The sequence below is a fragment of the Geitlerinema sp. PCC 9228 genome, assembly GCF_001870905.1.
In the GTDB taxonomy this organism is placed as follows: domain Bacteria; phylum Cyanobacteriota; class Cyanobacteriia; order Cyanobacteriales; family PCC-9228; genus PCC-9228.
Genome location: NZ_LNDC01000094.1, coordinates 57,672 through 115,342 on the forward strand (window position 1 = coordinate 57,672; position 57,671 = coordinate 115,342).

Below are 57,671 nucleotides of genomic sequence, written 5' to 3' on the forward strand. Positions count from 1 at the left end.
GTCAGCCCATCCGGGGCAAAGGTAACAAAACGCACCCAGTTCTCATGTCCCCGACAGATGTACAATAGTTTTCCCGAGGGAACTTCCCACACGCGGACATTGCAATCGGTATCGCAAGTTGCCAACAACTGACCATTGGGGGAAAATGCTGCCGATAAAATATTGCCCAAGGTTTCGGTAAACACGCAGCGAGACAAATCGGAGTTGGTAAAGTCCACATCGTGCAGTCGTATTCCCTGCAAATACGCTTGCCAGACCGTCAGCTGCGAACAATCCAATCCCGTCAGGTCTGCTTTGGCTTGAGCCAGTAAATTCAGCACATTGCCCGCCGCATAGCCAGTTTCCCGGGGGGATTTGCCGCGCAATCTCGGCAAAATATTTTGCAAATAATGGCGGAGATTGTTTGTCTCTCCCCAAGTGACAGCAAGCTGTTCTACAATGGGTTGTACGATGAGATTGGCTTGGGTTTCCCGAATGTAGTCTTTGGCGGTAGCTTGCAGCAAGGCATGGGTAACAAAAATGGGAGATGGCAGGTGGTTGGGTGGTTCTTGACTGGCATTGGCTAGGGTTTCCAGGGCCGTACAAACTTGTTCGACGAACCGTATGGTGGCATATTCCATTACCACTGGCTGTTGGGTGAACCCAGTACTACTTTTTTCAATCAGAGAACGACGTTGCAGGGAATGTAAAGATTCTACCAAATCCCGCGGGGGAACAGCGATCGCCAAATCGGCTTGCAGCTGCCCTAGGGTGACCGATTCGCGCGCGATCGCCAGCCAGTACATCAAATGGTATTCTATAGGGGTCAATCGCCGAAACTGCTGTTCCAACAACGTACGAATATCGTCGAACAAGAACGTACCTTGCTGGGTGGTATTTAAAAACTCGGGAATATTGCTGTCAAAGTAGTCGCGAACTGCAGAAGCTACAATTTTCAGCGCCAGGGGATTGCCAGAGTAGCGAGAAATGAGGGTTTGCCAGTGGTTTTCAGTGGCGGTAAAGGTTCCTTTCAGATTAAACAACTGCCGACCTTCGTTTTCTGCCAAACCGCTGACTTGAAACGATCGCACTGGCAGGCTTTCTCCCTCCCACATGGCTATCCCTTGGGGTTTTTCCCGGGAAGTAAGCAGCAAACAGCTTTGGTGGCTGGTTTCCGCCACACACTGCAAAAACTGTCCGTAACCTTCGTACCCTTGGCGATAGTCTCCCGTGCGATCGCCGGGTTGTAAAATGGATTCAACATTATCCAAAACCAACAAACAGCGATAGCGTCGCAAATAATCCAACAGTTTGCTCATTTGGCGTTCCCAACCATCTGGCAAACGAATTTCCTGTTGTTGCGAGAAAAACTGAATGCAGTCGGTAAGAATTTCTTCGATTCCGGGAGCATTGCGCAGCGATCGCCAAATGATATATTGAAAACAGCGATCGTTAGAGACATGTTGCCCGCGCATTTCTGCAATTTCCCTGGCTACCTTCACCGCCAAAGCACTCTTGCCAATGCCTCCCATTCCCAATAGGGTGACCAACCGGCAATTTTCTGCAAAAATCCATCGTTCGATCGTTTGTAACGCCGCCTCGCGACCGTAAAAAATAGAAACATCCGGCGCATCTCCCCAATCGGTATAGAACTGCCACTCCACCGATGCCTGCAATGGGTCGCTACCTTCGATAACTTCCTGCCAATCAATCTCAAGAACCTGGCAGTATGCCTTAAACGCTTCTTCGTTAATGGGTGTTTTTCCCGCCAAAAATCGCTTCCAGGTTCCCTCGGAAATGCCGGCAGCGAAAACGCCATCGTCTTCCCAAGATACCCCCAAAACCTTGCTAGCTTCTTCCAACCAACGGAAGCTGCTAGCCGACCAGCCTTTTTGACAGCGCGATCGCTTGATGCGTATGAGTCCTTGCGGTGAAGCTTTCAGCGTAGCCATGATATCAATAAGTTTTTGACTGGAAGTAGAAAAGGGTAGGCAAGGTACAAAGAAAATCGTACTCTGCCTAGATATCGATTGGTGAATCTACCGCTTGCGGCGTTTCGCAATATCTCATGGAACGATGCCGCCTTGCCGTTTTCTTAGAAACCTGTTCGTTGGTTGGGAATTCCCAAATAGAGGAAAACGAGGCGTCAAGCTTCTTGTTGGCTGCCAGCGCATATGTCCACCTAGCTTGTATGTCAAATTGTAATGAAATTTTCCCGCAAAGTGCCAAATTTGTTTACAAAAAAATACAATCTTGCTGGCAAGATCGCATTGAATAAAATTGTTTTGATACAAGCAAGCTGCTGCAAGATGTTTTGGGGGCGCAATTTTTTTACAAAGCCATTTCCGAAATTTGCCAATTTTTCTGGCAGAGGCGTTTTGCGAAGCATCCCTACCCAAACATCCCGATTATTTCTTACAGATTTTTAGAACAATGATATAGAACCATCCACAGGAAATGGTCAAAATCAACAATCATTTATTTATAAATCACTTTATAAAGATAAAATAATAATTAAAGTTAACTATGACAAGCTGTCTTTTGACGCTTTGAGGATTTTTCTCTATACTACTTTATTGCTAGAAATCAAGAAAATTTTTATGAATTCCTGCGAACAAGAAAAGAAAAAACGCCAACTCGTTTCGGTTGGTATTGGCGCTCACGGTATAATTGCCATTGGCATTGGTGCCCATGGTATTATTGCTATTGGTGTGTCTGCCCATGGTTTAATTGCGATCGCGATTATTCCCATGGGGGTCATTTCTATTGGTGTAATTTCCATGGGAGTTTTTAGTGTGGGGGCAGTTTCCATGGGAATTGTTACCCTATCTTCGATGGGAATGGGTCTCTATCAATTTCCCCAAAAACCCAAATCCCACGATATGGAAATGGGGCATTTCAATTTACAAAAATTTCCCCTTGCCAACACCACTCCTTCGTTTCTCCCAATGGCAGAAACCTTGGAAAAAAATGATTTGGTTGTGGTAACAAAATACGCTACCAGGCCTGTTTTCCAAACCAAAGAATTTCAAAGCGGCAATACTTGTACGGTTGCCCAGTTGCAAACTTTGCCATCTCCAAATACAGCAATTTCCTTCTTGCCTTCTCCCGGTGTGGCTATTTTTTCCTTGGTTCTATATTTGCTGGGCATGAAATTATGGCAACGCCGATAGAAAAGCGATCGCATTTTTGGGGATAATAGTATTTTTTTTTGGCGATACTCAATCTAGCAAGAGGGGCGTTTTGAGAAACGCCCCACAAAGATGCACCTAACCATCAAAACAGTCAACCCTTCCCCAAAACAAATATTCGCAATATTTTTGATTGGAAGAGACAATGCATTTATTCGCAGCTCACGCCATCCAGCATGTTATCAATTTGCGGTGTATTGGAACTGGTTTCCTGCAAAGGCCAGTTGCTGCTGCTATCTTCACCAATCCAATCCCAAGAACCTTCCCGGAAAGAACCATTTTTAGAGAAAAATTCCCAATGGAACCATCCCGTGCGATCGCCATTTGTAAAACGACCAACAAAAGAATTTCCATCCCACATACCGGCTAAGATACCTTTATCGGCATAATCGCCAATGAGAAATAAATCTCGGGCCATAATTTCTACTTGACCATAGGGAGAATTGTAGGTACCGTCAAATACCGTGCGTTCGTTATCTATGATGGATGTTGTAGACCCATTTCGAGTAAAATTCTGTAGCTGTTCTACTGTATTGGCAGTACGATTTCCTTGCCAATTTCGATCTAAATCATTGCCCTGCCAAGCCCATTTTCCTCGAAACTTGCCAGCATCGGACATATTAAAGCGAAAAATGCCATTGCGATCGCCATTGGTGAAAACACCAGCCACGCAACTATCTTTGGTTTTGCCTAGCATAATACCTTGGTTGGCATAGTCGCCAATTACATAATTTTGTATTTGGTACAGGCGCAGTTCGCCAAAGTTGGTATCCCAAACACCCGTAAAATCGGTGTTATTATTGCTACTGCGATCGCTATTTTGACGTTGAATTTGCGTATTGCAAAACGTACCTGTTTCTTGGGAATTGTTGCGCGGATGTTGGTAAAAAATATAAACCATATTGCGACTGGCATTCAGTCCAATTTGGGTAATAGGCGTATTGGCATTGCTGCCACCACCAGCACCAATGTAGCTGTCGTTTCCTGCAACCGGTCCGCGAACGGCCGTACCGTTATCAAATGTAATGGAACCTTGGGCTACTTGATAGGTACCGTTGTCGGTTTGAAAGTACACCAAAAATCGATCGTTGTCTCGTTGAAAGTTAAACTGTAAGTTATTGCATTTGGCAATCCAAGTCTCGGCAGAAGCTGGCGTTGCCGTCAGCCCTACAAACAGAGAAGCTAGCGGCGAGAAAACGAAAAAGAATTTGGTTAAGTTCATAAAACAAGTATCTCCGAAAAATAGAGCGCTGGAAATTAGGTAAAAATTCTTAAATTTATAGTCAATCGCTCCAATTTGGTTTGACTCAATTGACCAATAGGTATAACGTATTGATTCTTGATTTATCCACAAACAATGAAGAATTGATAAGATTTTGATAAGCGCGAATATTTTTGCTGGAAAGCTGCATAAACGAACAATACTGACTCTAATATAATATTTTTAGAAAGTGAAACGATATATAACTAGAAAACTGTCAAGGGAAGGCTGGACCGAACGAGCGATCGTTTGTCCTGTAGCACATGGTAAAGTACAATTGCCATAAAAATGCTAAGTTTTAGATAAATGGAAAAATATCTATGAATTTTTTTCTTGGTTGTGCTGTTTGGGCCTATAAAGATTGGGTAGGCCATTTTTATCCAGCCAAAACACCTCAAAGGGATTTTTTGCGCTTGTATGCAGAACGTTTGACGGCTGTGGAAGGAAATACCACTTTCTACGCCATCCCCGAGGAAAAAACAGTTGCTAAATGGGCATCGCAAACCCCACCGACATTTCAATTTTGTCTGAAGTTCCCCCGGGAAATTACGCACAACGGTTGGTTGCAACCGGCCGTTCCCCAAGCGTTGTCCTTTTTGCAAATCATTAGCAATTTAGGCGATCGCTTGGGACCCACCTTTGCCCAATTCCCCCCCCAGTTACGGTCCAGAACAGATCGACGATTTGACGGAATTTCTAACTGCCTTACCCCGGCAAAGCTTCCCCCTAGCTGTGGAATTCCGCCATCCCGACTGGTTTGTTGACCCCTACTGGCATCAAGCAAATGTCATGCTGCAACGCCTCGATGTGGCGAAAGTATTGCTCGATACCCGGCCGGTCTATAGCACTACCGACGACCCCCAGCGGAATGCCCCCACGCGCAAACCCAAGCTGCCAGCTATTCCAGAAACCACCAACCACTCTACCATCGTCCGCTTTATCGGCCATCCCCACCGCCGGGATATCAATCGCAGCTATTTGCAAGAATGGGCGGGATATATTGAAACTTGGTTGCAAGAAGATCGGCAAATTTATTTTTTCGTCCACTGTCCGCAGGAAGTGCATTCGCCGGGAATGGCTTGGGAATTTCAGCAAATGTTAGAACAGCGGGGCCTTCCCGTTCCTTCCTTACCTTGGCAGCAATCCCCGCGATCGCCCCAGCAGCTTACCTTATTTTAACCCAGCCTTCGAAGGGGAAAAAGAACTCACTGGAGAACCATCACCCCAAATGAAAAGTTCGCCATTGCTAGCGGCAGCTAGGGAACTTCCCCGGGTTCCGGTTATCAAAAAGCGACTATTTTCGCTCAAAGCCAGACTGCGGATGGGTTGCTGGGTGGTTTGCAGGGTTTGCAACACTTCTCCGGTTGCCAAGCGCCACATTTTGACGGTGGCATCCCGGCTGGCGCTAATCAGAGCTTTACCATCTAATGTAATTGCCAAAGCATTTACCGTGCTTTCATGGCCGGTAAAAGTAGCAATTAAAGCTCCCGTGGGCAAGTTCCAGAGTTTAATGGTATCGTCGGCACTACCGCTGATCAAAGTTTTTTCCTGGGTCGATACCGCCAAACTGTAAACACCAGCCTCGTGGTCGGTGAGGGTTTGTTGGAGTTGTCCCGAAGACAAATCCCACAATTTAATGGTTTTGTCTTGCGAAGCACTTGCAAGAGTTCCCTCAGAAGCGATCGCCAAATCGTACACCGCACTCTGGTGACCGGTGAGGGTTTGTTGCAGACCTCCCGTTGCGGCATCCCAAACTTTGATGGTGGTATCGCTGCCACCACCAATCACCCGGCGACCGTTGGAGGAAATAGCTACCGCCGTAACCCAACCAGCGTGACCGGTGAGGGTTTGCTGCAAGGAGAGTTGGTTATTTTGGGGGGTCCAGAGTTTCACCGTACCGTCTTGACTGGCGCTGGCCAGTAAATTGCTTTGACGGTGGTAAGCGATCGCGGTAATATCGTTATCGTGAGCCTCCTGCTGGCTGACCAGTTCCCCGGTTTCCAAGTTCCATAAGTACAAATTGCTATCCGTACCGCCAGTAACCGCCAGATTGCTATCCGGCAAAATGGCGATCGCATTGACCCCTGTGGTTGGAACCGACCTAGTGTGGAGGCGCTGAAAACTGGGAGGCGTGTAGGGGTCGGGGGGTCGGGGAGTTCCCGCAGCAGCCACTGGCAAGTCCATCGTCTTAAAACGTTCCCCGTATTCCAGCTTGTGAATATCTACAGAAACTTGCAGAATTTCTTTCAACACATCCAAGCGATCGCTGCTAGAAAACAAGCGGTCTCGTAACTTTTTCAACTCCTGCAAGCGCGCCACAGAAGGAACAATCCGAATCACGCGACCAAAATCTTGCTTGTATTTTCCACCTGCCAGCTGCGGCAAGGCCAAACTCGTCGCTAACGTGGCCGGATCGCCAACCACTTCCGCGCGGATGGTATTTTCGGCGTAGGCAGTCACAAAGGCTTCGTTTCCCGGAGAAGGCGCACCAAAAGTAATGGTTCGTAGATTCTTGGTTGGGGAGAGATTGAGTTCTTCCTGCAAAATCGCAGAAAACACCATGGCGGCAGCGCCTCCCAAGCTGTGACCGGTCACCCAAACTTCGTAGGCTTCGTTGCGTTGCTGGCGGTTGCGAATTTCTTGAAAAAAGGACTTGGCGGTGGCGTTTGTAAATACGGCATTGGCATATTCTGAAAAGCCGCGATGGACCTTCCCCGAACCGTAGGGAAACGCCGCCAACCCAAAGCGAAAATTATTTACCCAATCCACCAGGGATTCGGTACCGCGGATGCTAACCAAATAGATGGTTTTGGTCTCGGTTTGCTGTTTGGCGAGGATAGCCTGTACATCAAGATTGACACCGGGAACTTCCTCGCGGTTGACAAAAGAAACTTGCGCGTCTTCCCAGCGAACCTCACCATCGTACCATTGCACTTCCTGCAGCAGGGAATTGGCCTGAACCACATTATTGGCTTCGTAGGTCGGTTCGATCAGTCCTGCCGTATTCACGATCGCAGCACAAGTTTGGTAGTGGCGACGGCAAAATTGTTCGTTAAACTGGTAGCTAGTAGCCGTAGCTGTGCTGGCATGGCCGAGCCATGGTAGAAGGATAGCAGCTATAGCTGGGGTAAGCCGTTTCATGTGGAAACCACTCCGATGTTGATGTTTTAAGCACTACTGAGGTAGTTGTTGCAACAATTGGTAGAAAGGTTCCCAATTATCTTCATTGGCGATCGCTTCCCAAACTTCTTCAATGCGCGATCGCAGCAGGGGAACTTCCCGATTGTACGCCTTCAACCGCTCGGCGATCGCCTCTAGCTCCTCGCCCGAAACAAATTGTAGCAAGTGATGGTACCGTTCGCACCAAGTTGACATGGTTTCTGCAGCATTGCCCCCGGCAAACATTGGTTCCAGACTGGTTTGGATTTGCTGGGGAGACGCCTCCCGCCACTTGGGAGAAAACTGATAGCGTAGCTGCCGGAAAAATTCCTGGTATCCCACTTGGGTTTCCCACAGCATATCCAACGTTACCTGCAACATCTCGTTAGCCAGATCGATGGGAAGTTGTTTTTGGTCAAATCCCAACCGCCGCAGCATCAGTCGCCGGTAAGCATCGTTGAACCCATCGTCAAACTGGGCCAATCCCGCTTCCATATCTGCTGTAGGGATGGCCATAGACAGAGGTCGCTGCAGCATATCCAAATTAAAACGACAGGCGCGGGGTTGGTTGCCAAAACAGTAGCGACCCCCATAATCAAAATAGGCGGCAATGTAGCGCGGATTGTAGGTTTCGATAAAAGCGTAGGGGCCGTAGTCGAAACTTTCCCCGGTTATTGACATATTGTCCGTATTGAGAACCCCGTGGCAAAATCCTGCTGCCATCCACTGCGCCGCCAGTTTTGCGGTTCGCTGTACCAGTTCCGCATAAAATTGCTGGTAGCGGTCTTCGTACTGTTGCAGGTGGGGATAGTATTCGGCAATGACATGGTCGAGGAGTTTGGCCACCAAATCCCCCCGACCCATGTGATGCAACCGTTCAAAAGTACCGAAGCGAATGTGGGAGTGACTCATGCGAACCATAACGCAGGAACGGGTGGGGGAAGGTTCGTCGCTGCGCAGTAGCTGTTCGCCAGTTTCCACCAAACTGAGGCAGCGGGAAGTATTTACCCCCAGATGGTGCAACGCTTCCCCAGCCAAAACCTCTCGAACCCCACCTTTGAGAGTTAAACGACCGTCGGCGTGGCGGGAATAGGGGGTAGTACCGCTGCCTTTGGTTCCCAAATCGTACAGGCGACCGTCGGTACCGCGAATTTGACCGTAGAGAAATCCCCGTCCGTCTCCCAAACGGGAATTGTAGGCCCCAAACTGATAGCCATGGTAGCGCAAAGCCAAAAACGGGCGATCGCCGATAAATTGACCAAAAGCCTCGATAAAATCGCGATCGCTCACTACTGATGGCGACAACCCCAACCATGGTAGCAGGTCGTCGTTGCGAAAGCGGAGAATGTGCACCGGGAAGGTCGCCGCCTCGACCCGGTCGTAGTAATCATCTCCGAGAGATTCCAATGCCTTTTCGTAGGGCAAAATCAGGAAAGGATTGTTTTGGGTGGTGGGGGGTGCCGTCTCGGGTAAGGTCATGGGTTGCTTCGTTGCCAATTTGGCTATCTTTGCTGCTGGCAATCTATTGTACTGCTTGCTTCTATCCCTGAAAACGGGTTGCTAGACAGGCGCTGGCAATTCCTTGCTAGAGTTGACTGCTCCCATCTCTAAAGAGTCCTCAGTTGCACCTTGAAATGGTCAATCCCAAACCATGCTTTCACCAATTTGCCCAACGGCACCCCTTTCTATAAAGATCGTCTTTCCCCTTGCATTTGCCAATCTTTCCCATCCAGGCTTTTGCTATTTTTTTCCGTAGCCATCCTTTCATCCTAACGCAAATCGCCAAAAAATATTGAATAAATTAAGAATTTTTCTTTCTGGGACCGTATTGATTGAAAATTTGCCTTGATGCAAAAACATACTGGAAATTGGATTTCCCATCGCTTTCAAAATCGATGCTGGTTGGATGGAAAGGCTTCTCGACCGGCAAGCGATCGCAATGGCTTCCATTGACATTTAAAAGAAAACCTCTATAATCTTCATGTATTTTATCCAAATATTTGTAATCGGTCGTACTTGCATGCCAGCTGTCGGGCGTCGCTACAATAGCCAGGGTTTTGTAGGGAGTTCCCGTCCAGTAAGATTATTTGCAGATTTGCCAGTCCGTGTAGGTAAAAATGCTACCATTTGGCTTTGGCTTTTCTCGTAAACTATTGAAAAATCCTCTTGCCATTGTTGCGGTAATGGCAAATTAGCAACAGCCAGGAAAATCATCCCTCCTCTGGCGTGTTATGGAGTTTGTGTATGTGGTTTTCATTTCTCGACAGTCCCTTCAATACAGAAGCTAGCCTAGAAATTACCCCCACCGAAGTTAAAATTTTATCGGTTTTGGCCGTCACCGCGATCGCGGTTTGGCTAGTGGGATTGACTTTGCCAGCCTTAGTGGGTTGGAGTTTAAGAACCTTTGTTTCCCAAGAATCGGGAGACTTCTATCAAAGCATTCTAAAACCTTCCAAATGGTTACTTAGTGTTGTCCTATTTCTAGTCACCATCGATCTCATCGTCATCGTTCTCGACCTGCCCGAATTTGTTGAAATTAGCGTTAGCCTTATCCTATCCATCTTAGGCGCTTGGTTGGGAACCCGCCTGTTTAAAAAATTCATCGACGATTATCTAGTCAACATCGTTTTCCAACGGGGAGGCAAAGTCAACGAACTCATTATCGTTTCCCGCTTTGTGGTCAACACCACCATTATTTTAGCCGCCATTATCATCTTTTGCGAAACCCATCAAATCAACATCTTCGGCTTAATTGCCAGCTTGGGAATCGGTGGTTTGGCCATTGCTTTTGCCGCACAAAAAACCCTAGAACAAGTCCTCGGTGGCATCGTTCTTTACGTAGACCGACCCTTCTCCATTGAAGATTATATAAGTCTCAACGACGGCACCTTCGGCAAAGTAGAATCCATCGGTTTGCGTTCCACCCGAATTCGCACCACCGGCAAGGGAACAGTAGTCATCGTTCCCAACAACGCCATCACCCAAATGACCGTAGAAAACTACACCGGTGCCAAAAAAGTCATGGCCATTTTGGTGTTAAATTTCTATCGCATTCTTCCCGAAAACGAACGCGCCTTAATCCGCCGCGTCATCGTCGAAAGTACCGGCGACATCTATGGTGTAGACGACCGCAACACCGACGTTAGCTACCGGGATTTGCACACCGACGAATGGAAACGCACCCAAGCCCAAATTACCTTCTTTATTTTAGGTTCTGGTGAAAGTTCCATGGAACTGCGCCGCCAAATTCTCGATATCGCCAGCCGCAAACTTGCCAGTCGTTTGCAAACCTATGGAATCGAATTTGACGTAGAGGAACCAACAATTTATGTGGATTCACCAATTACCATTTAATGGCTATTTCTCTCAGGTTACCATTCCCAGTTTTTGGGAAATCCCAGCCATCGAAATTCCCCCTTTTCTCATTCAGCTGTTTTTATTTGTTCTCTTTGCCATTCTCTCCATCATTATTGGGAAATATACCCCCGGCATTGTTACTTTTTTCGTCCATCGCCTTTCCCCCCAGCAAGTCAGTTCCATTTACGACAATCTCATCAACCCCATACGGGGTCGTTTAAAAGTAGCCGGTACGTTAATTTTAATTTCCTGGTCGCTAACCTGGATTAGCCAGTACACCCTGTACGCACTCATCAAACCCTTCATGGATTTAGCCGTCATTGTGAGCATGGCGTGGCTGGCATCGGGGTTGTTTCGTCAGTTTGTCCGTTCCTACGCGCTGGAACTGTTGAAAAAATTGGGTCGGGAAGTGGACGAACTGCTACTAGTTTTTGAAACCGTTGCCAATATTTTAATTGGTTTTTTTGCCGCCTTGGTATTTGCACAAAGCCAAGATTTCAACTTAATTGGATTGATGGCCAGTTTGGGAATTGGTGGTTTGGCGGTGGCGCTGGCAGCGAGAACCATTTTAGAACAATTGCTCAGTACCATTGTGCTCTATCTCGACCGTCCTTTCGTTCCCGGAGATTACATTCGCCTTTCCAACGGCGAATTGGGAAGAATCGAGTCCATCGGCTTGCGTTCCACCAAAATTCGTACCTCGGGAAAAAGTACCATGTTCGTCGTTCCCAACTCCAATTTGGTGAACTCAGAAATTGAAAACATCACCAGAGCGAAGAAAATCATGGTGATGCTGTATATGGACTTTAACAAACGATTGTCGGAACAGGATCGTGCTTTGGTACAGCAAGTGGTTTCCCAAAGTACCGATTCTGTGTTTGGTATCGACCCGGGAAGTACCAATATGGCCTTTAAAGACCGAGAAGACAGAAAAGCTTCCACCGCGCGGGTAAGTTTCTTTATTCTCGGTTCCAGCGAAAACTCCATTCAACTGCGCAAGCGGCTGCTGGAGTTAGCCAATCAAAATATTTCCGAAAAACTGCAAAGTTTCGGTATCGAGTTTGTTATGAAAGACCCCACCATTTACGTGGAATCCCAGGTCACTTTATAAACCAACTAGACTTGGCCGTAAACGGGAAGAGTGGCACCGCTGGTTTCCGCTGCTGCCTCGCTGGCTAAAAAGCAAATGGCTTCGCCAACGGATTCCGGTCGTACCCATTGGGAGGCATTTTCGCTTCCCATGGCTTCCCGATTGGTTGGCGTGTCGATAACGCTGGGAAGAACCGCATTGGCGGTGATGTTGGTGCCTTTGGTTTCGTCGGCAATGCTTTGGGTTAAGGCAACCACGGCGGCTTTGGAAGCACAGTAGGAACCCAACTGACCGGCCGGTTGCACGGCACCTCTAGACCCTACGGTGACAATGCGACCGTAACCGCTTTCCAGCATTTTCCCCAGACAATACTTGCACATGAGAAAGGTGGTGTGCAGGTTGAGGTCAAAATCTTTTTTCCAGTCTTGGAAGCTGTACTCATGGATTTTCCCCATGGCAAAGCCTCCCACTAGGTGAATCAAAACATCCACACCGGTGGCCTTGTCCACCAAGTTTTTCACTTCTTCTTCGCTGCTGAGGTCGGTTTGTACGAACTGAATGCGGCTAAAATCGCTGGGGGAAAGGATGCTTTTGAGACGTTCGACGTTTTTGGCACTGTTGTAGGGAATGGTGACGCTGGCGGGTTGTTGCGCCATGACTTTGGGGGTTACTCCCATGCCCAAGCCGCCGGTACCGCCGGTTAAAATGACGTGTTTTCCTTGCACGATCGCCTCCAAAGAAGAATGTTCTCGCTAATGTCGTTTAAGATAGCGCAAGATAAAAATTTTTTCATAGAACGCCAAAGAATGCCAAACTTGTCCAGGTTTTTAAGAACAGATGCTTGCGGGAAACTGACGCCGCAATGCAATCAGTGCGTCGGAGGGGGGTTGTTCGCTAAGGTTTTCTGGTTGGTTCCAGCTAAACGGTGCTTGCTTGGCGGCGGACATCCATAGCAGGCGTTTGGCGCGGGTCATGGCTACGTACAGCAGTCGATATTCTTCGGCTTGTTTGAGGCGTTCGGCTTGTTCCCATGCTTGTTTGGGCGTGAGGAAACAGGAGCGATCGCGCAAGTAAGTGCGAATTTGGGAGCGCGCCACGTCGGCTAGATTGTATTCCCCCAAAAATTTGCTTTGCTGGGGTTGCCACAGGCTGCCGGGGATGGTGCGATGGTGGAGAAAAGGCAAAAACACGTAATCCCAATCCAAGCCTTTGGCTTTGTGCATGGTGATGATGGTTAGCTGTCCGGCTTGGGTATACTGGGACTCATCGGTTTCCGTTTCCACCGGCTGAAAGCGTTCGGCGTTAACGATTTCTGTTAAGATATCGATGGTGGCGGCGAGGGATTGGTTGTTGCCGGTTTGTTGGGCAATGCGATCGCCAAGTTTGTCGGCAGTGGCCAGTTCGTCGGCATTGTACTGCAATTCCATAGCCAAAAACGGAATTAAGTTGGTTGTTGGCAAGGAAAAACGTGCCTCTAGCAAATGCTGGCACAACTGACTGGCAGCCGCTACAGATTCGTTGGGGAAGCGATCGATGGTGGTGGGGAAGAGAAATTGTTCTGGTAAGCTAGCCAGGGGGTTTAAATCTTGGACATAAATGAGGTGGCGCTGTTGCAGGACTTCTAGGGCTGATTTGATATAGTCTGGAGAATGGGGACGGTAGAGAAAACGCAGCAAAGCAAGCATTTCTGTAGGGACGGCCGCTTGGCGATCGCGGCGGGCCACCTCATATATGGAAATATTTTTATCAAAAATATCGGGTTCCAGACCGTAGCTTTCTGGGTTTTGCAAGACATTCGCCAGCCAGTTCCCTTGTTTGTTCTCCCGTACCAACACGGCAGCGCTGCGCTGAGAATTTTCCTGCAGCAGTTCTTTGACCCGCCGACCGATGAGTTCTACCGTTCGATCGATGCTGGGGGGTTCGTAAATTTCCAAGCCGCAACCGGTGGCTGGGGGATTGGCATCGGGTTGGGGGTCTTCCCCATCGACAGGACGAATTTTTTGCTGGCGGAAGGGCAAGTAAAAAGCATCTTGCTGTTGCTGCCATGCCTGCTGGTTAGCCCATTCTAGCAGGGCATTAGCCGCATCCATGACGATGTGGGTGCTGCGTCCGGCTTGGTCCATGGTCGCCAGTTGCCCTTTGGCGGCGCATTCCTGGCAAAATTGCCGAAAGTAGATGGGGTCGGCAGAGGTGAAGGTGGCGTTAATAGCTTGGTTGGGGTCGCCGATGCGGATAATTTTCGGTGGCGTATCTGGGGTTTCGCTATCCCTGGCGAGGATATCCAGCAGTTGAACCTGTAGGGGATAGGAATCCTGGGATTCGTCTTCAAAAACGGCGAAAATTTGCGACTGCCACAGTTGGCGAATGTCGGGGGCCTGCAAAACCCGCAATGCTGCCAAGACCATGTCATCGTAATCGATGAAATCCCGCGATCGCAACAGTTCTTGATAGGTTTGATAGCAACTGGCGGCAATTTCTAAAATCCCGTATTCGTCGTGGCGATTGGCCTCGGCAACCGCCTGCAGGTCTTCTGGCAACATCCCCGAAGATTTGGCTTCGTGAATGCTATCGCGGACTAATTTAGGCAACACTTCCGTACGCAATACCGACTGCCGCCGCAGGCGTTCCGTTTCTTCGCCGTCAAACTCTTGTCCGAAGAGCAATTTTTGGTAGGCTAGCGGGTGGCTCTCGATCCAGCGTTCTACACAATGGCGTACGAAGCGGTGGCTTTGCTGGGGGGAAACGGTGGTACTGTCGTTGAAGTTGACCCCCGACAGTTCTGGATGGCGCGAGGCAATGCGAAAGGCCAAACCGTGCAGAGTATTGACAAAATACCCATTTTGTGGTAAACCCAACTTTTGCAAGCGCTGGCGAATTTTGTAGCTGATGCTGGTGGCAGCCGATCGCGTATAGGTAACCACTGCCAGTTGGCGTCGGGGATGCAAACGATAACGCGCGATCGCCAAAGCTGCGGCCGCTGCCATACCGGTAGATTTTCCCGATCCGGGAACGGCGGAAACCGCCAATGGGTCTCCTTGCCAAGCGGCCATAGTCTGCTGTCCGGGACGCAAACCACAATCTGGTAACCACGTCGTGCGATCGCTTGGATTAGGACGTTTGATTTCTATCCCCTTTGCCATCTGGATCTTATTTATCAGTTTTCAATAGATATTTTGCCGGAGATATTGTCTAGAAAAAAGCAACGAACTGCTTACCAATCCAAAGGCTCGTCGCCATCTTGTTCCGCATCCAAGCGAGCCGAGAGTACCTCCGTCACCACAGCTTCCAACGCGGAAACATCCAAATCGCGGCTGGGATTGTCTTGCAGGGGGTTAGCCATGGGAATCAGACGAACGCATCGGTGTTCTTGTACCAAATCGAAATAGGGATTCCCTTCGCGATCGCCTTGTAGCTGCAAGCAATCAAAACTCGCCAAATTCAGATAGAGCGTTTTGTTAGCAATCAGCGTGGAACGACAGGGGTCGCAAAACACCTCCACGATCAGACCCTCTCCCCCACCAACCGGTTCGCCGTCTTGAAAGTGAACGTAGCGAACCCGACTCAAATCTTCCAACAAACGCTGGATATCTCGTTTATTTACCACAATCCCCTCATCGATAATACAAGGGGCTGGCAATCCCATGTTGCTGCTATTACTGCCTTCGTAGTCGATCATAATCTTGCCTCTGGGCTTTTTTGGTGCAATTTTAAGGATGCATCAATGAAAAATCCAATACATCGGCCTCTTTTGTAGGAGATCTTAACTGGTTGCGATGGCAAGCCACAGCCTCGCGTTTGGATAGCACGATTTCTTTTCCACCAGATCGAGAGTGTGGATGTCCATCGACGGCGCATAGGTAATATCGTTACCAATTGTGGCACATCTAGACAAAACGATCGCCCAATAGTAAAGAAAATCATACCTTTTCATGAAAATAAAGTGATAAAGAAAAAACAAACAAGTTTCCCTAGATTTTTTGATTTCGGGGAAAGAAGTTTGTCTTGCTATGCTAAGGGATTAACTGGCAAATTGCGTAGGATAGCAGCGAATGGATACCAAAAGAAGGTTCTGGCGGCTTAAGAAAATTTGGGGGATGTGGCAGCAGCAGATGTCTACGCTGGCTGCTGCCGTTGCTTTTTACACCTGTTTTCCCGTACCCACCACGTGGACCCTAGAATTTCGCGGTATGGCGCGCTTGGCACCGGTGGTAGGCATCCTGCTGGGGGGGTGGTTGGGGTTGCTCGATGGGTTACTCGCCGCTCTATCTGTTCCCATCCTAACTCGGAGTGCCTTAGTGGTTCTGGCGTGGTTGGCAGCAACGGGAGGACTGCATTTGGACGGGGCCATGGACACAGCCGATGGGTTGGCTACTCCCGACCCACAGCGTCGCCTGCAGGTAATGTCCGACAGCGTCACCGGTGCTTTTGGGGCCATGGCAGCGGTTGCCATTGTGGTGTTAAAAATTGTGGCTTTGGGGGATTTAGCGGACCATCGCTGGGTTGCCATCATGGCGGCAGCGGGTTGGGGTCGTTGGGGGCAGTTGGTGGCGATCGCGCGCTATCGATACTTGAAACCCACCGGCAAAGGTGCCATGCACAAGGACACCATCAACTCGCCGATGGCCCTGCTACCGGGGTTGGTGGTGTTGTTGGCTTTAGCAGGGATATTTGGCTGGTTGGCACCCGCCAATTGGCTGTTTGCTTTGGCAACGGTGTTCGGCGGCAGCGCGATCGCTATTCTCACGGGAGCGTGGCTCAACCAAAAGTTAGGCGGTCACACGGGGGATACCTACGGTGCCATTGTGGAGTGGACGGAAGCGCTGTTGTTGTGTTTGCTAACCAGTTTAGCAGCTTAGGAAGCAGCTTTGGGTTCGATCCAAACTTGCATTCCTTCCACCCGCAATCCTTTGCCTTTGGTACCGCAGTACTGGCCGTTGCTATGCACTTTGGTATCTCCCATGCGTTCCACGTGCGCCCGGTAAAAAACATCGTAGTTCGCTGCTTGGGGACCGTCCAGCTGGATGGCAAACCCTTCTAAACGCCGAGCCTTACCGCGGGTTCCCGCATACTCTCCCGTGTTAAATGCTTTGGTATCGCCCATGCCAGCAATGTGAGCCATGTATTTTAACTGCAGGCCTGCCACCGGCGTCTGGAAATCAAGTTGGTAACCTTCCAACGCTCTGGCTTGCCCTCGGGTACCGGCGTATTCCCCATCGCGAAATTCGCGATCGCCCATACCTTGAATGTGAACCAACACCTTCAATCCCACTTTATCCGCCACGCTGGCGGTTGCTGGAGGCGCTGCCGTGGCCGTTGCCGTTTGGGGGTGCGGTGCCGCTGCCGGTTCGGCGACTGGTGCCGGTGTTTCTTCACCTCCAAAAATCACCACTTCTCGCTGTGGTTGTTCCTGACCGGAGAGGGTCACCACGCCGGATTGGGAATTGCTGCTTGCAGGCGCTGGCTGGGGCCGTTGTTCGTCTTCGGTGGCGGCGAGTTTCAATTTGCCCCGGGACAGGGCCACCGCCAACGGCTGTCCGAAAGCGGTCGCTACCGTATCTTGCAATTGCGCCCAGCGATCGTCATCTAGGCTATCTCCTTTTTCCAACAATTCCAACATATGGGCGAAAGGATGCTCCCCTTTGGCGAGTTCTTCCGTTTCCTGGGGAATCTCCGTTTCTGCCGCTAAAATTTGATTTTTGAGCTGCTGTGCTTTATCTTTGCAAGCCAAAAGTTGAGCTTGGTTGGGATTGTCGCGATGGGTGATTTGCAGCACCCGGTCGAGCATTTGTACGGCCGCTTCCCGGTTATCTGCTTGGTGCGGATCCACCTGCTCTAGCAAATGTTTTAAATCCGTTAGGGAATTGATTTGGCTTTCCACCGGGGAAATGGGAGAGCCAGCTGCCAGTTCCAAAACGCGCGATCGCAGGTTGGTAAAGTCCTGACGGTAGCGATCGAGCTGTTGGATTAAGTCTACCTCCAAAGGCGTTCCCTGTTCTTGCAAAATATGAGCTGCCTTTAGCAAGCGATCGCTTAAAGCAGTCAATTCAGAGGCTAAATTGTCGAGTTGGGTTTGCAACTGCTGGGGTTGGTCGTTCATCAGCGTCCGTTCTCCTGAATCTCCTGAATATAAAATCATCGGGCAAGAAAGAAAAGAGGGAGAAGAGGGGAAAATGGGGAAGATAAAAAATGATTCTTTCTCCCAACCTTCCCACCTCCCACGCTCGGGTGCTCGGTTGCCCCCATATCCCCAAAAATCCTATCCCAAAATCATGCCACTGCGCGATGGAATTTCCACGGTCAATCGATTGTCGCTCCAAGTGGCTTGCCCCCTGCCGTACAAAACTTGTTGGGTGGCTGTATATAAGGGGAGATTATCTAACGAAATACAAGTGGGTACGGTGCCAGCGTTAACCGCTACCACCAGTTCGGCGCGTTCGTCAGTGCGGGCAAAAATATAGACCATCTCTTTGCTATAGAGCAGCCGATATTCTCCCGTACGTAAGGCAGAATATTGATGGCGCAAGGAAATTAGTTGTTTGTGTTTTGCCAAAATATCCTTGCGCCACCAATCTTGAGGTGGAAAGGCACGCCGGCAGTCCGGATCGTGCGCTCCCACCAATCCCACTTCATTGCCGTAGTAAATACAAGGGGCACCAGGAAAGGTAAGCATTAACAACGTGGCTAGTTCCACGCTAGCCCAATCTTCACCCACCAGGGAGTTCATCCGGGCCACATCGTGGCTGTCTAGCAAATTCAACTGGGTCAGTTGGATTTCCCAGGGATACAACTGTAGCAAGTTTTGGATACGTTCCCCGTAAGTTGCCGCATCGATGGCAGGATAGGGATGGTATTCGGCATCGGTGGCTAAGTCGCGATTGACGCGATCGCCAGCTACAAAGGCAACGGTGGCTTCGGCAAACAGGTAATTCATCACCCCGTCAAACTGGGTCCCATCCAACCACTGGCGCGCATCCCGCCAAATTTCTCCCACAATGTAGGCATTGGGGTTGATGGTTTTCACGCGATCGCGAAATTCCTGCCAAAAGCCTGCCACCTCAATACAGTGGGGAACATCCAAACGCCAACCATCAATACCTTGGCGCAACCAATACTCGGCCACCTGCATAATATATTCCCGTACGGCGGGATTTTCGTGGTTGAGTTCGGGCATGGCGCGAAATCCCCCCCAGCATTCGTAGTTCGCTGGTTGATCCCCGACGTAGGGAGCAATCGGCCAGTCGTGAATGGTAAACCAATCCACCCAAGGGGAATAAGGACCGTTTTCCACCACATCGTGAAAAAAGAAAAATCCCCGCCCCACGTGATTGAAAACCCCATCTAAAATTAGTTTCATATTGCGTTCGTGGACGGCTTTCAGCAATTCGCGAAATGCCTCGTTCCCCCCGAGCAAAGGATCGACCTGATAGTAATCGTGGGTATTGTAGCGATGGTTGCTGGCAGCTTGAAAAATGGGATTGAGATAAATGGCTGTGACCCCTAACTCTTGTAAATAATCCAAGCTGTCTGTGATTCCCCACAAATTGCCCCCTTTACAACCCTGTAAGGTGGGGGGTGCCTCCCAATCTTCCAACACTGGACCGTAGTTGGTGATTTTTCGCTGACTTCTCGCAAAGCGATCGGGAAAAATTTGGTAAAAAACGGCGTGTTTCACCCAATCTGGTGTTTGAATTTGCATAGCAGTTTGACAGCGTCTTCTCCTTGAAAATACAGGCTTGCGGGATGTTGCGATCGCAGATAGTCCGGCAGTTCCTTCAAACCCATATCCCCTACTATAGCAGTTTGCGATCGGCAACGAACTCAAAAACCAAGAAAGGCTGCGATCGCTTCTGGGTTAGCTAGTATCGAGGGGAATCGAATTGTACAAAAGAGAAGCCAGCCACAAACGGTTCCCCAGAGGTCCTTGTTTCCCTTCTCCATTTCACTGCAACTGTGAATTTTCAATACAAAGATACTCATTTAAATATTTTTCGTTTATAATCAAAGAGATACCGACTTGCGAAAACTTTTGTTCTGTTATCATTGCTTCATGCAATCATCAAGATGTCATTACAATTTCTACAAGCTCTGCCCTGGGAATTTGAACCGTTACGATCTTGGTTGGAAAACCAAATAACTCCCTATATTTCCCTGCAACCGAGAAAAGTAGAACATTTGCGTGGCGACCCCAGCAGGGATCCTTTATCCTTTTGGCAAAGCAAAATTGGCGGCCATCCCTACTTTCCCAAAAACTATCCATATCCCCAAGACAAACGACTCGGAAAAGCCATGCCTTTACTGCTACAAATTCATTGTAGCGAGGTACCTCCCATGGAGGGATTTGATTTTCCCAACACCGGAATCTTGGAATTTTACCTGGGATTGCAACCAGCCAATGGTCAATTTGCCGTTCTTTATTTTCCCGAAATTATCCGCGACCGAGAACATTTGTTCCAAGACTTTCATTTCATAGAAAACCGCGCCACCATTCGCGAAATTTACAATGAAATTTATAGCCTGCAATTTTCCGGAGAGCGCGACTTTTTTTCCGCTGCCGTTGCTGGCAATCAAAATATCAGAGTTCCCGAGCGCCTCATCGAATTGTATCGAGACTTTGAAGACTGGTTATTTGACTATAGAGGATTTCCCATACGAGGAAGCAAAATTGCTGGCTTTCCCGACTTTCACGAAAATATAGACAGCATCATCCAACAAGCACAAGGACGATTGCTTCTGGAATTCAAATATCCCAACCGCAACGAGTATTTTTACTTTTTTATCAAAGAAAAAGACCTCCAGAACCGCCATTTTGGTGCCGTGGAATTTTTCTTCAATCCTTAAAATTGCCGAGTACGGTACCTGCCTGCCACTAGCTGGCATTCTTAATATTTTATTTGCCTCAAAATCCCCTGGGAGGGCATTGTCGAATTGGGCAAAAAGGTGAAAACTGAGAAAATGTAAACAAATGTATCGAAATGCAAAGGGGATGCCATGAAACAGAAAAAATGGTTATGGATGCCAGCATTTGCCATCGTTGCCGGCACCATCGTTGGATGCCAAGGACAAAACCAGACAACGCAGCAACCCACCGAGCAACCGGCGTCGGAAGCAGCGTCGCAAACAGCTAGCGAAACCGATACAGCCAGTAGTGAAACCGGAACCCTACAAATCTACGCCAATGGAGAAGACTTCGTACGCCAGGGATTCGTTTCCAAAGACGGCTGGCAAATTAACTTCGACAACGTATACGCCAACTTCGACCAGGTGAAAGCCTACCAAACCGACCCACCCTACGACGCCGAAAGTGGCAAAACCATCAATGCCAAGCAGGAAGTCACCCTCGAAGGAAAAACCGTCGATTTGGCCGCCGGCGACGAAAATGCCGATCCGATTCTTTTGGGGGAAATTACAGCACCAGCAGGTCGCTACAATGCCTTGAGTTGGACCATGTCGCCAGCCATGGAAGGACCGGCTGCCGGGAGTTCTCTGGTTATGGTAGGAACGGCAACCAAAGGGTCGCAAACCATTGACTTCAACATCCAAATGGACAAACCATTCGCCTACCGCTGCGGACAATATGTAGGCGACGAACGTAAAGGTATCCTGCAAGCTGGCAATACCGCTGAGTTGGAAGCAACATTCCACTTCGACCATATTTTCGGAGACGCAGAAGCACCCGCCGACGATGCCATCAATACCGGTGCGATTGGATTCGACCCCCTCGCTGCTCTTGCGGAGAACGGCCAGTTAAACGCCGACATGGCTACTTTGGAATCGCAACTTTCCTCGGAAGACCTGCAGAAACTTACTCAAAAAATTCTCCCCAATCTCGGTCACGTTGGGGAAGGTCACTGCCACGATGCCACCATGAAGGAGGATGCATGAACTGGCGATGGATGCTCCCAGCTTTGTTGGCTTGGGGAATCGGCATTCCTGCTGCCTGGGGTCACGGTGTCAGTATTAACTATGAAGTGATGCAAGCCATTCGCGTGCAAGCCAAATACGACTCCGGCGACCCCATGGAAAACGCTCAAGTCACTGTATATGCCCCCAATAACCCCGCCGAAGCTTGGCGAACTGGAACTACAGACGAACAAGGGTATTACGTTTTTATTCCCAATCGGGAGATAACTGGCAATTGGGAAGTCAAGGTTCGCAAAGCCGGTCACGGCAATATTACAACGATTCCGGTGGAAAAAACCACAGAAAAAAACACCGAACCAACAACCACCACCACAACATCGGAAACGACAGCGAGTGGCGATGGTTCCCCAGTGCAAATTGCCCAAATGCAAGGCGGTTCGACGGGATATACGCCTTTGCAGCGAACGGTGATGGGAATGGTTGTGGTTTGGGGATGTGTGGGAACGGCTTTGTTTTTTATGAGTCGAAGGAGGTAGCATGCACGTACCAGATGGATTGCTGCCAGCGAAAATTTACCTTGGTGGATATGCGATCGCTTCCCTGAGCACTTGGTATTCCCTACGACAAATTCACCGCTACAGCCATCCCGAAGAAAATGTCCCCAAAGCTTCCCTGCTGACGGCTGCTTTTTTTCTGGCTACTTTAATTCACCTTCCTATCCCACCTGCCAGCGTTCATCTGGTTCTAAACGGTATGTTGGGCGCAGTTTTGGGATATTATGCTTTTCCAGCGATTTTAATCGGATTGTTTTTCCAAGCGGTGATGTTTGGTCATGGTGGCTTGACTACGTTAGGGGTTAATGCTTCTATGATGGGATTGCCGGCGTTGCTGGCTGGCTATATTTTCCACCAACGCCATGTTTTCCAAAAAAGTTTCGGCGAAAAAGTTGCAACGCCAGTATTTGCTTTCTTGGCTGGTGCCATTGGTTTGGGATTATCGGCTGCTGTTTTTTTCTCTTTGGTGATTACCAACATTCCGGCGGATTTGGATGCCAATGCCGAAAAAGCGGCTATTTATGGGTTGATGGTGGCTCATATTCCCTTAATGGCCATTGAAGGCGTATTTACTGCCATGCTGGTAGCATTTTTGCAACGGGTAAAACCGGAATTGCTGGAGACAATCTGAGATCGTGCATGAAATTAGGCCTTGATGACTACGCTTTTCTCAATTCTCCCGTACATCAATGGGAACCGCGATACAAACTCGTTGCTTTGCTGGCTTTGATTTTTGCGTTTGCCTTTGTGGAAGATATCCGTTTGGTGGTTCCCATGTTGCTGGTGACAGGGATTTTGGTGTTTTGCAGCCAACTTCCCCTGTCTTTTATTTGGCGGCGACTGCGCTATCCTGGCTTGGTGTTGGTGGGGATGGTGGCTTTGTTGCCTTGGGTGGCTGGCGATACGGTGCTTTGGCAGTGGGGATTTTTGAAATTTCGTTTGGAAGGCTGGCTGAGTTTGCTTTTGATTGCCAGTCGCTTTCTGGCGATTGTTATTACTTCTATTGTTTTGTTGGGGAGTATGCCTTTTTTGACGACGATTCAAACCCTGCGATCGCTTGGTCTACCAGCGATTTTAGCCGATATGATGCTTTTGTCCTATCGCTATTTGTCCGAACTGGGGGATACGTTGCATGCCATGAACCGTGCCATGCATTTGCGGGGGTTTGGCCACAATAGCGGTTCGTTTTTCTTTCTTCCCAATTTTAAAGAAATGCGGATGCTGGCTTCGCTGGCGGGAACGTTGCTGGTACGCAGCTACGAACAGGCGGAACAAGTGTACAAAGCCATGCGATTGCGCGGATACGGTTGCGGTGGTAGCGTTTCTCCCAGCCGGTTTGCCAAACAACATGGCAACCAGGGGAATTGGGGAAGTGCGATCGCTTTGGCTATGACTTTGCTGGTGGCGTTGGGATTTGTGGTTGCACAAATACAGCTTTCTGGTGTTGAATGATTCCCGGTAGGGTCGATCTTTAGAAATTGCTCGGGTCATATTTGCTCATGCCACCAAAAACCGAACCAGCAATCGCGGTCCATAGGTTATCTTTTGCTTATCCAGATGGAACCAGTGTCTTGGAACATGTCGATCTGCAAGTCAAACCAGGAGAACGCTTAGGAGCCATTGGTCCCAACGGTGCTGGGAAAACTACGTTCTTTTTATTGCTCTGCGGGGTTATGAAGCCAACGACAGGAGATATTTCCTTATTTGGCAAACCGGTTTCCGTGGGAGAGTTTCGACCGGATGTGGGATTGGTCTTTCAAAACCCCAACGACCAATTATTTTCTGCTTCTGTATGGGATGATGTGGCGTTCGCACCGGAAAATATGGGACTATCCCCGCAAGAGGTGGAAAATCGGGTACGCCAAGCTTTGTCTCTAACGGGGGTGGAATCCCTGATTCACCGACCTCCCCACCATTTATCAGGGGGTCAAAAACGCATGGTTGCCATTGCTTCGATTCTTTCCATGCAACCCCGCTTGATTGTTTACGACGAACCCTCTGCCAATTTGGATTTGCGTGCCAGGAGACGCTTGATTCGCTTTTTGCAGGCTTCCCAGGAAACCTTTATTGTATCTTCCCACGATTTGGAGTTGGTGTTGGAAGTATGCGATCGCACCATTTTATTGGATGAAGGTCGCGTTATCGCCGACGGAAAAACCAAAACCATTATGGGAAATCGCGATTTAATGGAAAACCACGGTTTGGAGGTTCCCCACTCGCTGACCCACCATCACGAAAAGCCATAGAAGTGTGGAAAGTTTTTCTAGAACGATTTATAGGTTTTGGGAAACTGGATAGTTTGCAATCAAAAGTTCGTTAATTTTGCCGCGTTTGTCTTTATTGCTGTTGATATGGCGGCTGGCTTGCAAGCGATAGAGGGAAAATCCCTGATAGGCGTTTTCAAAAAAATTATCTTCGGGATTTTCGTTTTTGGGATCGGAATTGCTGAGCATCAATTTGGCCCCTTTGGCATGCAAACGCAAGCAAAAATCCCGCAACGCTAGCTGTTCGGCATCGCCAAACACAAATTGAGAATAAGAAGTAAATCTTGAAGTTTTGTTAATGGGACGGTAGGGAGGATCTAAATAGACAAAACTGTTCCCATCGATAAACGATTCGCTAATGGTATAATGTCCGCAACGGATATGGGTTTTCTGAAGAACTTTGGCAATATTATAGAGATTGTCCGCGTAGCAAATTTTGGGATTTTTGTAGCGACCGTAGGGAACGTTAAACTCCCCTTTAGAATTAACGCGAAACAAACCATTAAAACAAGTACGGTTGAGGAAAATAATTTGAGCAGTGCGTTCCACATTCGCTTGTAGTTTTTCCCGGAAATTTGGCTGGGAACGCTGTTGGTTGAAACGCGATCGCATTTGATAAAAATAGGCTTTTCTCGCCGCCTCATCTTTTTGCAAGTATTCCGTTTGAATTTCCGAAAGCCTTTCCACCAACGCCTCCACGTCTTGCTGAATGGTTTTGTAGGTCACCATCAAATCAAAATTCACATCAGAAATCCAAAACTCCCGCACCAGATATCCGTAATATTGAGCAATATAGAAAAAAACCGCACCGCTACCAACAAAAGGTTCCACATACTTCGCAATCGAACCCTTTTCCAACTCCGTCGGAAAATACATTTGTAACTGCGGCAGCAACTGTCCTTTACCACCTGCCCATTTTAAAAACGGTTTGACGTTTCTGTGATTTGGCATGGAGAGCAAAGCAAAATTGTTAGCAGGAAAGCGAGCGTTCGTAACGGCGATATCCGATCGAAAAACAGCGCCATTTCCTTCCAACTTCAAAACAATAGCGCCTTATTATACCACAAGCAAGTAGGCAAAAAGCAGCTATTTTTTTGATTCCATATTCGGGGAACACGAACTTCCCCCTCTGGTCAAACCAAAAAATGATTTAATGAACGTGGCATCCCAGCCATTCCAAAAGCAACAGAAATGCGATCGCGCCTATGGTTACCTTCACCGAACGCACCGGGAATTTTCACCCTCTCAACGCCATTGACGTTGGCACATTTAGCCATCCCAGCTTTGTCGATATTGACAGCGACGGCGACCTGGATGCCTTCATCGGTAGCGACACCACCGGCAGCAGTTCCCTGCAATTTTTTGAAAACACCGGCAACGCCAACTTCCCCAATTTTATCCGCCGCAGTTCCACCAACAACCTATTCGGTGGTTTGAACCTCCCCAACCCCGCACCCAGCTTTGCCGACTTAGACGGCGACGGCGATCCAGATAGCTTCATCGGCGAGAGAACCGGTCAGCTGCGTTTTTTCCAAAACATCGGCAATCCTAATTTTCCCAGCTTCGCCAACCTGGTGGGGGCCGCCGATCCCGGCGATCGCTACGAAAGCGGCAATCGTCAATATAGCACACCGGCCTTCGGAGATATCGACGGCGATGGTGATGTGGATGCTTTGGTGGGTAGCAGCAGCGGTCGCATTTATACCCTACGCAACGAAGGCAACCCCAACGACGCCTTTTTTCTCGAACTTCCCCCGGAAAGCAATCCCCTCAGTTTTGTCAACCTCGGCGGCGAAAGCGAGGGATTCAGCACCCCAGAATTCGGTGATTTGGATCGAGATGGGGATTTGGATGTCATTGCCGGCGACGCCAGCGGTGGCATGCACTTTTTTCAGAACGTGGGAACCCCCAACCAACCGAATTTCGTGGAAGTTGTCGGTGGCAACAATCCCTTTAGCGGCTTCAATGCCGGTCCTCGCAGCGTTCCCGCCTTGGCAGATATCGACGCCGACAGCGACTTAGACCTATTTGTCGGCAACGCCAACGGTACGATTCGTTTCTTTGAAAATACCTCTCCCGGTGCTTTGCCACCACCCCCCACCTTTGGCGGCAATGGCAACGATCGTTTGGCGGGTGCCACCGGTGAAGACGCCATAGTTGGTCTCGATGGCAACGATTTTATAAGCGGTGCTTTTGGCAGCGATCGCCTATTTGGTAATACCGGCAATGACAGCTTGTTTGGCAATGAAGGCAATGACTCCCTGGTAGGTGGCAGGGATGCCGATTTTCTCGATGGTGGCAGCGGCGACGACACCCTCTATGGCAATTTGGGTCCAGATGCCATGGTTGGCGGTCCGGGAAACGACGTTCTCGACGGCGGCGAAGGTCGCGACGAACTCCTCGGGGGACTTGGCAACGACGTTCTGGCGGGGGGTGGGGGAATCGATACCCTCACCGGTGGTCCTGGCAATGACCTCTATATTTTGCAAGGCGGCGAGCTCGATATAATTAATTTTGCTAATGGCGAAGATGCGATCGGTTTGCCGGGGAATATCTCGTTTTTGGAGTTGCGTTTTTTCCAAGGCCGCGACGAGTTTATTCGCGACAACCGACCGGAGGTTCAAGTTTGGTTCGCCGGAGAATTACAAGCCATTCTCCCGGGAATACAGGTAGAACAACTCGACAGCAACGATTTTATTGCTGTATAGGCATCTGCTGCCGTGGCAACGCCTACAAATCCGCGATCGCTTCAATAGCCGCCTCCAACGCGATCGCTACGTGGGTCCAATGAGTGCCTCCCTGGCAAAAAACAATATAGGGGTCTCGCAAAGGACCATCCGCCGATAACTCGGAAGTACTGCCATCCACAAACGTGCCTCCCGCCATGACCAACTCGCTTTCGTATCCCGGCATGGCTGCAGGAACCGGGTCTACATACGACTCCACCGGCGAATATTTTTGCAAAGCACGGCAGAAGGCAGTTAATTTTTCCGGCGACCCCAACTTAATGGCTTGAATCGTATCCCGGCGGGGAACCCACGGTTCGGGATTGACCGTGTATCCCAAGCGATGGAACACCAAAGCAATTAAATGGCTACCTTTCAGCGACGCCGCCACCATCTGCGGGGCCAAAAACAATCCCTGAAACAGCAGGCGATTCTGGTCGAAAGTAGCACCGCCACTGCTGCCAATTCCCGGTGCCGTCAGCCGACAAGCCGCCGCTTCCACCAAATCCTGCCTTCCCGCTACATAACCGCCAGCAGTAGCAATGGTACCGCCAGGATTTTTAATGAAAGAACCAGCAATTAAATCCGCACCCACCGCCGGGGGTTCCATTGATTCCACAAATTCCCCGTAGCAATTATCCACAAAACAAATGGTTTGGGAATTTTGTTGTTTGACTGTATTGACAATGCGCTCAATATCTGATATACACAAGCTTTGCCGCCAGGAATAGCCGCAGGAACGCTGCACAAAAACCAAACGTGTGTTAGAGTGGATGCTGGTTGATAAGGCTTGCCAATTGATTTCTCCGTTTTCCGTTAGATCGAGCTGTCGGTACCGAATGCCGAAATCCCGCAAAGATCCCCATCCCTCACCGCGCAGGCCAATGGTTTCTTCTAGGGTATCGTAGGGAGCGCCCGCCACTGCTAGCATTTCATCCCCCGGACGGAGAACGCCGTATAAAGCAGAAGCGATCGCGTGGGTTCCCGAGACAAACTGCACGCGCACGGCTGCCGCTTCGGCACCCATAATATCCGCAAACACTCGATCGAGGGTTTCCCGACCCAAATCGTCGTGACCGTAGCCGCTAACGCTGGCAAAGTGACGCACGCCTACCCGGTGGTGGCGAAACGTATCTAAGATTCGTTGCAAGTGGAATTTGACTTGTAAGTCCAAACTGGCAAATGTCGGTTGTAAGGCTTGTTGTGCCTGTTCGATTTCGTTTCGTACGTCCATAAACCTACCTGCAAGAAATTATCTAAAAAAAATCTAAAGATCTTCCCAAACGGGAAACGGGAATTCTACAATCGGGCCGAATCAACCCCTCTGTTGTTCTCTGTGCCGCTGAAACCGGCAAAATCCAAAAAAAAGTTGAAAAAATTGCAGCAAAATACTTGTAGCAAGCTTTTGTCCCCATATTTTGATAAAATTTTGCGGGTTGTATCAAAACCTACGAGATAAGGATATTACATGACCGTTGCCAATTCTTCTCGAAATCTTTCCATTAACTGGTACGTTATTTTCTTCATGGGCTTTCTCCACTTAGGAGCCTTACTTGCTTTTTTCCCACAATTCTTTAGCTGGCAAGCCGTAGCCCTTGCCATTGTCTTGCACTGGGTCACTGGTGGATTGGGAATTACTTTGGGATACCACCGTTTGGTGAGCCACCGCAGTTTCCAAACCCCCAAATGGTTGGAATACTTCTTTGTTTTCTGCGGTACCCTAGCCTGCGAAGGCAGTCCCATTGAATGGGTTGGCTTACACCGAATGCACCACCTCTACTCCGACCAAAAAAACGATCCCCACGATTCCCATCAAGGCTTCTGGTGGAGTCACATGGGATGGATGCTATACGAAATTCCCAACAAACAAGAAGTTCCCCGCTTTACCAAAGACATCGCCAGCGATCGCTTTTATCAGTTCTGTCATAAATACTTTATCCCCATCCAATTCGCACTTGGGGGATTGTTGTACCTAATCGGCGGCTGGTCGTTTGTCATTTGGGGAGTTTTCGTGCGTTTGGTCGTGGTTTTCCACTGCACTTGGTTTGTCAACAGTGCCACCCACAAATTCGGCTACCAAACCTACGAATCTGGCGATGAATCCCGCAATTGCTGGTGGGTTGCTTTAGTTACCTACGGCGAAGGTTGGCACAACAACCACCACGCTTTTCAATATTCGGCCCGTCACGGCATGCAGTGGTGGGAAATTGACCTTACTTGGATGACCATTCAGCTGCTCCAGTTTTTGGGATTGGCGAAAAACGTGAAGCTCATCTCCCAAAAACCCCAGTAAAGCCCAATTTTTTCGAGCCTAGAAGCCAACCAAAGGGCTGCGTTTCCACACGTTCAGCCTTTTGGTTGCCCGCACTGCACGTTGCCCCCTCACTAGGGAAATCGGGAAATGCCAAAAAATCATTGTGAAAGGACAAATATGATAACCTACAGCTTCTACACAAACATGGCCACGATGCAAAAACTGCCAGTGATGGTAGTCTTGGTACTCATGACAAGAGCCAAATTGTTGAGTCCCCGGATGACGCGAAAGTATCAAGTCCGGTTTTGAAGACGAGTCGGGTGGGCGACTGCCCGGCTTAGTTTAACAATTCCGCTAAACAAAGAACAAAGCAACAGATGCTTCCTGGTTTTTATAGAAAACTAGGATTTTTTTTTACCCAAAACGGATTTACACCACTTTCTGCCAGCATATACCACGCCGTTGCCCCCACATGGAGGCGGCGAAAATACAGCCAAGGAGAACCGTCATCCAGAAAAAACCCCGTGGTAATTCCCCCTTCCCGATTGCTAGCAAACAAAGCACCGCTTTCATGTTGGCTGGCTTGTAAAAAAGCAAGCAATCGCTTTGTAGGTCTTTTTTTTCCCAAGCTGCGATAGGCAAGGGCCATATGGGCCGTTCCTTCGTACCAAATACCATCACCGTCTTGATTGAAATCGAAACCATCTTCGGTTTGGTGGTGGGTTTCCACATAATCCAAAATTTGCTGGGTGTTGGGCAAGTCCTTTTCCGAAAAGGCCAACAGCGCCCAGCTGTGAATGTCTAGGGGAATCACAGTGCGATTGATGGTCACCCCATCTGGGGTGGTTCCGGTCCAAAATTTCCCCGCTTGCTGGTCCCACATAGACATGACAAACTGTTTGGCAGCCAAAGCTCCCTCCCGCCACATATCCCGGCGCGTATGTTGGTACAATCGGGAAAAAGCTACGTACAAATCGATGTTGTGTTCGGTGGATTTGTATCTGAGGGGAGTCGGTTCCGGTTCCCAACCACGAAACCCAGCCGTATAGCCACCCCTGCCACGGGTATCCCGACAGTTGGCTTCGATCCATTTTCCCAGGCGCGTAGCCGCTTGCAAGTAGGTCCGGTTGCCGTAGATTTCGTAGTAGCTCAGCCAAGCTAGGATCGCCCAAGCCATGTTTCCCGTTTCGCTGCCCACTTGATAGGCATCTTCCACCCACTGAGCGCGATCGCGGTCCCACCATCCTGGCAGTGGCATGGGATCGGCGGTAGCATCCAGTTTGCCCCCTTGATAGGCATTGCGCAAGCGTCCGTCTTCATAGAAGCGATCGTGGTTTTGCGCGTATACTAGCGAATCTACCAGTTGTTTGGCGCGCAAGCGATCGCCGGTGGCAATAAAGGCAATGGCCGCCACCGCATTATCGTAGGTAAAGGCAACATCTCGTAAGGCGCGATCGAAGTTATTTTCCGGCGGATTTTTGGTTTGATAGCTGACCAAGAATCCCACCGACTTTTTGTGCAGCTTGGTTTTCGCAGCATCAGCTAAGTTGGCTAAATACTTGCTACCATTGACAGTTTCCTGCGCTTGCAACCAGAGTTGGCGAACACTAGAAAGCACTAAGATCGCCAAAATAACGATCGAACCAAATAGCACCCAACGTTTCATAAAGCTAACAATAGACGACGAATCGAGAAAGCGTACGGAAGAAAATCATAGAAAATAGCAAAAATTCCCACAAAAATAACCAAAATCCTCTTATGCAGGCAAATGGTTATTGGTTTCCTACCTAGTAGCACCTACCTTCCCTCCTATCTTAGCGGTTTGGGCACCAATTTCAAGCTTTCTATTATTTTCGTCGTTGCAGTGGATAGATAATAAACAAGCTTTTCACCAAGGCTTTTAAGGAACGAATTTCATCCGCTACTTTCGGTTGCGGCCAGTGTTCCCGACGGCAATAAACAAACTCCATAATTTGTAACTCTTGCTGCAACTCCATTGGCAAAAACTGACAGCCAATACTCGTTCCTATACGTTTGACTTCTGCTTCTACTTCAATAAAGTCACCGATAAACTCTATTTTGACAACATCGCCTTTTTGGAAATGAATGCCTTTGTTATTGCGAAACGATGCCCCCGATTCGGAAACATCGAAAATCCGCGAGATAAATTGAAAGTTATCTTGATGGGGAATGGTGATTTTACATAAAGGCGAACAACTAACCCGCGGCGTTTTGCGTTCGTCAACTCCATCAATCGCTGCCATCAGACTAATCCATAAAATAATGGCATTAAACTCCGTCCACAACAAGTTAATCGTATAGGCAGTACTAAAATCTTCAATCCGGAATAAATTAAATAAAAGAGCCATCCAGTTCAGGATAATTAATATAATAATTGGTTTTGTTAAATTAACATCAATATAAGATTCTCGACGCAATACACCCTTAGGCGTTACGTCAAAGTAAATAGGAACTTTGGGCATAAATAAAACCTGTACCAGTACTTTAACTACGGCAAAGGTTTGCAAAGCATTGTAGACAAAAGATACAAAAATCGTACGAGCACCAATCACCCAAGAAATCCCAACAGTGGCAAACACATAATTAGGAACCCAATATAAAATAATATCGGGAATATTGGTATCTAAAGGTCGCATGCCAAATAGAAGAAAACATAACGGGGCAATATAAGCAATACTTAAAATTCCTTGTTCGATCCAAAATAAAATTCCGGAAAAATGGTTAATCTTTTGTAAAAGGTTCAAGCCTGGAATCAAGAGAGGATTGTAGCGGCTAAACAATACCTTGAGGGTTCCTTCAGCCCAGCGAATGCGCTGTACCAAATAGGCACTGAGACTTTCCGGGGCCGAACCAATACTAAGCAGTTCGTTGAGGTAGACAGTTTTGTAACCGCGACTTTGCAACAGCATGCCAGCAATCCAATCTTCAACAATGGTTCCTGTAGGAAATCCCCCAATTTCTTCTAGAGAACTTCGCCGCATGAGGATAGAAGTTCCCGTACAAACAATGCTGTTGGTGCGATCGCGCCCCGGTTGAATAATATTATAAAAAACCGCCTGTTCGTGGGGAAGAATGCGCCCTCCCAAATTAATCTCTGGCGGGTCGGGATTGTAAAAGTTTTGTGGCGTGACCACCAACGCCACCTCCGGGTCTTCAAAAAAACCTAGAGTTCGTTCTAAAAAATGGTTGAGCGGGATAAAATCCGCATCTAAAATAACAATAATTTCCCCTTCCGTAGCTTGGAGACCAAAATTTAAATTGCCCGCTTTATAGTGCCGCCTCTCCTCTCGACTCAAATAGTTGCAACGCAACTCCCGAGCCAATTTTTTTACCTCCGGACGTTTGCCATCATCGAGTACCCAAATTTGCTTGTGGGGATAGTTAATGGTCATGCATCCCACCAACGTTCGTTTAAGAATAGAAATAGATTCGTTTAAAGTAGGAATAAGAATATCTACATTGGGGGCGTAATATCCCTGTTGGATACGTTCTGCACCTCGATCGGCTTCCGGAGTGCGATTGGTAGGATAAACCGTTTGATAAGCAACCAACGTCATATTGACGATGGCTACTAGTTCCATGCAAAACACTCCGATACTTAAGGGACCGTTGTATAAATCCAAAATTAATGTTTCGGTAGCGCGCCACCAGAAATATCGTATATTTAAGTAGGATCCTCCTAATAATAAAAGCAAACGAATCCAAAAGGGCGGTACATTCTGGAAAGTAGAACGCAAAACCAGTGTTGCCCCCATAACCATAGCTGTCGGAACAAAAATATACTGTTTGTCAAGAATGCCGTTTAAGCTTTCCGAAAAGAAAATCCAATTACAAATATTGAGGCTGGTAAATAAAGCAATGACAAAGAAATTCCACGCCCGAAAACTAAATTCTGGATAGAAACGCTGGCTAGATTGATGGCTTACATTCCTAGAACTAGCCACTGTTTTTTTATTTTTTTGGCATTTTTTTAGGAATTTCAAGGTCGTTATTTGCAGCAGCATGGCATTTTTAAAAACAGGCAGAAATGCTGTAGATAGCGACCCTGAAGAGGTTCTTTCCGAATAGAGAAAAGAGGAAATAAAAAAGTGGCATCGACGATGGAACGATGGAATCAAAAAAGAAGGGGTTCAATGGTTACAGCCAACCATCTTCAACCCTCTTTTAACAACCAATATTTCTACAATCGTTTTACTTTACGAACGACGACGCCACAACCAACCACCAATTCCTATGCTGGCAATTCCTAGGATTGCCAACCAAGAATCCGATTCTGGTACCTCTTTGGGGACCTTGTTGTCTTCCAGCGTCTCAAACGACCATTCTAGAATATCTTGATTTTGCCAGGAGCCTCCTGTGGAGCCGGTAAAACCAACCCAGGCATTTTTTCCAGACAAAATATCCGTTAAGTTGAAATTCTCCACGGATAAAGAATAAGTATCGGAAGTCCCAGAAAGATCGGAAGTATCGGTTAAAAATACTTCTAAATTGCTGGATTCGTAGCGGATGGTTACTTCAAAAATATTTCCGCTGGATAAATTCGGAAGATCGTTACCTCCTTGAAAGGCAAGAGAATTGCGGGGGAATTCCCCGAAAATTTCTGCGCCGGGTGCCTCGGAAATGCCTTGTATGCTGATATGGTTGCTGGTTTCCCGATTCAGGGGATCGATGGTACTATCACCAAACTGCTCGAAATCATTCGTATTGTCCCAAGTATCGAATTCGATAGCGAGGGTATTATTGAGGCTACCGTAGCCTAGGTCGCCACCACCGATATCGGAAATGGCGTCGCTACCTATTGTTTGCAACACAAAGGCAAATCCATCGCCGCCAAAATTGCCGCTACTATCAGCAGGAACGCCGCCGTTGATGGTAGGGTCGGTTTGTTGTTCGTCTCGCAAATCGGAAATTTGAAACTGGAATGTGGTTTCAAAACCGTTTGCGATCGCTCGGGGGTTGGTTTGCCAAGCGGAAGTTTTTTGCCATTGTCTGCCGCTACCCGTCAAGCGCAGTACGCCATCTTGCTCTGGCACCACTTGCACGCCATTGTTGGGGTCTGGAATGACATTATCTGCGTTGGGTTGGGCATTGGGAGGCAGTCCGTCACTGGTGAAAAAACTGCTAACATTCAAATCGGTAGGTACGGTCTCGAACTTGTAGTCAAACGAGGCGGCTCGTACGGGATTTCCCCAGGAAGCCATGGCAGTTAGCGATAAAACACTGCCAATCGGGACAATCCCCAAAGCCGACAAGACCTTGCGAGTTTTCCCGCCGTTGCTACGGAAAATCCTGATGAGCGAACAGCGATCGCTGTTGGTTTTTACAAACATGGTTGGTACACCCTCCTTAGAAGTAGATGCACAATCTACTTTCACCCACTTTCATTATCCGCAATTTTACGGTTAGATCCATCGGCCAAATGGCGTATGTCAACCGCAAAAAAACGTAAATGTACACGGTCATACTGGCAATATACGCTAGTATATCGAGAATCTATTTAAAGATCCTGTGAAAATAGACGCGCAAAAAACAATGAATCAACATAAGTAGTTTTACTGGGAAGGCAAGACCCATTATGCCTCCAGCAGTTGCAAACTGTGCTCGGTTCGACTAGAGGAATAAAAAAAACCTCACTATAACAAATAGAAACCAAAATTGCTCCCTATGCAACCTCTCCCCCGCCCAAACAATTTTATGATTCCTTAAAAAAGAGAAAACCAGGGAGACTGTCTCCGATTCCACTGACGGGTCGGAGTAATTTCCACTTGAACCAACTGCCCGACATTACAAAATTTAGGACGAATTGGGGTATTTGTCTCCGTATATTCCAGGTCTTCGTCAAAAAAACGGGCTTCCTCGTCCAACTCAATGCGAACTTGAACAAGTTGCTTGCGCCTGAAGTCAGGGGGTTGCACGGCAACATCCTTGCCCAAATCCGAGTTCCCGCCCAAATAAGAGCGAATGGTTTTCACTTCTCCTTCCAGGGTATCCTCACGATAGTGCAATTTGATGTCGGCACTAGCGCCAATGCCAAAACGCTTCAAATCATCTATCGTAACAAACGCCTCCACCCACAGAGAAGAACAATCCAATAGTTCTATCAAGGGTTGGTTGGCAATGACACGCTCCCCTTCTTGCACCAAAACCTCCCAAATCACTGTTGTTCTGGGTGCCCTCACCAGGTCGGCACTACGGTTGCGAGCCACCTGTCTTGCCAGCTCGATTTCCTGGCGCAGGGTGCTAATGCGGGCCATAATCTCTTGCCTTTCCAGGGTAAGATCTTGTCGGCGACGCCGGCGCTCCTGTTCTATTTCCGAGGGCAATTCTTGGCTGGATCGTAACAAGGAAATCCGGCTTTCGGCGATCGCTTCTGCCCGCTGTTTTAGCTGTTGCTTGGCTGCCAGCTCCGATTTGGCCTTCTCCAGAGCCTTTTTGGCTTGCTGCACCTGCAAAGAACTTACCTGCTCCTCGTTTTTCGCTTCCTCCAGCGACAGGCGGGCGATCGCACCTGCATCCGCCAAGGTTTGAAACTTTTCCAATTTCGAGCGTGCCAGCGCCGCCTCTGCCCGGGCAATCTCCAAATCCAGCTTTGCCTGTTCCACCTGATTGTTAGCCAGCGTTACATCCAAACCCAACTGAGCTTGTTGTAGCTGCGTTCTCAGAGCCAAATCGCTAATATTCAAAAGCAACTCGGCCGTACGCGGGTCGTAAACAGGAATTTCCTGTCTCAACCTCTGGTTTAACGTTTCTAGCCTCGTTTGTGCCAGTTCTAATTCAGATAAACGCTGTTGCAGGTCTTGAGAGTTGGCCAGGGGATCTACCACATTCAGCAACGCTTCCTCAGCAGCCACTGAAGTGCCCGTTTGTAACGAGTGCAGTTGCTTGATAACACCATCGATGGGGGCACGAATCGTGGTAATCCGACCGTTAACAAAAGCTTCAGTCGTGGTTACCGCTGCCATCCGCCCCCATAATAAGGTAATCCCCCAAATCAGCAATCCCAAGCCAGTGCCAAACAGAACAATTCGGTTTAGCAAAGCGGCAATATTACGCATAGTTGGGGATCCTGTCCTTCAAAATTATGAATACATAACTACGACCGCTACATGATTCCGCTACGTACTTGTATCCTAACTTTTTCCCTATGCGACCGCGACCCGATCGGAGGCTCTCAGCAGCCAATACCTCCGCAATACCGCGTAGACCAGCACCCACCCATAGGACCCTCTCCAACCACCCACAGCTGCGAACTCGGGGAAAAATTCCCGATCTAGTGTACCCGTCTTGGTTGTACCTGATGCGATCGCCGACAGATAATTTTTTCACCAGCCTCGGTCACATCATTATCGTTCACCATACACCCGATTTGGCGATCGCGATCGCGACTCGATGTTTGTTCGATCGCACCTGTCTAGCGATTGGTTATCTATCCTGATACTAGAGGTTCTCTAGTGTAGCTGCAAGATAAAGACGCACGTACCAGATCTCCATACATCCGCCAACATTCCCCTAAGGAGTTTCACCATGTTTCCCCTATTTTTGATTCCCGTTTTTATTGCGGCCGTCGCTGTCTGTTTGTACGCCTGTATCGCAGAAGAAATTTATCGCATCCTGGCTTTGTGCATTTGTTTGCTTTGCACGGCAATTGGCTTAATTTTGGCACCCTGGCAAATTCAAGGAACCGTTCTGGTTCTTGCCCTTTGGCTCACGCGGCAATTTTCCCTACCCAAGCACAACAACTATCGAGTATAAAGTTACAAATGTTTTCACAAGTTTATGAAGTTTTTGTGACATTCTCCCCGTTTGTGTAAAAAGTATGGAAAAATAAAAGTGGGGATCGAGATGTGGTGACCCTTGGGGGGAATTATGGTAGAACTTCTTTTTATTTTCATAACCGCGATCGCAGTCATTTTTACGGCCTATGTGGCTGCTTTGTTGGGAACAGCTGTTGGTGGACTGCTATCCTTTTTACAATTGCTGCCGGAATGGAGTTGGACCGTCGTCCTCACCGCTTCCATTGTTTTAACGCTGCAAAGATTGCGCTACTCTCCCTAAATCAAAGCGAATCGAAATCTGGGGAAATGGTTGCGTTCAAAGCCATTTCCCATAACTGTTGTATTCCCTAAATATCACACCGATCGATCTAAAACCAATATAAAAATTTTTTAGCAAATGCCAAAGATATCTGCAAACTACACCGGCGATCGCCACTTGAATTTTGCCGGAAAATTCTCTATTCTATAGGTATTGCACTTCACTCGCGCCATGCCATTCATTCACATCCGGCCGCCTTGGCAACTCTCCGAGCGCGCAATCACCCCCGAAGCCATTTACATCAACCGCCGTCGCTTTTTAAAAAGTGCCTTGCAAGCTGGCATTGGCGGTACCATTTTAGCCGCTACCGGATGCAGCCCGGGGGGAAACCACCAAAACAGCGCCAAAAAACCCAACTACAGCTACGATGTTGGTGCCTATCCCCGCCACCCAGATATTCCCGTTCCCAAGCGAGAAATCACCAACCCCAATATCGCCGCCACCTACAACAACTTCTACGAATTTGGCGGTGGCAAATCAGTGTGGAAAAAAGCACAAGCACTACCCACCGAACCCTGGCAAGTGGAAGTCACGGGATTGGTGAAAAATCCACGTACCTACGACATCGACGACATCAAAAAACGATTTCCCTTAGAAGAACGCATCTACCGCTTTCGTTGCGTAGAAGCTTGGTCCATGGTACTGCCTTGGGTGGGATTTCCCATGTACAAACTGCTACAAGACGTAGAACCTACCTCCGCAGCTAAATACGTCAGCTTTCAATCTTTCTACGACCCCAAAATTACCAAAGGACCGGGTTTGTCGATGCTGGGGGTAGACCTGCCCTGGCCTTACGTGGAAGGGATGCGTATTGAAGAAATGGCCAACGAATTGGCCTTTTTTGCGACGGGAATCTACGGTCATGACTTGCCCAAACAACACGGTGCCCCCATTCGCATGGTGATTCCCTGGAAATACGGGTTCAAGGGCGCTAAATCCATTGTGAAAATCGAGTTTCTCGCCGAAAAACCGGCAACATTTTGGAATACGTTGCAACCCAACGAGTATGGTTTTGAAGCCAACGTCAATCCCAACGTTCCCCATCCCCGCTGGTCGCAAGCCCAAGAACGGTTTATTGGCAATGTCGAGTCGTTTTCCTACGAAACCCGACCGACACTTTTGTATAACGGATACGGCGAGTTTGTGGCCAATTTGTATAAAAGCTAGTGCGAGACTCACTTTTCCCAATCGAGGTGCGGAACGTAGTTTTCAAGAGATGAAAAATTGTAGGCGATCGCTGGTGGTTAGAAAGTATCAGAAACATCAACTAAGATAATAATCCCGCGTTCCTTTTGCCACAATCGCTTCTCCCAAACGTTGCAAACCGCGTACGTAAGCCGCCGTACGACAGTCAATATCTTTTTCCTGTGCCAAAGACCAAACGCATTCAGTTTCGTGGACCATTCTCTCTTGCAAACGTTGGGAAACTTCCTCACCACGCCAGTACAAACCGCTGCGGTTTTGCAACCATTCAAAATAACTAACGGTTACGCCGCCAGCATTGACCAAAATATCGGGAACCACTTGTACGCCGCGACTGGCTAAAATGCGATCGCCGTGTGGGGTAATTGGACCGTTGGCAACTTCAAAAATCCACTTAGCACGGATTTTGTGGGCATTTTCCCCAGTAATTTGATTGCCCAAAGCAGCAGGAATCAAAATATCTACATCTAGCTGCAGCAACTCTTCATTGCTAATCACCTCGTGTTCTACCACATTGCAAACACTGCCTTGACAGTAAACCGCCTTCATGCTGCGATTGGCTTCTTTGTATTGACGCAAGCTGGGAATATTTAAACCTTGCTTGGCGTAAATCCCCCCTTGCGAATCGCTAACAGCAACCACTTTGTAACCAGCTTGGGCAAGTTCGGTGGCTAAAACCGCCCCAGCATTGCCGAATCCTTGGATGGCAACGGTGGTTTGGTTGGGTTTTTGGGAAAATTTGCCCATAATGGTAGCGATCGCTAAATAAGCTCCCATAGCGGTGGCAGTATCCCGACGCTGGCTGCCTCCCAAAGTAAGGGGTTTGCCGGTCACCACAGCCGGCGCATGCTGGCGGCGGATCGTACTGTAGCGGTCCATCATCCACCCCATAATGGTTGCATTGGTGTACATATCAGGGGCGAGAATATCCACATCCGGTCCAATAAAATCCGCGATCGCATCAATGTAGCCGCGGCTTAGCCGTTCTAGCTCTAATTTAGAAAGTTCTTTCGGATCGAGGGCAATGCCCCCTTTGGCCCCGCCAAAGGGCAAATCCATCACCGCACATTTAAACGTCATCCAAAAGGCCAGCGACTGGACTTCTTCTAGGGTAACCCGGGGATGGTAGCGAACGCCGCCCTTGGTAGGACCTCTGGTATCGTCGTAGCGAACGCGATAGCCTTGAAACATCCGCAGAGAACCATCATCCATGCGTACGGGAATGGATACTGTCAGGCTGGCTTTGGGATAGCGCAACTGTTCGATGGCATCTTCGGAAATGGAAACATGTTGTAAAGCTTGGCTCAAGCGATCGCCGATATCATTTTGTAAAGACGTAGGCATCATCAATAATTTCAGTATAATTTTCTGGTTTCGCCGATGGTTGGTTTTCAGAACAGTTTTATACGCTCCACCTGCCGCTTAATATAGTACACTCTACCATGTTCCTGAAAACTTCTTCCCTCTCTTCCCACGCCCAACTCACCACCATCTACACCAGCATTCAGGAATTTCTCAGAAAAGCCCGGTACCATAGGGGTGAAGACATCTTTGGTGGATGTGGAGACCATCCATGTTTTGGACTCACCTACTACGTCAGTGGCAACAACCAAACCATCACAATTCCCTGCGATCGCGCCTGACCCTAGGAATGGTGCTGGTTTCCGTCTTGAGTTTGGGCAGCGTTACCCTGTGGACGGGGCGGAAAATGCAAGCCATTTTAGTAGATACTTATAAAAAAAATATAGAATATGTTTCCGAACGATTTCCCAGCGTTGTAGAACACTACGCCAAGGGGGAAACAGCCAGAAGTGGATTGCAGCCTGCCATTGAGAGCATGAGCGCTGACAATATTTTGTTGTGGGTAACCGAAAGTGGGCAAGTTTTGGAAGCATCCGCTGTTTTGCAAGGACATACGGATAACCTGCGGCAGAAATTAACGCAATCGGTAGAACAACCGGGATTGGCTCAAGTTTTTCAAGTGGGAGAACGATACTACGTGGCTTGTCAGGAACCGTTGCAAGTAAAGGGACTGGATATGGGGAGTTTGTACGTAGCCCAAGACATTACCCCTCACCAGACTATGTTAATTGCCATGACCCGGAGTTTGAATTTTGCTAGTTTTTTGGCTTTGGTGGCGATGAGCATTGCCATTGCCATTTACGTACGGCGATCGCTACAACCTTTGCAACGCCTTAGTAATATTACCCACAAAATTTCTCCAGAGGCGCTCAAAGAAGCACAAATGGATTTGGAAAAAGCCCCAACGGAGGTCCGCGATATTGCCCAAACCTGCGAAAAAATGCTGCTGCATTTGGCAAACTCCTGGGAAAACCAGCGCCAGTTTGTCAGCAATGTTTCCCACGAGTTGCGTACGCCACTGACGATTATTCGCGGTTACCTGCAATCTACTTTGAGACGGGGACAGAATTTAAGCGAACCGCAGCGGGAAGCGTTGGAAATTGCTTCTACAGAAGCGGAACGTACCATTAGCATGTTGCAGGATTTGCTGGATTTGGCCCGCGCCGACAGCGGTTACTTGCATTTTTATGTAGAAACCATTTCCCTCAACGACCTGCTCAAGGAACTAGCAAGTATGGCCAAACAGTACAGCCAGCGGGAGATTTGGTGTTCTCCGGCAGCTACCGATATTGTAGCCACCGGCGATCGCAATCGCCTCAAACAAGTATTGTTGAATTTAATCAATAACGCGATCGCTTATTCTGACCCAGACCAACCCATTACCTTGCAATTGGAAAGTAACCAAAACAGCGCTCTGATTCACGTATGCGATCGCGGCGTGGGCATTCCCCTAGACCAACAAGCTCGCATTTTCGATCGTTTTTATCGCGGCGACGAAGCCAGGTCTCGTTCTACAGGCGGGACGGGATTAGGACTCTCGATCGTCAAAACCCTCGTAGAAGGTATGGGGGGGACAGTCAGCGTTCGTTCTACTCCTGGAAAAGGCAGTACGTTTAGCATTTCTTTACCTACCGTAACTGCACCAGAACAGCAAAAAGCGATCGAGGTAAGTTAGCAGACAACTTTTAGAAAAATTTTTAAAAACAGAAGCGGAAAACCATTCCGGAGATCGCTGCCCAGAGTGAGAGAAATCACATTGTTCCGTTGGCCTCATGTGTTATAATCTAGCATTGAATTTGTACGAGTCCACGAGCGCCCGATCGCCTTCTGTCCTCCCAACGGAAAAGACCAAATCCCCACCACCAAAAATACCAATTCCATCCATTTTTTCCCTTTTCAAGGGCACTCCCGCAAAAAATTGAGGAATTCTCTCGATTGTTCGTTTCGGGAATTTGGTACAACCACAGTGGGAAGAAATATTCAGCTTCCCATTAAGTTAGTTGAGAAAGGGGAGAAACCCCACACCAAATGGCATTAGTGGTGGCAAAAACCATGGCAAAATTCAGTCAAAATCAGTATTAGTGGCAGATAAATGTTCAAAAAATGCGAATAAAGATGATTGAGGACCCCTTACCATGTCAGCGAAAAATCCTTTTTTCCTAATTTTATTGGTCTTTATCCCGATTTCCATTACCGCCCATTTCCTAGAATGGGGACCGTTGGTCACTTTTCTTAGCGCTTCTCTAGCAATTGTGCCCCTAGCCGCTTGGATGGGTAGTGCCACCGAAGAAATCGCCGTCGTAGCTGGACCCACTTTGGGCGGATTGCTCAATGCTACTTTTGGCAACGCCACCGAATTAATTATTGCCTTAATTGCCCTCAATGCTGGTTTGGTGGAAGTAGTAAAAGCCAGTATTACCGGTTCAATTATCGGCAACCTGCTGCTGGTTTTGGGATTGTCCATGCTATTGGGAGGCATCCGGTACAAAGAACAAACCTTCCCTTCAGTTTTTGCCCGTCTCAACGCTTCGGCGATGAATTTAGCCGTGGTCGCCGTTTTGTTACCAACCGCAGTGAATTATACATCCGATGGAATTGAAGAAATTGTCATGCAGCGTCTCTCAGTGGCTGTAGCTGTCATTTTAATGATTGTATATGGCTTGACCCTGTTGTTTTCCATGAAAACCCACTCCTACTTGTGCGATGTGGGAGAAGCGGAATTTGCCCAAGAAGAGGGAAAACCTCCGGAACCACCCAATCTTTGGTTGTGGACAGGAGTGCTATTAGGCAGTACCTTATTGGTGGCTGTAGAATCGGAGTTGCTAGTGGGTTCCCTAGAAGCAGCCACCGAAAGTTTGGGCTTAACCGCTTTGTTTACTGGGGTGATTTTGGTACCCATTATTGGCAACGCCGCCGAACACGCTACCGCCATTACCGTCGCTATGAAGAATAAAATGGACTTGTCGCTAACGGTGGCAGTGGGATCGAGCCTGCAAATTGCGCTTTTTGTGGCACCCGTTCTGGTCCTGTTTGGGTGGCTAACAGGGCAACCCATGGATTTGGATTTTAACCCCTTTGAATTGGTGGCTGTTGCTGTTGCCGTTTTGGTCGCTAACTCGGTGAGTTCCGACGGACGGTCCGATTGGCTGGAAGGAGTTTTGCTGTTGGCTACCTATGCGGTTTTGGGATTTGCCTTCTATTTTCATCCAGCCATTGAAGGCATTGAAAGCACTTTATAGAAAAATTGTGTTTCGGTTTGCTTTCTCGAGGGCTAAAATTCCTGAATATGGCTGGCAAACAAGCAAATAATAGGAAAATTGGTTTTTGAGAAAAGAAGCAGAAAAACCGTTTATCTACGGTCTTGCAAGCTATATTGGAGTAAAATCGATCGATTCCTTGGTCCAAAATCTCCCTGAATTTGATGGTCCCAAGGATTGGGTGCCACAAGCACCATCGGTGTCTAACCTAGAAGGGAACCGCCAACCTCGCCGTACTTACCGTCAGCACCCCCGCCTGAAGCACGGGGCTTCATGCCTCCAGCTTCAGGTAGCTGACCAGCCCTTCGCCCTTTGGGGCTAGGTTTTTAGAGTCATGGCACCGACAAATGCTTTCAGTGTTGGTCGCCCTGCCGTTAACGGTTAAACCGCCCTACAATGGGGAAGGCAGTGCCGTTAGCTCGACCAGCCCGAAAAACATGGGCGAGGAAAATATGACCCTGTGCAGAGTAGGCGATTCCGGCTAGAACACTGAAAGAGCGGAAACTGCACCTCTTTTCGCTCCCCCCCTGGTGGGGAAGGCGACTTTCGTCGCCGTTCGTTTTTCCTCCCTGCGCTAAAGCGACAGGACTTCCAAACGTATCGAAGATTTCCCGTGAGTTACTGTCTTAATCCCAATTGTCAATTCCCCCACGACCCGGCAAATGCCAACCAGCATACTTGCCGTCACTGCGGTTCGGAGCTTTTGCTGCAGGGTAGGTATCGCGTCGTTCGTCCCATGGGTGGCGGTGGATTTGGCAAAACTTTTGAGATTACCGATCGCGGGACACGCAAGGTCCTGAAAGTACTGCTAGAAAGTCAACCGAAAGCCGTTTCTCTGTTCAAGCAAGAAGCCAATGCCCTCAGCCAGCTCAACTCGCCCGGTATTCCCCATGTAGATCCGGATGGGTATTTTACTTTCCAACCCAAGGGATGCGATCGCAGCTTGCATTGCTTGGTCATGGAGAAAATTAACGGCCCCACCCTCAAAGATTGGATTAAAAAACGGGGATACAAACCCATTTCTGAGGAACGCGCGGTTACCTGGTTGAAGCAGCTGACAGAGATTTTGGAGTTGGTACATCGCCAGCATTACTTTCACCGGGATATTAAACCGGACAATATTATGCTGCGTCCCAACGGTCAGTTGGTCCTCATTGACTTTGGTACAGCGCGGGAAGTCACCGAAACTTACTTAGCCAAAGTGGGTCAGGGACAAAATGTTACTGGAATTGTCTCCCCTGGCTATACCCCTCCCGAACAAGTGAACGGCAAAGCCGTACCCCAATCCGATTTTTTTGCCCTTGGACGTACGTTTGTCTTTTTGCTGACTGGCAAACCACCTACGTTTTTCTCGGAAAATCCCCGTTCGGGCAAGTTGATTTGGCGGGATAAAGCAACGCATATTTCTGCCCAACTGGCGGATGTCATCGATTATATGATGGCCCCTTTTCCCGGGCAGCGGCCGCAAAAACCCAGCGCCATCTTACAGTGTTTGGCGGAAGTAGAAGAGCAAGCGGATTGGTCCTCTTCTACTATGGCGGGATTGGGCAACAGCGATCGCAATGCAAAAGAGGCAGGCGAGAAAAATCGCTACGATTATGGCAGCAGCAACACGGGCATGACCAAAACCGTAACCGCGGAAGCGGACCAGGGGAAAAACCAGCTGCTGAACCTGCTTTCCCAGGCAACAGGCAAACTTTTCTCCGCAGCTGTGGTTGTGGGGATGGTGGTGGGCGGTATCCAAGTATACGGATACTTTCAAAACAAACCCCTGCCATACAACCCCTTATCCCAGTTATTGTTGTGGGGAAGCAGTTACGACTTTACGGTTACCGAAAGCATGGCTAGCCGCGGCAATGCAGAAGCAGTGGCCATCGACCCCAGCGGTCAATGGTTGGCCGGTAGCGAACCCGGCAATATCCGCGTTTGGCGGTTGGGGGAGTCGCAACCCGCACACAACATAGCCACCAGCAGGGTGGTGGTGACCAGTTTGGCCATCGACCCCGACGGTGAATTCCTGGCTAGAGGCGGCAGCGATACCAACATCCGCCTGTGGAAATTAAAAGGAGGGCAGCGGTATCTCACCATTACCCAACCTACCAGTCGGGTGAATGCCATTGCCTTTAGTTCCGTAGGGTCAATTTTGATCGGCGGTAGCGAAAACGGCACTATCCAAACTTGGGAAGTCCAATCCGGACAACTGCTGGAGACCCTCAACCATCAAGCGCCGGTCAACGATATAGCGATCGCGCCCAACGGCAGCATCATCGCCAGTGGTGGTGCCGACGGAACCATCAAATTGTGGAATTTGCGAAAAGAGACCCCCATACGCACCATCAAGGGTCACCAAGGTGCCATCAATGCCGTGGCAATTAGCAACGACGGTAAGTTAATTGCCAGCGGTAGCGAGGACGGTACGGTTCGGATTTGGCGTCGAGAAACCGGACAGCAGCTCCATGCCTTTCCCAGCGGCGAAGGAGCGGTGAACGACGTGCTGTTTACTCCCGATAACAAACACGTGGTTTTCGCCAGCCAAAGCATTCAAATCTGGCGTTTTCAAACCTCCGAGCGCATCGCCTACCTGACCGAACACCGGCAAACCGTCAACGATATCGCCCTCAACAGCAATGGAAGGGTTTTGTTTAGCGGTAGCCGCGACCAAAGCTTTAAACTCTGGCAATCCCCATAAGGGGAAGTATCTTGGGTAAATCCACAGACAAACGTTTCCGCAACCGGGCAAAACTTAATACAATAAAAGTAAACTAAGACGCAGCATATCGTTTTATCATGATTCCTACCGTAATCGAACAATCCGGTCGTGGCGAACGCGCATTTGACATTTACTCTCGCCTGTTGCGGGAACGTATAGTCTTTCTCGGGCAGGCAGTTGATTCCGATCTAGCCAACCTAATCGTGGCGCAATTTCTGTATTTAGAAGCAGAAGATCCGGAAAAAGATATCTACCTGTACATCAATTCTCCAGGGGGTTCGGTCAACGCTGGCATGGGCATTTTCGATACCATGAACCACGTACGCCCCGATGTCAGCACCATTTGTGTGGGTTTGGCAGCGAGTATGGGCGCTTTCCTGTTGGGGGCAGGGGCACCTGGCAAACGCCTCAGTCTCCCCCACTCGCGCATTATGATCCACCAACCCCTCGGTGGCGCTCAAGGTCAGGCTTCCGATATTGAAATTCAAGCGCGGGAAATTCTTTACCACAAGAACCGTCTCAACCAAATTCTCTCCGAACGCACCGGGCAACCCCTTTCTCGGATTGAAGAAGACACCGAGCGCGATTTCTTTATGTCGGCTCACCAAGCGCAGGAATACGGTCTGATTGACCGGGTCATCGAACGTCGTTCCCTGAAAGCACCAGCCGCCGCCGGCGTCTAAAAGGTGCCCCTAGAAAAGTAGGGAGGAAACAGCAGCAACGCTTGTTTCCCTACTTTTCCGGCGTGGGTAGCGATCGCAAATATTCCAAAAACGAATGCAGTTCCGCTTCGGTTAGCTGCTGGCGCGATCGCTTGTTGTAAGTAGCTTCTAAATAGCGACGTCCTTCTTCTTTGCCCCAACCCAACCGCTTCATTTCAATATCGGTTTGCACGATAATATCCGACAAATCCACCGGTGATTCCCCAACTGCTTTCGCCGGTGGGGCGGGTTGCGTATCGTCATCCTCCAACTGGGTATTGCTGGAGAAATCGGAGGTGGTATGTTCCCCAGAAGCTGGGGAGGCAGCTGGCATGGGGAAAGCTTCGGTACGGAAGTTGGTTGGGGAAGGCATCGGTGTGGCAGGCATCTCTTTCTCAGGAAAGGCAACCGGCGTTGGAGAAGGCGGTGGGTCTTCGGTAGCAGCAGAGGGGTTGATGTCGCAGGCAATCAAAACGCGATCGCGGGCTCGGTCTTCAGCCGCTTCCACCGTGTCTGCAGCTGCCAGTGCCGTAGCCAGCGTCTTGCCGTCTATTTGTGCCAGTACCTTCACCACGTACTTGCCTTCGTGGATAGTCAGCAGCTCCGAAATCAGGGAACCGCCTGGGTATTTTGCTTGAAATCGAGCCAACATGGTTTTCCCTTTTCCAAGGCTTGCAGTGGCAACTATCGATAGCGAAAGCAACCCACAACAGGGGGTCTCGTTCTTTAAGGTAGCATTCGCCTTTTGCTAGATGCTGGCTTGGTCAATGGTGGCAGCCTGCCCCGTTTTCCCTCACTCAGTTGGTAGCGGCGGTCTACAGTTTACCTCAGAAGTTGCCAGCCAACCCAAACGCGATCGCGCGATCGACCCATTGGCTGGGTCCATCTTTTGCTAAAATAGCAACCAGATCCTCAGCCTACGCAGTGCCAAATCTCCTATCTTTGTTGCCAGCGTTTGTATTGACTCCCTACTCAACCAACAAGTTGCTCAGTAGCAAATCAGCTTTCCATTAGCTCCAAAGCAACAGTTGGGAGGAACCAGCCAGCACCTGCATGGCACAGCGTTCGGTGTCGTTTCTGGCAGCAAGTTCAACCCCAGCAGCCCAATGGCGGAAAAGCAGCAGCGGCAACCACCAAAGCTGTTTTCCCGAACGACGCCCCCACCACGCGGGTGCCTTCTCCCACCAATCGCCAACCATCGATGGGAACCTTTCCATTCGATTGAGACTGTAGCCAATGGATTGGGTTGCCTTGTGTAGAGCGATATCTTGCCAACGCAACGAGCGCACCAAAACCCACCGGAGTTGCTTTGCTGTCAAACAGTTTCCTAGCCAGGGGAGGAGGCTACCCCCTTCGGTCCCATTCACAAACACCCGAGCGACTGCTGGGACCGCTCGCCTCAAGACCAAAGCAAAGGGTTGCTCGCAAAACCGGCTGCCCTTGGATCGAACGCTACCGACTTTGGCTGCCTTGGTCCCCCCTGGTTCGATACGCTGGGAACACCTGGCTGCAGCCAGCTCGGTCCCAACCAACGAGAAGGAACCATTCAAACAAGCTACTGTACGGGAGAAAGGACTGCGTAGCGTTTTCGCTTAGTTTCATCCGAGCAAAGAAAGGAAGCATTGCTGCATGGAATTTTCAATTCTTACACTACTCGCCAACTTACCCAACGAAAAGCTCGTCGCTCCTAGGGCCTTGGAGAAAAAGCTCGGCTGTCAGGACGAAGCCAGCCTACGGAAATTTTATATTACCCTCGAAGCCCTAGAAAAAATCGGCCTGTTGGTCAAAGAACGGGGTCGTTACCGCCGCGTCCAAGAAGATAACGTGGTGGAAGCCAAGCTGCGTTGTTCGAGCAAGGGCTTTTGCTTTGCCATTCAAGATGCGGAAGATGCCGAAGATATCTACATTCGAGAATGCCATCTGAGTACCGCTTGGAACGGCGATCGCGTCTTGGTCAAAATCCTCAAAGAAGGCAGTCGCCGCCGCCGTCCTGAAGGAGAAGTACGGTTAATTGTGGAACGGGCCAACCCCTCGGTTCTGGCGCGGGTAAAAGAAAACGAATCCGGAGAATACACTGCCGTTCCCCTTGACGATCGCTTGCTGTTTGAAATCGAACTGCAACCCAACGGCATTGACCTCCAGGCAGCCGTGGACCACATTGTAGACGTTCAAGTGCAGCGCTATCCGCTGGGGTCCCATCCTCCGGTGGGCAAACTCGCCCAAATCCTTGGTCGTGATGCGGAAGCTGCCTCCGATATTGACATTGTCTCCTGCAAGCACGATTTGCCCAAAGCCTTTTCCGAGTCCTTGTTAGAGGCAGCGAGCAATATCCAAGGCAGCGTCCGGCAGTCAGAGATTAAAAAACGTTTGGACCTGCGCAACCTGCTCACCTTTAGCTTCAGCCACGAAGATCTGAAAACCAAAGGCGGCACCCACCTGCCCATCGAACATGCCTTTACCCTGGACAAAATCGACGAAGAACGCTGGCGTTTGGGCATCCACGTCACCGATGTGGCCCACTACATCGAAGCGGGGTCCGATTTAGATAAAGAAGCCAAGCGCCGGGGAATTTCCGTACATTTGGGCAATACCGTCATTCCCATGTTGCCCGATGCGCTGACCCCCATCTGTACCCTCACGCCAGGGGGCGATCGCTTGGCATATAGTCTGCTGTTGATTATGGATTCGGACGCCGAAATCCTGGAATACGAAATCCAACCCAGTGCCATTCAAGTGGACCGGACCCTCACCTTTACCCAAACCCAGCAGGTATTTGACGGCAACTACGACGAAGAAGACCTGCCCCCCAACGTCCGGGAAAACCTCAATCAGTTTTTGGAACTCAGCCAAACCCTCAAATCCCAGCGCTGGCAGCGGGGTGCTTTTGAACTGCAGCTAGAAGAAGGGTTCAACCACTACAACGACGAAGGGCCCCTGGGGGTCACCAACATCACCAGCGACGCCCAATCCATGGTCTGCGAATTTGTGCTGCTGGCCAACCAAGCGATCGCCGAACACCTGCAACAGTTGGGCGTTCCCGGGATCTACCGCGTCCAGCATCCCCCGGATTTGGAAGAAGTTCAAGAACTCATTCAACTGGGCAGCCAACAGAACATCGACCTGTACCTCGAAGACGAAGAAAACGTCCATCCCCAGGACTACCAGCGTTTTCTCATTCAATTCCGCTCCTCGCCCGGCGAACGCATTCTCACCTACCAGCTGGAATCTTCCCTCAAACCAGCCGTATACACCACCCATTCCGGACTGCACTTTGGCACTGCCTCCGAAGCAGGATACACCCATTTCACCTCCCCCTGCCAGCGATACTGCGACTTGCTAGTGCAGCGAATCCTCGATACTGTCTTCCGGTTGGGGCGCAACCGCCGTTCCACCCGTTCCAAAGAACAGGTCAACCTGCATCACTCCTCCTGCCACGGTCAAATCAACTGGAACGTTCTCCCCCCCGATATTCATAACCAGTTTGAAACCGAACTGACTTCCGTGGTGGCCAACCTCAGCGAACGGGAACAGCTAGCTCAAGAAGCCGAACGGGATTTAATCGGCTTACAAAAAACCGCCGTGGTCAAAGAGAAAATCGGAGAAACCTTCCAAGGTTTGATTACCGGCGTACAATCCTACGGCTTTTTCGTAGAAATTACCCTCGACGAAACCAACGGCGACGTTCCCCTACGTTTGGAAGGCTTGGTCCACGTTAACTCCCTTAAAGACGATTGGTACGAATACCGTTCCCGCCAGCAAACCCTGGTGGGCAGGAAAAACCGACGCCAGTTCCGCCTGGGAGACAACGTGGTCGTACAAGTGAAAAGCGTGGATTACTACCGCCAGCAAATCGACCTAGTGGTGGTTGGCGGCGGCAGCGAAGCCACCAACGGTTATGACGATTACGGCTACGATGAGGACGATAGCTATGGCAATTACAGGGGAGAGGAGGAATAGTCCCTGCCACTTTCCTATTTTTGCTAATTTTGGTTGGATTTCCCCAAATTGGGAATAATTTTAAGGTTGAAGAAACCAGGGGTAGCCTGCAGGGGCTACCCTCTGCTATTGACTGGATATCGATCGAACTTTCCTTCAGGTTTCTATTTTTCTAAGTTTCCATGACTTCAAGTGCCAACTGCGATCGCGTCCGCCACCGACGCCCTCTCATTATTGGCGTTTCCGGTGCCTCGGGATTGATTTACGCCGTGCGAACCGTAAAATACCTTTTGCAAGCAGATTACGCCGTGGAACTGGTAGCTTCCCAATCCGCCTATCAGGTATGGCAGGAAGAATACGACACGCAAATGCCAGGGGATAGCCACCGACAAACCCAATTTTGGCGGCAAGCCTGCGGCGAAAGCGAACGGGGAAAACTGGTTTGCCATCGGTGGCAGGATGTGGGTGCCAACATTGCCAGCGGCTCTTTTCGCACCCTAGGCATGGCAATCGTACCTTGCAGCATGAGTACCGTTGCCAAAATTTCTGCCGGTCTCAGTTCCGATTTGCTTTTGCGAGCCGCCGACGTACAGTTAAAAGAAGGGCGTCCTTTGGTGGTAGTGCCCCGGGAAACCCCTTTTAATTTGATTCACCTGCGCAACTTAACCCAGCTAGCAGAAGCTGGGGTTCGGGTTGTTCCCGCCATTCCCGCTTGGTACCACCACCCGCAAACCATCGAGGATTTAGTGGATTTTGTGGTGATGCGGATGTTAGACCAGTTGGATATTGACTGTACGCCGGTTGCCCGTTGGAAGGAAAGCGAACCTTGAAAGGGACGGGGAATTCAGTAGCGTAGTTCAGGAAACTGGTTATAATGTAAAGAAACGTAAATGTAAAATTTTGTAACGTTCTTTGAGGACATTAGATATGCCAGTACGCGATTTAGAGCAAATTTCTACCCAACTAGAGAGTACTAATTCCAAGGACCGCATGTTGGCACTGGCTTCTTTGCGGGAAGTAGACGCCGAACAAGCAGTACCGCTGATCAAAAAAGTTTTAGCCGATGAAAACTTGCAAGTGCGCTCCATGGCTGTATTTGCTTTGGGTATCAAGCAAACCCCCGAGTGCTATCCGATCCTGATTAAACTGTTACAAGAAGACGAAGACTACAGTATCCGTGCTGATGCGGCTGGTGCTTTGGGATATCTGGAAGACGAACGGGCTTTTTCTATTTTGGTACGGAGCTTCTACGAAGATACCAGTTGGCTGGTCCGTTTTAGCGCTGCGGTGTCCTTGGGCAATTTAAAAGATTCCCGTGCTTATGAGGTGTTGGTAGAAGCCCTCGACAGCGAAGAAACAGTTTTGCAACAAGCAGCGATCGCGGCTCTAGGGGAAATCGAAGCGGTAGAAGCGGTCGATCGCATTTTGCACTTTTCCCAATCGGACGATTGGTTGGTCCGCCAACGGGTTATGGAAGCCTTGGGCAACCTTCCCTGTCAAAAGAGCCTTGCTGCCTTGGAATATTTCAGCGAAGACCCCACCCCACAGGTAGCCCAAGCAGCTACGTTAGGTTTGCAGCGACTGCGCGAATGCATATAAATTGACACTCCGCGCTCGTCGCAGATGCAGATTCTTCCTTCAACGATCCGTCTTGCGGCAACAGGCTTTCACCAGCTACCGTAGCGGACCAATCTCCGGAAGCGTTTCCTGCCTCACCGACAGAAGTTTCGGTGTGCCCCACCGTACTTAAAGCAAGTTCCAAAATATTAGGTGCCACATTTTCATCTCTATCCAACCAATATCCACAAGACGCAAAAATGGGTCCGTGTGGAAGGGAAGCAACGCGTTGCGCCCCTACTTGCGAACCATGGCACCGCAGCCGGAACAGTTTTGGGTGGTACCAGCGAGATGAACAGCAACAGTTATCCCCTGCTACTTGCTAGCAAACTGTTCTAGCCAGATGCGGAACTTGTCCCAAGCAGCATCGTCGATCGATTTTGCCCTTACAAGAGTTTTTCACGTCTGTTGCGAATCCTCAAATTTTCATAGGCGACCAAATCGTTAGATTGGATAACACTGTACCTGTTTTCCTCCCCCTTGGTGGGGAAGGCGACTAAAGTCGCCGTTCGTTGTTCCTCCCGGCGCTCAAGCGACAGGGCTTCCAAACGTATCGAGGATTTAGGTGAAGCCGGATAAGCATGCCCGGAAAATGGGATAGAGGCCGTTGTCCTGCGGCCAGTTAGGGATATCTAACAGGATACATGTCCACATTTTCCAAACTATTTTTATCTCGATCGCCTTTTAGAATCGGGAAAAAAGATGGAAAATAGATAGTCTGTAGCATTCCCGATAAAAAGAGATTGATGGATATTCAGGAGTTTTTGCAGTTGTGCGTTGGCAAATGGTTTGTCCAGCGCACCAGCCACCAACTACCTCCCCAAAAGCTAGCTTCCAGTCGTGGCGATTTCTGGATTGAGTGGCTCTCTCCAGAAGACGATCGCGTCAGTCAAATGTGCCAAAAGATGCAGTGCGATCCAACTGCGGCCTTGGGCGGTTTAAAAACATCTTGGGAGACGATCGTTCCTGGGGAAGTGGACAAGCAAAAAGGCTCTAGTGCGGTAGTTTTGCTCCCCGATAGCAGCAATTCCGCACAGGGAAACTTTATCCAACAGCTAGGAAAACCCGGTGCGTCGCCAGTGCAAGGTTCCTACTGCTTGCAAGGTACCAATGCCCTAACTTTAGAAACGGTTGCCGATGGGGGCTGGCGTAGCGAAGAACGCATTTGGTTTGCCAGCGACAATTTGCGCTTGCGTACTTCCACTGTCGATCGCGGCAATGGTGAAAAGGTGATGTCTTTCTACTCGGAAATTCGCATGGGCGGCGTTTGAACATGGCAGCGGATTGGCTTGCTAAGGCAAAAGTGTGCCTATCTGGCTGTAGGTTTTTAGCGATTTCGACCGTCTTGGTGGTTTTCCTCGCTTTCGGTTAAATGGCGCAAGCGATCGCAAAAAGAAGGATCGAGTTCCACTGGCTGAAACCTCTGGATGGGAGGTGCTGGTTTGGTGCGTTTCTCTGGGGCATTTTGGGGCTGGGCAGCCCCTTGGGGGGATGCGTCGAACGTGGGAGCTTGGGAAGCCGGCGCGGTTTTGGATTTGGGAAGGGAAGACTTGCTCGCTTGCCTACCCCATTGCCTGGGTAAAGACTGGACAATCAAGCGTTCAAAATCTGCCGTAAAATGCGATCGCGCCTGGGATAACCGCTGCCAAATCGCCAAAATTTGACTGACAGAAATCCCTTTATAACGACCTTGATACAACGCTTCAATTACCGCCAAACGCAGCCAATTGGATGGATAGGTTTGACGCCATTGTTCCACCAGTTCTTCAGCGGTATAGCCTTCCAAATCGAAGCTATAGTGGACCAGTAACGCCACCGCTTCGGCGATTTCCGAATCTTTTGCCGGTTGAGTCATTGGTAGCGAGCAAACATCGTACGCCTCAAATCCAAAAAACGGCGCGGGTGCCAAACACACCGCTTCTTCCGACCGTCGAGCATTGGTAGATGCTCCACATCCCCCCAATGGAAACCCAGCTGGAATCTCCTCTTTCTGATGCTTTGCTGCTGGCGATGGTGCCAGAGGCACCGTAGCTCTAGAACCATCGCCGGTAACGCCGTACACAACTACAGCGCTGCCAAGGTAGTGCCATTAAGAAGATAAAAAGCGTACGTGGCTACCACGGCAAAACTTCTCCATTGGCGTGCCAAAACGTACCTGTATTGCTCATATCAAGCTGGTCGATGCGTTCGATTAACCCTTTGGCTGCTTGCTCTGGAGGAATGCCGGTATAATCGGTCATTTTGGTACTGACCAAACCGGGGTGCAAAATCCCCACCGGAATTTGCCGAGATTTCAAATCTTCTGCTAAAGACTTGCCAGCCATACTGACAGCTGCCTTAGACATGCGATAGCCGTAGTATCCTCCGGAGGTATTATCGCCGATGGAGCCCATGCGACTGGTAATAATAACAATTTTAGAACCAGCATGCAGGCGATCGAGCAATGCTTTGGTGACCCGCAAGGTGCCCAGGGTATTGACTTCGTATTGCCGTCGCAGGCTGTCAAAATCTAAATTATCGAGGGAATTGATTTCCATCACGCCCGCATTATTAATCAAAATATCAATGGAAGTCCCTTCAAGGCGTTGCATCAGGGTTGCCACCGCATCGTCTTGGGTAATATCAATTCCCTTTTCAACGCGAACCCCGAGGCGATCCAAAGCATTGGACGAGTGGCGACAAACAGCAATGACATTTTCCCCTCGATTTTGTAATTGCTGGCACAACTGCGTCCCGATGCCACCGTTGGCTCCCGTGATTAGGTAGGTACTCAAGATTGTATCCTCCAATGTCACCTGCAACCTACAAATAGCATTTTGGCACTTTGTGGGGCATGGAGAGATACCGAGTGTGCACAAGGAAAGCCGTACCCCAGCCGCATCGCCTGTCCCTTCTTGGCCGAATTAAAAACAAAAATTTGCATTAAAATTCCCAAATTATTGAAAAAAAATCTCAACAAATGGCCAAATTTTTGGTATTCTGTAGCCACTTCGCTCGATCGATAGGGCGATGGTGCTAGCAACTCTCAGCTAGCCACCTCCCCGGTTTGGTTCTTGCCGAACCTGCAACCACGCGCGATGGGCGCAACTTGCTTAGCAAACCTGTATATCAACGAAAACCAGAAAAGGAAATCTGTATGCACGTACAACCAGACCTACTTTGGCTCAATGTCAGCCCCAGCTTGCAGTCTTTGCATCAACCCTTATTGCGAAAACTAGCCCGTTATTGCACAGTGGCGCAGTGGAAATACCAGCAAAATCCCGACGAACCCAGTTGTTTGGATATTCCGGTGACGCTGCTGCACGATTATTTAAAAACCAGCCACCGTCCGGTTCATTTGGCAGGACATGGTTTGGCAGGTTTGGTAGGATGGCTGTATGCCAAGCGACATCCGGAACGAGTGCGATCGCTGACCTTGCTAGCTGTGGGTGCGAATCTAGCGGTAGATTGGCAAGCACACTACTACGCCCAACGGCAACTTTTGCGCTGCAGCCGATCGCTTTTGCTGGCGCAGATGGCATATCATTTGTTTGGTTCGGAAAACCGGCGGCAAAATAAAGGTCTGTCGCAGATGTTGGAATGGGATCTGGATAACTCCCCTTCGCCACATTCGCTGCTGGGGCATTTTTCCCTATCTGCCGAAGCCATTCGGGTACCCTTGTTGGTTTGCGGCAGCGAAGACGACGTGGCGATCGATCCCTCTCACCTGCGACAGTGGCAGCAATTTATGAAACCCAGCGATCGCTTGTGGGTCAGTGCGGCAGGAAGGCACTTTTTCCACTATTTCTATCCCACTGATGTCACCCATCAGATGCTTGACTTTTGGCAAATGGCATCCCAGGTTGCCTTCGATCGCGCCGAAGCCTGCTAGCTACTTGGGAGTGCGTATCTTTTCAAATCCTCTAGGGCAACATATTCCATAGCACTGGCATGGGTAGCTTCCAAAACCACTGGTGGGGCTACCCCAGCCTCCAGAGCTTCCTGCCAACGAGAAGCACACAAACACCAGCGATCGCCGGGTTTCAAACCGGGAAAATCAAACATGGGGACCGGCGTACTCAGGTCGTTTCCCTGCTGTTTGGTATATTCCAAAAACGCCTCTGTTACTTGAGCGCAAACCACGTGAGCCCCAAAATCGCCAGCCCCCGTGTCGCAGCATCCATTGCGATAGAAACCGGTTGTGGGAGAGTTCGAGCAAACTTGCAGTTCTTCTCCTAGAACGTTACGCGCTTTGGTTGCGGTCATAATTTGATGAATTCCTGAATAGGTTTGCCAATAAAATTCTGTATGTCTATTAACTCTAACGAGCTACCTGTTTTCCGGCAAGGCAGTGGGTAGCCCCACCGAACGAAAACCTTTATTGTAGAGTTGACTGCTAGTGTGGGAACGAAGACAAAAGCTGGTGGAATGCCAAAACCAAGACAAGAAAAACCTTTGCTAGATTCAGATCGACAACTACTTTTGGGCAGCGCGATCGCTTCCGTGCTGTTCCATGGTATCGTGTTCGCCGTGGTAGCTGGGATGGAAATGCCCGCGCCGCCAAATCGAGAAAAAACTGAAAAATCCTTGCCTGCGATCGCTGTCAAAATCATAGAACCAACCCCCACTTCTACTGCCACAGAATCGCAACAAAATGCTTCCACCCAGCCAACCCAACCCACCAATTCTCCTTCTCCTTCCCCCGCTACCAACTCCCAGCCACAGGCATCGCCGCCACCAACAACCCAGCCTGCCAAGCAACCCACTCCTTTACCAACACCCACACCAACACCATCCCCGCGCGCCAAAGCCAACCCACAATCACCCACTTCCCCAACTAGAAATTCTGCTCAAGAATCCCCCCAACCTTCTCCAACCAATTCACCAAGCCAACCCCAACCAGAAACATCTCCCAAACCACCAAAAACAACCCCTTCTCCCACCATCCCCAGCAGCGAACAAAGACGGCAAGAGAAAGTAGAAAGATTGCTGCAAGATATTCGCAATTCCCAACAGGAGAACGCCCAAAAACCAAGCGACAATGGCAGCGAAGGTGAAAACCGGGAAAATTCTGCTTCCCCATCCCCAGCTACTG

The 57,671-nt window shown here is 49.2% G+C and carries 49 protein-coding genes and 1 pseudogene (2 of these 50 cut by a window edge); 29 read left to right on the plus strand and 21 right to left on the minus strand.

All coding sequences use genetic code 11. The features are described from left to right. Positions 1-1,931: the 5' portion of an NB-ARC domain-containing protein gene (locus AS151_RS08090; protein WP_071516536.1), read on the minus strand. It extends 1,711 nt beyond the left edge of the window; only the first 1,931 of its 3,642 coding nucleotides appear in the window; its start codon is at positions 1,929-1,931; its stop codon lies off the left edge, out of view. Between the two features lie 648 nt (positions 1,932-2,579). Between AS151_RS08090 and AS151_RS08100 the strand changes: the two genes are divergently transcribed. After that, positions 2,580-3,152 (plus strand): hypothetical protein, encoded by a 573-nt coding sequence (locus AS151_RS08100; RefSeq protein WP_071516538.1) that lies wholly within the window; start codon positions 2,580-2,582, stop codon positions 3,150-3,152. 169 nt (positions 3,153-3,321) lie between these two features. On the opposite strand, the gene AS151_RS08105 is transcribed toward AS151_RS08100, so the two are convergent. Continuing rightward, positions 3,322-4,392 carry a hypothetical protein gene (locus AS151_RS08105; protein WP_071516539.1) on the minus strand — a complete coding sequence of 357 codons (1,071 nt, stop codon included), beginning with the start codon at positions 4,390-4,392 and terminating at the stop codon, positions 3,322-3,324. 359 nt (positions 4,393-4,751) lie between these two features. Here AS151_RS08105 and AS151_RS08110 point away from each other — a divergent pair. Continuing rightward, positions 4,752-5,610: pseudogene (locus AS151_RS08110) on the plus strand (DUF72 domain-containing protein). Here AS151_RS08110 and AS151_RS08115 read toward each other — a convergent pair. Both AS151_RS08115 and AS151_RS08120 read right to left on the minus strand, forming a co-directional pair. Next, a complete protein-coding gene (locus AS151_RS08115) occupies positions 5,602-7,572 on the minus strand; it encodes a hypothetical protein (protein WP_071516540.1) in 1,971 nt (656 codons plus the stop codon). The pseudogene AS151_RS08110 and the gene AS151_RS08115 overlap by 9 nt on opposite strands. A 33-nt stretch (positions 7,573-7,605) precedes the next feature. Further along, positions 7,606-9,069 (minus strand): YdiU family protein, encoded by a 1,464-nt coding sequence (locus AS151_RS08120; RefSeq protein ID WP_071516541.1) that lies wholly within the window; start codon positions 9,067-9,069, stop codon positions 7,606-7,608. Between the two features lie 765 nt (positions 9,070-9,834). Here AS151_RS08120 and AS151_RS08130 point away from each other — a divergent pair. Both AS151_RS08130 and AS151_RS08135 read left to right on the plus strand, forming a co-directional pair. Then, positions 9,835-10,944, plus strand: coding sequence for a mechanosensitive ion channel domain-containing protein (locus tag AS151_RS08130; protein WP_084639459.1), 1,110 nt, complete (start codon positions 9,835-9,837; stop codon positions 10,942-10,944). After that, the gene (locus AS151_RS08135) at positions 10,919-12,058 is read left to right on the plus strand and encodes a mechanosensitive ion channel domain-containing protein (RefSeq protein ID WP_084639460.1); all 1,140 of its coding nucleotides are present in this window, start codon (positions 10,919-10,921) and stop codon (positions 12,056-12,058) included. Before AS151_RS08130 ends, AS151_RS08135 begins: the two co-directional genes overlap by 26 nt. A 5-nt stretch (positions 12,059-12,063) precedes the next feature. Here AS151_RS08135 and fabG read toward each other — a convergent pair whose 3' ends face one another. The 3 genes from fabG to AS151_RS08150 form a co-directional block, all read right to left on the minus strand. After that, on the minus strand, positions 12,064-12,762 hold the full coding sequence (fabG, locus tag AS151_RS08140; RefSeq protein WP_071516600.1) for a 3-oxoacyl-ACP reductase FabG: 699 nt from the start codon (positions 12,760-12,762) through the stop codon (positions 12,064-12,066). A gap of 102 nt (positions 12,763-12,864) precedes the next feature. Next, positions 12,865-15,087, minus strand: coding sequence for an ATP-dependent helicase (locus AS151_RS08145; protein ID WP_244532941.1), 2,223 nt, complete (start codon positions 15,085-15,087; stop codon positions 12,865-12,867). 161 nt (positions 15,088-15,248) lie between these two features. Then, positions 15,249-15,713: a hypothetical protein gene (locus AS151_RS08150; protein WP_211517560.1), complete on the minus strand. Its 465-nt coding sequence runs from the start codon at positions 15,711-15,713 to the stop codon at positions 15,249-15,251. Positions 15,714-16,131: 418 nt separating this feature from the next. Between AS151_RS08150 and cobS the strand changes: the two genes are divergently transcribed. Continuing rightward, a complete protein-coding gene (gene cobS / locus AS151_RS08155; protein WP_071516544.1) occupies positions 16,132-16,893 on the plus strand; it encodes an adenosylcobinamide-GDP ribazoletransferase in 762 nt (253 codons plus the stop codon). Here cobS and AS151_RS08160 read toward each other — a convergent pair. Next, positions 16,890-18,134, minus strand: coding sequence for a hypothetical protein (locus AS151_RS08160; protein ID WP_071516545.1), 1,245 nt, complete (start codon positions 18,132-18,134; stop codon positions 16,890-16,892). The genes cobS and AS151_RS08160 overlap by 4 nt on opposite strands. Positions 18,135-18,293: 159 nt before the next feature. Then, complete coding sequence (locus AS151_RS08165; RefSeq protein ID WP_071516546.1) at positions 18,294-19,733, minus strand: glycoside hydrolase family 13 protein; 1,440 nt, start codon at positions 19,731-19,733, stop codon at positions 18,294-18,296. Between the two features lie 365 nt (positions 19,734-20,098). Between AS151_RS08165 and AS151_RS08170 the strand changes: the two genes are divergently transcribed. The 6 genes from AS151_RS08170 to AS151_RS08195 all read left to right on the plus strand — a co-directional run bounded on the left by AS151_RS08170 (position 20,099) and on the right by AS151_RS08195 (position 24,698). Beyond that, positions 20,099-20,875, plus strand: a complete 777-nt coding sequence (locus AS151_RS08170) for a YwqG family protein (RefSeq protein WP_071516547.1) — start codon at positions 20,099-20,101, stop codon at positions 20,873-20,875. A 150-nt stretch (positions 20,876-21,025) separates the two neighbouring features. Continuing rightward, positions 21,026-21,919: a DUF4382 domain-containing protein gene (locus AS151_RS08175; RefSeq protein ID WP_244532942.1), complete on the plus strand. Its 894-nt coding sequence runs from the start codon at positions 21,026-21,028 to the stop codon at positions 21,917-21,919. Continuing rightward, positions 21,916-22,434 carry a carboxypeptidase-like regulatory domain-containing protein gene (locus AS151_RS08180; RefSeq protein WP_071516548.1) on the plus strand — a complete coding sequence of 173 codons (519 nt, stop codon included), beginning with the start codon at positions 21,916-21,918 and terminating at the stop codon, positions 22,432-22,434. Before AS151_RS08175 ends, AS151_RS08180 begins: the two co-directional genes overlap by 4 nt. A 1-nt stretch (position 22,435) precedes the next feature. After that, positions 22,436-23,083 (plus strand): cobalt transporter CbiM, encoded by a 648-nt coding sequence (gene cbiM, locus AS151_RS08185; protein ID WP_071516549.1) that lies wholly within the window; start codon positions 22,436-22,438, stop codon positions 23,081-23,083. An 8-nt stretch (positions 23,084-23,091) separates the two neighbouring features. Beyond that, positions 23,092-23,904: a cobalt ECF transporter T component CbiQ gene (gene cbiQ, locus AS151_RS08190; protein WP_071516550.1), complete on the plus strand. Its 813-nt coding sequence runs from the start codon at positions 23,092-23,094 to the stop codon at positions 23,902-23,904. Positions 23,905-24,023: 119 nt separating this feature from the next. Next, entirely contained in the window at positions 24,024-24,698 is a 675-nt protein-coding gene (locus AS151_RS08195; protein ID WP_244532943.1) for an ABC transporter ATP-binding protein, read from the plus strand. A 27-nt stretch (positions 24,699-24,725) separates the two neighbouring features. Here the strand turns inward: AS151_RS08195 and AS151_RS08200 are convergent, their stop codons facing one another. Then, positions 24,726-25,667 (minus strand): DNA adenine methylase, encoded by a 942-nt coding sequence (locus AS151_RS08200; protein ID WP_071516603.1) that lies wholly within the window; start codon positions 25,665-25,667, stop codon positions 24,726-24,728. 254 nt (positions 25,668-25,921) lie between these two features. Between AS151_RS08200 and AS151_RS08205 the strand changes: the two genes are divergently transcribed. Continuing rightward, the gene (locus tag AS151_RS08205) at positions 25,922-27,424 is read left to right on the plus strand and encodes an FG-GAP-like repeat-containing protein (RefSeq protein WP_071516552.1); all 1,503 of its coding nucleotides are present in this window, start codon (positions 25,922-25,924) and stop codon (positions 27,422-27,424) included. Between the two features lie 22 nt (positions 27,425-27,446). Here AS151_RS08205 and AS151_RS08210 read toward each other — a convergent pair whose 3' ends face one another. Continuing rightward, a complete protein-coding gene (locus AS151_RS08210) occupies positions 27,447-28,676 on the minus strand; it encodes a methionine gamma-lyase family protein (RefSeq protein WP_071516553.1) in 1,230 nt (409 codons plus the stop codon). A 234-nt stretch (positions 28,677-28,910) separates the two neighbouring features. Here AS151_RS08210 and AS151_RS08215 point away from each other — a divergent pair, with 234 nt between their 5' ends. Continuing rightward, positions 28,911-29,735, plus strand: coding sequence for an acyl-CoA desaturase (locus tag AS151_RS08215; protein WP_071516554.1), 825 nt, complete (start codon positions 28,911-28,913; stop codon positions 29,733-29,735). 352 nt (positions 29,736-30,087) lie between these two features. Here the strand turns inward: AS151_RS08215 and AS151_RS08220 are convergent, their stop codons facing one another. From AS151_RS08220 to AS151_RS08235, 4 genes are all read right to left on the minus strand, one after another. Next, complete coding sequence (locus AS151_RS08220; RefSeq protein ID WP_084639463.1) at positions 30,088-31,362, minus strand: hypothetical protein; 1,275 nt, start codon at positions 31,360-31,362, stop codon at positions 30,088-30,090. Positions 31,363-31,543: 181 nt separating this feature from the next. Continuing rightward, positions 31,544-33,298, minus strand: coding sequence for a glycosyltransferase (locus AS151_RS08225; RefSeq protein ID WP_211517561.1), 1,755 nt, complete (start codon positions 33,296-33,298; stop codon positions 31,544-31,546). Between the two features lie 615 nt (positions 33,299-33,913). Beyond that, a complete protein-coding gene (locus AS151_RS08230; RefSeq protein WP_071516556.1) occupies positions 33,914-35,047 on the minus strand; it encodes an L-type lectin-domain containing protein in 1,134 nt (377 codons plus the stop codon). Positions 35,048-35,419: 372 nt separating this feature from the next. Continuing rightward, positions 35,420-36,772: an HlyD family efflux transporter periplasmic adaptor subunit gene (locus AS151_RS08235; protein WP_071516557.1), complete on the minus strand. Its 1,353-nt coding sequence runs from the start codon at positions 36,770-36,772 to the stop codon at positions 35,420-35,422. A gap of 218 nt (positions 36,773-36,990) precedes the next feature. On the opposite strand from AS151_RS08235, the gene AS151_RS22035 reads away from it, so the two are divergent. The 4 genes from AS151_RS22035 to msrP all read left to right on the plus strand — a co-directional run bounded on the left by AS151_RS22035 (position 36,991) and on the right by msrP (position 38,978). Beyond that, positions 36,991-37,152, plus strand: a complete 162-nt coding sequence (locus tag AS151_RS22035; protein ID WP_170861347.1) for a hypothetical protein — start codon at positions 36,991-36,993, stop codon at positions 37,150-37,152. A gap of 89 nt (positions 37,153-37,241) precedes the next feature. Continuing rightward, the gene (locus AS151_RS08240) at positions 37,242-37,469 is read left to right on the plus strand and encodes a hypothetical protein (protein WP_071516558.1); all 228 of its coding nucleotides are present in this window, start codon (positions 37,242-37,244) and stop codon (positions 37,467-37,469) included. Positions 37,470-37,583: 114 nt separating this feature from the next. Further along, entirely contained in the window at positions 37,584-37,772 is a 189-nt protein-coding gene (locus AS151_RS08245) for a hypothetical protein (protein ID WP_071516559.1), read from the plus strand. A gap of 210 nt (positions 37,773-37,982) precedes the next feature. Then, positions 37,983-38,978 (plus strand): protein-methionine-sulfoxide reductase catalytic subunit MsrP, encoded by a 996-nt coding sequence (msrP, locus tag AS151_RS08250; protein ID WP_071516560.1) that lies wholly within the window; start codon positions 37,983-37,985, stop codon positions 38,976-38,978. Between the two features lie 96 nt (positions 38,979-39,074). Here the strand turns inward: msrP and AS151_RS08255 are convergent, their stop codons facing one another. Further along, positions 39,075-40,358, minus strand: a complete 1,284-nt coding sequence (locus AS151_RS08255) for a Glu/Leu/Phe/Val dehydrogenase (RefSeq protein ID WP_071516561.1) — start codon at positions 40,356-40,358, stop codon at positions 39,075-39,077. A gap of 98 nt (positions 40,359-40,456) precedes the next feature. Here AS151_RS08255 and AS151_RS21460 point away from each other — a divergent pair, with 98 nt between their 5' ends. From AS151_RS21460 to clpP, 5 genes are all read left to right on the plus strand, one after another. Then, entirely contained in the window at positions 40,457-40,657 is a 201-nt protein-coding gene (locus AS151_RS21460) for a hypothetical protein (protein WP_139240576.1), read from the plus strand. Beyond that, positions 40,588-42,051 (plus strand): HAMP domain-containing sensor histidine kinase, encoded by a 1,464-nt coding sequence (locus tag AS151_RS08265; RefSeq protein WP_071516563.1) that lies wholly within the window; start codon positions 40,588-40,590, stop codon positions 42,049-42,051. The genes AS151_RS21460 and AS151_RS08265 overlap by 70 nt, the downstream gene beginning before the upstream one ends. A gap of 460 nt (positions 42,052-42,511) precedes the next feature. Beyond that, the gene (gene cax / locus AS151_RS08270; protein WP_071516564.1) at positions 42,512-43,615 is read left to right on the plus strand and encodes a calcium/proton exchanger; all 1,104 of its coding nucleotides are present in this window, start codon (positions 42,512-42,514) and stop codon (positions 43,613-43,615) included. 631 nt (positions 43,616-44,246) lie between these two features. Continuing rightward, entirely contained in the window at positions 44,247-46,322 is a 2,076-nt protein-coding gene (locus AS151_RS08280; RefSeq protein ID WP_071516566.1) for a serine/threonine-protein kinase, read from the plus strand. Positions 46,323-46,420: 98 nt separating this feature from the next. After that, positions 46,421-47,026, plus strand: coding sequence for an ATP-dependent Clp endopeptidase proteolytic subunit ClpP (gene clpP, locus AS151_RS08285; protein ID WP_071516567.1), 606 nt, complete (start codon positions 46,421-46,423; stop codon positions 47,024-47,026). Between the two features lie 49 nt (positions 47,027-47,075). On the opposite strand, the gene AS151_RS08290 is transcribed toward clpP, so the two are convergent. After that, entirely contained in the window at positions 47,076-47,696 is a 621-nt protein-coding gene (locus tag AS151_RS08290; RefSeq protein WP_071516568.1) for a hypothetical protein, read from the minus strand. Between the two features lie 100 nt (positions 47,697-47,796). Between AS151_RS08290 and AS151_RS22040 the strand changes: the two genes are divergently transcribed. After that, on the plus strand, positions 47,797-47,940 hold the full coding sequence (locus AS151_RS22040; protein WP_170861348.1) for a hypothetical protein: 144 nt from the start codon (positions 47,797-47,799) through the stop codon (positions 47,938-47,940). 114 nt (positions 47,941-48,054) lie between these two features. Here AS151_RS22040 and AS151_RS21465 read toward each other — a convergent pair whose 3' ends face one another. Then, entirely contained in the window at positions 48,055-48,363 is a 309-nt protein-coding gene (locus AS151_RS21465; protein ID WP_139240577.1) for a hypothetical protein, read from the minus strand. Between the two features lie 310 nt (positions 48,364-48,673). Here AS151_RS21465 and AS151_RS08300 point away from each other — a divergent pair, with 310 nt between their 5' ends. From AS151_RS08300 to AS151_RS08320, 4 genes are all read left to right on the plus strand, one after another. Continuing rightward, entirely contained in the window at positions 48,674-51,001 is a 2,328-nt protein-coding gene (locus tag AS151_RS08300; protein ID WP_071516570.1) for a ribonuclease R family protein, read from the plus strand. A 161-nt stretch (positions 51,002-51,162) separates the two neighbouring features. Continuing rightward, a complete protein-coding gene (locus tag AS151_RS08305; protein WP_071516571.1) occupies positions 51,163-51,810 on the plus strand; it encodes a flavin prenyltransferase UbiX in 648 nt (215 codons plus the stop codon). A gap of 97 nt (positions 51,811-51,907) precedes the next feature. After that, a complete protein-coding gene (locus AS151_RS08310; protein WP_071516572.1) occupies positions 51,908-52,579 on the plus strand; it encodes a HEAT repeat domain-containing protein in 672 nt (223 codons plus the stop codon). Between the two features lie 764 nt (positions 52,580-53,343). Next, positions 53,344-53,868 (plus strand): phycobiliprotein lyase, encoded by a 525-nt coding sequence (locus tag AS151_RS08320; RefSeq protein ID WP_071516574.1) that lies wholly within the window; start codon positions 53,344-53,346, stop codon positions 53,866-53,868. Between the two features lie 56 nt (positions 53,869-53,924). Here AS151_RS08320 and AS151_RS08325 read toward each other — a convergent pair whose 3' ends face one another. Both AS151_RS08325 and AS151_RS08330 read right to left on the minus strand, forming a co-directional pair. Continuing rightward, on the minus strand, positions 53,925-54,452 hold the full coding sequence (locus AS151_RS08325) for a hypothetical protein (protein WP_343327424.1): 528 nt from the start codon (positions 54,450-54,452) through the stop codon (positions 53,925-53,927). A gap of 259 nt (positions 54,453-54,711) precedes the next feature. Further along, complete coding sequence (locus AS151_RS08330; protein WP_071516576.1) at positions 54,712-55,371, minus strand: SDR family oxidoreductase; 660 nt, start codon at positions 55,369-55,371, stop codon at positions 54,712-54,714. A 362-nt stretch (positions 55,372-55,733) separates the two neighbouring features. Between AS151_RS08330 and AS151_RS08335 the strand changes: the two genes are divergently transcribed. Beyond that, complete coding sequence (locus AS151_RS08335) at positions 55,734-56,468, plus strand: alpha/beta hydrolase (RefSeq protein ID WP_071516604.1); 735 nt, start codon at positions 55,734-55,736, stop codon at positions 56,466-56,468. On the opposite strand, the gene AS151_RS08340 is transcribed toward AS151_RS08335, so the two are convergent. Then, positions 56,465-56,842 carry a DUF2237 domain-containing protein gene (locus tag AS151_RS08340; protein WP_071516577.1) on the minus strand — a complete coding sequence of 126 codons (378 nt, stop codon included), beginning with the start codon at positions 56,840-56,842 and terminating at the stop codon, positions 56,465-56,467. The genes AS151_RS08335 and AS151_RS08340 overlap by 4 nt on opposite strands. A 189-nt stretch (positions 56,843-57,031) precedes the next feature. Here AS151_RS08340 and AS151_RS08345 point away from each other — a divergent pair, with 189 nt between their 5' ends. After that, a protein-coding gene (locus tag AS151_RS08345) for a TonB family protein (protein ID WP_170861349.1) crosses the window boundary here: on the plus strand, positions 57,032-57,671 show its 5' portion. Its footprint extends 386 nt past the window's final position; 640 of the gene's 1,026 nt are visible here — the first part of the coding sequence; it begins with the start codon at positions 57,032-57,034; its stop codon lies off the right edge, out of view.

Coding starts and splice junctions, on each gene's coding strand:
- AS151_RS08100 (WP_071516538.1), top strand. CDS start 2,580: ATGAATTCCTGCGAACAAGAAAAGAAAAAACGCCAACTCGTTTCGGTT.
- AS151_RS08105 (WP_071516539.1), bottom strand. CDS start 4,392: ATGAACTTAACCAAATTCTTTTTCGTTTTCTCGCCGCTAGCTTCTCTG.
- AS151_RS08115 (WP_071516540.1), bottom strand. CDS start 7,572: ATGAAACGGCTTACCCCAGCTATAGCTGCTATCCTTCTACCATGGCTC.
- AS151_RS08120 (WP_071516541.1), bottom strand. CDS start 9,069: ATGACCTTACCCGAGACGGCACCCCCCACCACCCAAAACAATCCTTTC.
- AS151_RS08130 (WP_084639459.1), top strand. CDS start 9,835: ATGTGGTTTTCATTTCTCGACAGTCCCTTCAATACAGAAGCTAGCCTA.
- AS151_RS08135 (WP_084639460.1), top strand. CDS start 10,919: ATGTGGATTCACCAATTACCATTTAATGGCTATTTCTCTCAGGTTACC.
- AS151_RS08145 (WP_244532941.1), bottom strand. CDS start 15,087: ATGGCCGCTTGGCAAGGAGACCCATTGGCGGTTTCCGCCGTTCCCGGA.
- AS151_RS08150 (WP_211517560.1), bottom strand. CDS start 15,713: ATGATCGACTACGAAGGCAGTAATAGCAGCAACATGGGATTGCCAGCC.
- cobS (WP_071516544.1), top strand. CDS start 16,132: ATGTGGCAGCAGCAGATGTCTACGCTGGCTGCTGCCGTTGCTTTTTAC.
- AS151_RS08160 (WP_071516545.1), bottom strand. CDS start 18,134: ATGAACGACCAACCCCAGCAGTTGCAAACCCAACTCGACAATTTAGCC.
- AS151_RS08165 (WP_071516546.1), bottom strand. CDS start 19,733: ATGCAAATTCAAACACCAGATTGGGTGAAACACGCCGTTTTTTACCAA.
- AS151_RS08170 (WP_071516547.1), top strand. CDS start 20,099: ATGTCATTACAATTTCTACAAGCTCTGCCCTGGGAATTTGAACCGTTA.
- AS151_RS08175 (WP_244532942.1), top strand. CDS start 21,026: ATGAAACAGAAAAAATGGTTATGGATGCCAGCATTTGCCATCGTTGCC.
- AS151_RS08180 (WP_071516548.1), top strand. CDS start 21,916: ATGAACTGGCGATGGATGCTCCCAGCTTTGTTGGCTTGGGGAATCGGC.
- cbiM (WP_071516549.1), top strand. CDS start 22,436: ATGCACGTACCAGATGGATTGCTGCCAGCGAAAATTTACCTTGGTGGA.
- cbiQ (WP_071516550.1), top strand. CDS start 23,092: ATGAAATTAGGCCTTGATGACTACGCTTTTCTCAATTCTCCCGTACAT.
- AS151_RS08200 (WP_071516603.1), bottom strand. CDS start 25,667: ATGCCAAATCACAGAAACGTCAAACCGTTTTTAAAATGGGCAGGTGGT.
- AS151_RS08205 (WP_071516552.1), top strand. CDS start 25,922: ATGGTTACCTTCACCGAACGCACCGGGAATTTTCACCCTCTCAACGCC.
- AS151_RS08210 (WP_071516553.1), bottom strand. CDS start 28,676: ATGGACGTACGAAACGAAATCGAACAGGCACAACAAGCCTTACAACCG.
- AS151_RS08215 (WP_071516554.1), top strand. CDS start 28,911: ATGACCGTTGCCAATTCTTCTCGAAATCTTTCCATTAACTGGTACGTT.
- AS151_RS08220 (WP_084639463.1), bottom strand. CDS start 31,362: ATGAAACGTTGGGTGCTATTTGGTTCGATCGTTATTTTGGCGATCTTA.
- AS151_RS08225 (WP_211517561.1), bottom strand. CDS start 33,298: ATGGAACTAGTAGCCATCGTCAATATGACGTTGGTTGCTTATCAAACG.
- AS151_RS08230 (WP_071516556.1), bottom strand. CDS start 35,047: ATGTTTGTAAAAACCAACAGCGATCGCTGTTCGCTCATCAGGATTTTC.
- AS151_RS08235 (WP_071516557.1), bottom strand. CDS start 36,772: ATGCGTAATATTGCCGCTTTGCTAAACCGAATTGTTCTGTTTGGCACT.
- AS151_RS08240 (WP_071516558.1), top strand. CDS start 37,242: ATGTTTCCCCTATTTTTGATTCCCGTTTTTATTGCGGCCGTCGCTGTC.
- AS151_RS08245 (WP_071516559.1), top strand. CDS start 37,584: ATGGTAGAACTTCTTTTTATTTTCATAACCGCGATCGCAGTCATTTTT.
- msrP (WP_071516560.1), top strand. CDS start 37,983: ATGCCATTCATTCACATCCGGCCGCCTTGGCAACTCTCCGAGCGCGCA.
- AS151_RS08255 (WP_071516561.1), bottom strand. CDS start 40,358: ATGCCTACGTCTTTACAAAATGATATCGGCGATCGCTTGAGCCAAGCT.
- AS151_RS21460 (WP_139240576.1), top strand. CDS start 40,457: ATGTTCCTGAAAACTTCTTCCCTCTCTTCCCACGCCCAACTCACCACC.
- AS151_RS08265 (WP_071516563.1), top strand. CDS start 40,588: ATGTTTTGGACTCACCTACTACGTCAGTGGCAACAACCAAACCATCAC.
- cax (WP_071516564.1), top strand. CDS start 42,512: ATGTCAGCGAAAAATCCTTTTTTCCTAATTTTATTGGTCTTTATCCCG.
- clpP (WP_071516567.1), top strand. CDS start 46,421: ATGATTCCTACCGTAATCGAACAATCCGGTCGTGGCGAACGCGCATTT.
- AS151_RS08290 (WP_071516568.1), bottom strand. CDS start 47,696: ATGTTGGCTCGATTTCAAGCAAAATACCCAGGCGGTTCCCTGATTTCG.
- AS151_RS22040 (WP_170861348.1), top strand. CDS start 47,797: ATGCTGGCTTGGTCAATGGTGGCAGCCTGCCCCGTTTTCCCTCACTCA.
- AS151_RS08300 (WP_071516570.1), top strand. CDS start 48,674: ATGGAATTTTCAATTCTTACACTACTCGCCAACTTACCCAACGAAAAG.
- AS151_RS08305 (WP_071516571.1), top strand. CDS start 51,163: ATGACTTCAAGTGCCAACTGCGATCGCGTCCGCCACCGACGCCCTCTC.
- AS151_RS08310 (WP_071516572.1), top strand. CDS start 51,908: ATGCCAGTACGCGATTTAGAGCAAATTTCTACCCAACTAGAGAGTACT.
- AS151_RS08320 (WP_071516574.1), top strand. CDS start 53,344: ATGGATATTCAGGAGTTTTTGCAGTTGTGCGTTGGCAAATGGTTTGTC.
- AS151_RS08325 (WP_343327424.1), bottom strand. CDS start 54,452: ATGACTCAACCGGCAAAAGATTCGGAAATCGCCGAAGCGGTGGCGTTA.
- AS151_RS08335 (WP_071516604.1), top strand. CDS start 55,734: ATGCACGTACAACCAGACCTACTTTGGCTCAATGTCAGCCCCAGCTTG.
- AS151_RS08340 (WP_071516577.1), bottom strand. CDS start 56,842: ATGACCGCAACCAAAGCGCGTAACGTTCTAGGAGAAGAACTGCAAGTT.